Annotated in this window: 41 protein-coding genes and 10 pseudogenes (1 of these 51 running past the window's edge); 26 read left to right on the top strand and 25 right to left on the bottom strand. The window is 60.2% G+C overall.

Annotation, left to right across the window (positions count from 1 at the left end):
• The 5 genes in view from ispH to rnhA are tightly spaced (at most 15 nt apart) and all read left to right on the top strand, a layout consistent with a single transcriptional unit that may run on beyond the window.
• A protein-coding gene (gene ispH, locus CLV78_RS21665) for a 4-hydroxy-3-methylbut-2-enyl diphosphate reductase (RefSeq protein WP_106207940.1) crosses the window boundary here: on the top strand, positions 1-700 show its 3' portion. 251 nt of this gene lie to the left of the window's left edge; the window shows 700 of its 951 coding nt (coding positions 252-951); the start codon falls outside the window, past its left edge; the stop codon is at positions 698-700.
• Entirely contained in the window at positions 697-1311 is a 615-nt protein-coding gene (locus tag CLV78_RS21660; RefSeq protein ID WP_106207938.1) for a LysE family translocator, read from the top strand. The genes ispH and CLV78_RS21660 overlap by 4 nt, the downstream gene beginning before the upstream one ends.
• The gene (locus CLV78_RS21655) at positions 1308-1760 is read left to right on the top strand and encodes a DUF3429 domain-containing protein (protein WP_106207936.1); all 453 of its coding nucleotides are present in this window, start codon (positions 1308-1310) and stop codon (positions 1758-1760) included. The genes CLV78_RS21660 and CLV78_RS21655 overlap by 4 nt, the downstream gene beginning before the upstream one ends.
• Positions 1760-2374: a class I SAM-dependent DNA methyltransferase gene (locus CLV78_RS21650; RefSeq protein ID WP_106207934.1), complete on the top strand. Its 615-nt coding sequence runs from the start codon at positions 1760-1762 to the stop codon at positions 2372-2374. Before CLV78_RS21655 ends, CLV78_RS21650 begins: the two co-directional genes overlap by 1 nt.
• 15 nt (positions 2375-2389) lie before the next feature.
• On the top strand, positions 2390-2842 hold the full coding sequence (rnhA, locus tag CLV78_RS21645; RefSeq protein WP_106207932.1) for a ribonuclease HI: 453 nt from the start codon (positions 2390-2392) through the stop codon (positions 2840-2842).
• Here the strand turns inward: rnhA and CLV78_RS21640 are convergent.
• Positions 2839-3444: a TetR/AcrR family transcriptional regulator gene (locus CLV78_RS21640; protein ID WP_106207930.1), complete on the bottom strand. Its 606-nt coding sequence runs from the start codon at positions 3442-3444 to the stop codon at positions 2839-2841. The genes rnhA and CLV78_RS21640 overlap by 4 nt on opposite strands.
• 138 nt (positions 3445-3582) lie before the next feature.
• Between CLV78_RS21640 and CLV78_RS21635 the strand changes: the two genes are divergently transcribed.
• Positions 3583-4431, top strand: a complete 849-nt coding sequence (locus tag CLV78_RS21635) for an SDR family oxidoreductase (RefSeq protein ID WP_106207966.1) — start codon at positions 3583-3585, stop codon at positions 4429-4431.
• Here CLV78_RS21635 and CLV78_RS21630 read toward each other — a convergent pair.
• A complete protein-coding gene (locus CLV78_RS21630) occupies positions 4428-5048 on the bottom strand; it encodes an NUDIX hydrolase (RefSeq protein WP_106207928.1) in 621 nt (206 codons plus the stop codon). The genes CLV78_RS21635 and CLV78_RS21630 overlap by 4 nt on opposite strands.
• A gap of 146 nt (positions 5049-5194) precedes the next feature.
• On the opposite strand from CLV78_RS21630, the gene CLV78_RS21625 reads away from it, so the two are divergent.
• Positions 5195-5584: an META domain-containing protein gene (locus tag CLV78_RS21625; protein WP_158263630.1), complete on the top strand. Its 390-nt coding sequence runs from the start codon at positions 5195-5197 to the stop codon at positions 5582-5584.
• Between the two features lie 9 nt (positions 5585-5593).
• Here the strand turns inward: CLV78_RS21625 and parA are convergent, their stop codons facing one another.
• Positions 5594-6232 (bottom strand): ParA family partition ATPase, encoded by a 639-nt coding sequence (parA, locus tag CLV78_RS21620; protein ID WP_106207924.1) that lies wholly within the window; start codon positions 6230-6232, stop codon positions 5594-5596.
• A gap of 153 nt (positions 6233-6385) precedes the next feature.
• Positions 6386-7003, bottom strand: coding sequence for an SOS response-associated peptidase (locus CLV78_RS21615; RefSeq protein ID WP_106207922.1), 618 nt, complete (start codon positions 7001-7003; stop codon positions 6386-6388).
• Between the two features lie 706 nt (positions 7004-7709).
• Here CLV78_RS21615 and CLV78_RS21610 point away from each other — a divergent pair.
• The 4 genes and pseudogenes from CLV78_RS21610 to CLV78_RS21595 all read left to right on the top strand — a co-directional run bounded on the left by CLV78_RS21610 (position 7710) and on the right by CLV78_RS21595 (position 16054).
• A complete protein-coding gene (locus tag CLV78_RS21610) occupies positions 7710-9596 on the top strand; it encodes an autotransporter assembly complex protein TamA (protein ID WP_106207920.1) in 1887 nt (628 codons plus the stop codon).
• Complete coding sequence (locus CLV78_RS21605; RefSeq protein WP_106207918.1) at positions 9596-14335, top strand: translocation/assembly module TamB domain-containing protein; 4740 nt, start codon at positions 9596-9598, stop codon at positions 14333-14335. Before CLV78_RS21610 ends, CLV78_RS21605 begins: the two co-directional genes overlap by 1 nt.
• A 92-nt stretch (positions 14336-14427) precedes the next feature.
• Positions 14428-15306 carry a phosphoserine phosphatase SerB gene (serB, locus tag CLV78_RS21600; RefSeq protein WP_106207916.1) on the top strand — a complete coding sequence of 293 codons (879 nt, stop codon included), beginning with the start codon at positions 14428-14430 and terminating at the stop codon, positions 15304-15306.
• A pseudogene (locus CLV78_RS21595) lies at positions 15299-16054 on the top strand (TSUP family transporter). The gene serB and the pseudogene CLV78_RS21595 overlap by 8 nt, the downstream one beginning before the upstream one ends.
• A 34-nt stretch (positions 16055-16088) precedes the next feature.
• On the opposite strand, the gene CLV78_RS21590 reads toward CLV78_RS21595, so the two are convergent.
• The gene (locus CLV78_RS21590; RefSeq protein WP_106207914.1) at positions 16089-16661 is read right to left on the bottom strand and encodes a hypothetical protein; all 573 of its coding nucleotides are present in this window, start codon (positions 16659-16661) and stop codon (positions 16089-16091) included.
• Positions 16662-17130: 469 nt separating this feature from the next.
• On the opposite strand from CLV78_RS21590, the gene CLV78_RS21585 reads away from it, so the two are divergent.
• Positions 17131-17514: a c-type cytochrome gene (locus CLV78_RS21585; protein ID WP_106207912.1), complete on the top strand. Its 384-nt coding sequence runs from the start codon at positions 17131-17133 to the stop codon at positions 17512-17514.
• Between the two features lie 106 nt (positions 17515-17620).
• Here CLV78_RS21585 and CLV78_RS21580 read toward each other — a convergent pair whose 3' ends face one another.
• Complete coding sequence (locus tag CLV78_RS21580; RefSeq protein ID WP_106207910.1) at positions 17621-17824, bottom strand: hypothetical protein; 204 nt, start codon at positions 17822-17824, stop codon at positions 17621-17623.
• Positions 17825-17999: 175 nt separating this feature from the next.
• Between CLV78_RS21580 and CLV78_RS21575 the strand changes: the two genes are divergently transcribed.
• Together CLV78_RS21575 and CLV78_RS21570 are read left to right on the top strand one after the other, a co-directional pair.
• Positions 18000-19226, top strand: a complete 1227-nt coding sequence (locus CLV78_RS21575; RefSeq protein ID WP_342751844.1) for a winged helix-turn-helix domain-containing protein — start codon at positions 18000-18002, stop codon at positions 19224-19226.
• An 82-nt stretch (positions 19227-19308) separates the two neighbouring features.
• A complete protein-coding gene (locus CLV78_RS21570; RefSeq protein WP_106207908.1) occupies positions 19309-20208 on the top strand; it encodes a class I SAM-dependent methyltransferase in 900 nt (299 codons plus the stop codon).
• A 158-nt stretch (positions 20209-20366) separates the two neighbouring features.
• Here CLV78_RS21570 and CLV78_RS21565 read toward each other — a convergent pair whose 3' ends face one another.
• Both CLV78_RS21565 and CLV78_RS21560 read right to left on the bottom strand, forming a co-directional pair.
• Positions 20367-21197, bottom strand: coding sequence for a sulfotransferase family protein (locus tag CLV78_RS21565; protein WP_106207906.1), 831 nt, complete (start codon positions 21195-21197; stop codon positions 20367-20369).
• A 210-nt stretch (positions 21198-21407) separates the two neighbouring features.
• Positions 21408-22784: a hypothetical protein gene (locus CLV78_RS21560; RefSeq protein ID WP_146136751.1), complete on the bottom strand. Its 1377-nt coding sequence runs from the start codon at positions 22782-22784 to the stop codon at positions 21408-21410.
• 436 nt (positions 22785-23220) lie between these two features.
• Between CLV78_RS21560 and CLV78_RS21555 the strand changes: the two genes are divergently transcribed.
• Together CLV78_RS21555 and CLV78_RS21545 are read left to right on the top strand one after the other, a co-directional pair.
• Entirely contained in the window at positions 23221-24135 is a 915-nt protein-coding gene (locus CLV78_RS21555; protein WP_146136750.1) for a hypothetical protein, read from the top strand.
• Positions 24136-24382: 247 nt separating this feature from the next.
• Positions 24383-25177, top strand: coding sequence for a sulfotransferase domain-containing protein (locus tag CLV78_RS21545; protein WP_106207898.1), 795 nt, complete (start codon positions 24383-24385; stop codon positions 25175-25177).
• A gap of 65 nt (positions 25178-25242) precedes the next feature.
• Here the strand turns inward: CLV78_RS21545 and CLV78_RS21540 are convergent, their stop codons facing one another.
• On the bottom strand, positions 25243-26133 hold the full coding sequence (locus tag CLV78_RS21540; RefSeq protein ID WP_106207896.1) for an O-fucosyltransferase family protein: 891 nt from the start codon (positions 26131-26133) through the stop codon (positions 25243-25245).
• 182 nt (positions 26134-26315) lie between these two features.
• Between CLV78_RS21540 and CLV78_RS21535 the strand changes: the two genes are divergently transcribed.
• From CLV78_RS21535 to CLV78_RS21520, 5 genes and pseudogenes are all read left to right on the top strand, one after another.
• On the top strand, positions 26316-26894 hold the full coding sequence (locus CLV78_RS21535) for a hypothetical protein (RefSeq protein WP_146136749.1): 579 nt from the start codon (positions 26316-26318) through the stop codon (positions 26892-26894).
• Positions 26895-27278: 384 nt separating this feature from the next.
• The gene (locus CLV78_RS21530; RefSeq protein ID WP_106207892.1) at positions 27279-28133 is read left to right on the top strand and encodes a hypothetical protein; all 855 of its coding nucleotides are present in this window, start codon (positions 27279-27281) and stop codon (positions 28131-28133) included.
• A 549-nt stretch (positions 28134-28682) separates the two neighbouring features.
• Positions 28683-29804, top strand: a pseudogene (locus CLV78_RS25005) (calcium-binding protein); the annotation flags it as partial.
• 222 nt (positions 29805-30026) lie between these two features.
• Positions 30027-30341, top strand: a complete 315-nt coding sequence (locus CLV78_RS24635) for a hypothetical protein (RefSeq protein WP_245925232.1) — start codon at positions 30027-30029, stop codon at positions 30339-30341.
• A gap of 620 nt (positions 30342-30961) precedes the next feature.
• Positions 30962-31924, top strand: coding sequence for a helix-turn-helix transcriptional regulator (locus CLV78_RS21520; RefSeq protein ID WP_158263628.1), 963 nt, complete (start codon positions 30962-30964; stop codon positions 31922-31924).
• A gap of 53 nt (positions 31925-31977) precedes the next feature.
• Here CLV78_RS21520 and CLV78_RS21515 read toward each other — a convergent pair.
• The 4 genes and pseudogenes from CLV78_RS21515 to CLV78_RS21500 form a co-directional block, all read right to left on the bottom strand.
• Positions 31978-32726: pseudogene (locus CLV78_RS21515) on the bottom strand (IS6 family transposase).
• Between the two features lie 82 nt (positions 32727-32808).
• The gene (locus CLV78_RS21510) at positions 32809-33021 is read right to left on the bottom strand and encodes a DUF1656 domain-containing protein (protein WP_106207886.1); all 213 of its coding nucleotides are present in this window, start codon (positions 33019-33021) and stop codon (positions 32809-32811) included.
• A gap of 71 nt (positions 33022-33092) precedes the next feature.
• A complete protein-coding gene (locus CLV78_RS21505; RefSeq protein ID WP_106207884.1) occupies positions 33093-34232 on the bottom strand; it encodes an HlyD family secretion protein in 1140 nt (379 codons plus the stop codon).
• 169 nt (positions 34233-34401) lie between these two features.
• Complete coding sequence (locus tag CLV78_RS21500; protein WP_106207882.1) at positions 34402-36567, bottom strand: FUSC family protein; 2166 nt, start codon at positions 36565-36567, stop codon at positions 34402-34404.
• 256 nt (positions 36568-36823) lie between these two features.
• Here CLV78_RS21500 and CLV78_RS21495 point away from each other — a divergent pair, with 256 nt between their 5' ends.
• A complete protein-coding gene (locus tag CLV78_RS21495; protein ID WP_106207880.1) occupies positions 36824-38512 on the top strand; it encodes an aspartate-alanine antiporter-like transporter in 1689 nt (562 codons plus the stop codon).
• 108 nt (positions 38513-38620) lie between these two features.
• Here the strand turns inward: CLV78_RS21495 and CLV78_RS21490 are convergent, their stop codons facing one another.
• Complete coding sequence (locus CLV78_RS21490) at positions 38621-40123, bottom strand: Na+/H+ antiporter NhaC family protein (protein WP_106207878.1); 1503 nt, start codon at positions 40121-40123, stop codon at positions 38621-38623.
• Positions 40124-40462: 339 nt separating this feature from the next.
• Complete coding sequence (locus CLV78_RS21485; protein ID WP_106207876.1) at positions 40463-41770, bottom strand: threonine/serine exporter family protein; 1308 nt, start codon at positions 41768-41770, stop codon at positions 40463-40465.
• Between the two features lie 312 nt (positions 41771-42082).
• Between CLV78_RS21485 and CLV78_RS21480 the strand changes: the two are divergent.
• Positions 42083-42367 (top strand): annotated as a pseudogene (locus CLV78_RS21480) (transposase); the annotation flags it as partial.
• A gap of 71 nt (positions 42368-42438) precedes the next feature.
• Here the strand turns inward: CLV78_RS21480 and CLV78_RS25000 are convergent.
• A pseudogene (locus CLV78_RS25000) lies at positions 42439-43302 on the bottom strand (transposase); the annotation flags it as partial.
• A 463-nt stretch (positions 43303-43765) separates the two neighbouring features.
• Here CLV78_RS25000 and CLV78_RS21470 point away from each other — a divergent pair.
• Both CLV78_RS21470 and CLV78_RS21465 read left to right on the top strand, forming a co-directional pair.
• A pseudogene (locus CLV78_RS21470) lies at positions 43766-44270 on the top strand (IS21 family transposase); the annotation flags it as partial.
• 366 nt (positions 44271-44636) lie between these two features.
• On the top strand, positions 44637-45638 hold the full coding sequence (locus CLV78_RS21465; RefSeq protein ID WP_158263627.1) for an AraC family transcriptional regulator: 1002 nt from the start codon (positions 44637-44639) through the stop codon (positions 45636-45638).
• A 378-nt stretch (positions 45639-46016) separates the two neighbouring features.
• Here CLV78_RS21465 and CLV78_RS24625 read toward each other — a convergent pair.
• Positions 46017-46124, bottom strand: a pseudogene (locus CLV78_RS24625) (IS481 family transposase); the annotation flags it as partial.
• A 369-nt stretch (positions 46125-46493) separates the two neighbouring features.
• Positions 46494-46688 (bottom strand): annotated as a pseudogene (locus tag CLV78_RS24995) (hypothetical protein); the annotation flags it as partial.
• A gap of 5 nt (positions 46689-46693) precedes the next feature.
• On the opposite strand from CLV78_RS24995, the pseudogene CLV78_RS21450 reads away from it, so the two are divergent.
• A pseudogene (locus CLV78_RS21450) lies at positions 46694-47055 on the top strand (integrase core domain-containing protein); the annotation flags it as partial.
• On the opposite strand, the gene CLV78_RS21445 reads toward CLV78_RS21450, so the two are convergent.
• From CLV78_RS21445 to CLV78_RS21415, 7 genes and pseudogenes are all read right to left on the bottom strand, one after another.
• Positions 47052-48323: a threonine/serine exporter family protein gene (locus CLV78_RS21445; RefSeq protein WP_106207870.1), complete on the bottom strand. Its 1272-nt coding sequence runs from the start codon at positions 48321-48323 to the stop codon at positions 47052-47054. The pseudogene CLV78_RS21450 and the gene CLV78_RS21445 sit on opposite strands and share 4 nt — an antisense overlap.
• A 389-nt stretch (positions 48324-48712) precedes the next feature.
• Positions 48713-49876 carry a C45 family autoproteolytic acyltransferase/hydrolase gene (locus CLV78_RS21440; RefSeq protein WP_106207868.1) on the bottom strand — a complete coding sequence of 388 codons (1164 nt, stop codon included), beginning with the start codon at positions 49874-49876 and terminating at the stop codon, positions 48713-48715.
• 148 nt (positions 49877-50024) lie between these two features.
• The gene (locus CLV78_RS21435) at positions 50025-51131 is read right to left on the bottom strand and encodes a linear amide C-N hydrolase (protein WP_106207866.1); all 1107 of its coding nucleotides are present in this window, start codon (positions 51129-51131) and stop codon (positions 50025-50027) included.
• Between the two features lie 250 nt (positions 51132-51381).
• Positions 51382-52653, bottom strand: a complete 1272-nt coding sequence (locus CLV78_RS21430; RefSeq protein ID WP_106207864.1) for a serine hydrolase domain-containing protein — start codon at positions 52651-52653, stop codon at positions 51382-51384.
• Positions 52654-52809: 156 nt separating this feature from the next.
• A pseudogene (locus CLV78_RS21425) lies at positions 52810-53689 on the bottom strand (IS30 family transposase); the annotation flags it as partial.
• 654 nt (positions 53690-54343) lie between these two features.
• Positions 54344-54646, bottom strand: a complete 303-nt coding sequence (locus CLV78_RS21420) for a hypothetical protein (RefSeq protein WP_106207862.1) — start codon at positions 54644-54646, stop codon at positions 54344-54346.
• 43 nt (positions 54647-54689) lie between these two features.
• Positions 54690-56252: an amidohydrolase family protein gene (locus CLV78_RS21415; RefSeq protein WP_106207860.1), complete on the bottom strand. Its 1563-nt coding sequence runs from the start codon at positions 56250-56252 to the stop codon at positions 54690-54692.
• Between the last annotated feature and the right edge of the window lie 1419 nt (positions 56253-57671).

The following is a 57671-nucleotide window of genomic DNA, read 5'->3' as shown; positions in this document are numbered from 1 at the left end:
CGTTCCGGCTGCTGCGGAGGCGCGGGAAATGGTCTACGTCGATGCGACCTGCCCGTTGGTTTCAAAGGTCCATATCGAAGCGGAGCGTCATGCGGCCGACGGGCTGCAGATCGTGATGATCGGCCACGCCGGCCACCCGGAGACCATCGGCACGATGGGGCAATTGCCGGACGGTGACGTCTTGCTGGTCGAGACCACCGACGATGTGCCGGGGCTCGAAGTGCGGGACCCTGACCGGCTGGCCTATGTCACCCAGACGACGCTGTCGATCGACGACACGGCCGGTGTGGTGGCCGCGTTGAAGGCGCGGTTCCCGGCGATTGTCGGCCCCCACAAGGAAGACATTTGCTATGCGACCACCAATCGTCAGGAGGCGGTGAAGGCAATGGCGCCCAAGGTGGACGCGATCCTCGTCATCGGGGCGCCGAACTCCTCGAACTCCCGCAGGCTGGTCGAGGTCGGGGCGAAGGCCGGATGTGACTATTCGCAACTGGTCCAACGGGCCGGCGACATCGACTGGCGGGCGCTGGAGGGGATTTCGGCGCTCGGTGTCACGGCCGGGGCATCGGCGCCTGAAGTTCTGGTGCGAGAGGTCATCGAGGCTTTCTCCGAACGCTTCGACGTGGAGGTAGAGCAGGTGGAGACCGCCGTGGAGCGGGTGGAGTTCAAGGTGCCGCGTGTGCTGCGGGTGCCGGCATGATCTCGCTCCAGTTCCTGTTGACCGCCTTTGTCGTGGTCGTCGCGCCCGGCACAGGTGTCGTCTACACTCTGGCCATCGGGTTGGGGCAGGGGCGGAGAGCGGCCTTCTGGGCCGCGCTGGGCTGCACCTTCGGAATTGTGCCTCACCTTGCAGCGGCCGTGTTGGGGCTGGCTGCGGTACTGCATACCTCGGCGCTGCTGTTCCAGTTGGTCAAGTTCGCCGGTGTGGCTTACCTGCTCTGGCTGGCGTGGCAGGCGCTGCGCGGGGGCGGTGCGCTTCGGATCTCTGCCGACCGCAAGGCACCTGAGCCCTGGGCCATCACCCGGCGGGGCGCATTGATCAATATCCTGAACCCGAAGCTATCGATCTTCTTCCTTGCCCTTCTGCCGCCGTTCCTTTCTGGCGCGCCAGAGAGCGCAACGGCCGAGATGTTGCTGCTGGGAGCTGTGTTCATGATCATGACCTTCGCGGTCTTCGTGCTCTATGGGGCTTTCGCGGCCTCGGCACGGGACATGATCCTGTCCAGTGAGCGGGCGATGCGCTGGTTCAATCGGTCCTTCGCGGCAATCTTTGCCGCGCTTGGCGCACGGCTGGCGCTGGAGCGGGCATGACCGGGGTTCCCCGAACGGCGCTGTTGCTGGGGCTGGCCGGTCTCATCCCCTTCCTGTGGGGTGTTCTCACGCGGTATTCGCCTGCGTTGCAGGACCTGACATTGAGCCTCGCAGGGCCGCGCTTCGTGGCGCCCTACATCCTGCTTTACTACGGTACGATCATCCTCGCCTTCATGTCGGGCGTGCTGTGGGGCATGGCAACGCGGGCGGATGGCGAAGTGGCGAGCCTTGGCTATGCTCTCTCCGTGATCCCGGCAATCTGGGCATTCCTGTTCACGGGCACGGGGCCGGTGAGTTCTGCCGGATACCTGATCGCCGGTTTCCTTGGCGTGCTCGGGATCGACTGGTTCTTCTGGCGAAACGGTCTGGCGCCTTCCTGGTGGATGACACTCAGGGTTCCGCTGACTGCGGTCGTGGTGCTCTGCCTCGGCGTTGTGGTGTTCGGGTGATGGCCGATCGCAAGACAATCGAGGTCTATGACACCGGTGCAACGGACTATGCGGATAGGCTGACGAGCGACAAGCCCTATCCGCGTCTGGAAGCATTCATCGACGCCATGCCTGAAGGCGGTCGGGTTCTGGACCTCGGCTGTGGACCGGGCAATGCCGCGGCGCGCATGATGGCGCGTGGTCTGAAAGCCGATGCGCTGGATGCATCCGAAGCCATGGCCGCTCTGGCGCTGGAACGCTACGGCGTTTCGGTGCGGGTTGGCACCTTCGATGACATCACCGGGGCCGAGATCTATGACGGTGTCTGGGCGCATTTCAGCCTGCTGCATGCACCGCGAAAGGCATTCCCCCGCCATCTGGCGGCGATCCGCACAGCGTTGAAGGCGGGCGGCCGTTTCATGGTTGCGATGAAGTCCGGTGAGGGGGAGGGCGCTGACAGCCTCGGGCGGTTTTACAGCTACTATGGCGAAGAGGAGCTCGTCGGGATGCTTGAAGCTGCCGGTTTCGAGGTGTTCGAGCGCGAGTTCGGCGAGGACAAAGGCTTCGCGGGCAAGCTCGATCCCTGGATCATCCTGCATGCGGTGGCTTCCCCCTTGCCCGTCGCCCCCACCTGACGTATCCGCCCGGTCATGACCGAACTCTATGCCTATACCGACGGAGCCTGCTCCGGGAATCCCGGCCCGGGTGGCTGGGGCGCTCTCCTTCAGGCGAAGGAGGGGGACGATGTCGTCAAAGAACGGGAGCTCAGTGGCGGTGAGGCGCAGACCACCAACAATCGCATGGAGTTGCTCGCTGCAATCAATGCGTTGGAGAGCCTGAAAAGGTCCAGCACGATCACCGTCGTCACCGACAGCGCCTATGTGAAGAACGGTGTGACGGGGTGGATTCACGGCTGGAAACGGAACGGCTGGAAGACGGCCGCCAGGAAGCCGGTGAAGAACGAGGAGTTGTGGAAGCGCCTCGACGCGGCGCAGGCGCGCCACGAGGTGCGATGGGAATGGGTGAAGGGCCATGCCGGCCACCCGGAGAACGAGCGTGCCGACGAACTGGCCCGAATGGGCATGGCGCCGTTCAAGAGCTAGCCGGATGTCTCCGGACGCAGCCCCAGCACCAGCGCGGCCACGGCGCTGACAATCAATCCCTTGTTGCGGTTCTCCGGGATGGCAAACAGGCCCCTGTGCAGGATCATTCCGTCCACCATGCTGGCCAGTGCCCGCCCCAGCAGATCGGCGTCATGCTCCGGTCCGACTTCGCCACGGGCCTGAAGGTGGGCGATCTGTCCGGCGTAGTGTTTGCCGAGACGCTCGAAGAATGCCGCGACCTTCTGCGCAAAGGCGTCCGAGCCGAAACTGGGTCCAAAGACCTCAAAGAAGATTGGCACGAACTGCGCCTGATCGGCAGGCACATCCATCGTGCGCGCGATCTGTTCCGCGAAGGATTGCAACGTCTCGCATCGCGGGTCGTTTGAAATCCGTGCCTCCAGATCGCTGAAGTGCCGCTCTACCATGGCTTCGGCCAGGGCTTCCCGGCTTCGGAAGTAGAGATAGAGCGTGCCCTTGGCGACGCCCAGTTCCGCCGCGACATCTGCCATGGTGGCAGCGTGGTATCCCGTCCGGGCGAAGACCTTCAGCGCGGCATCAAGGATACGCCCCCTCATGTTTTCCTTGTCCACGATCTTCGGCATGCATCTCGCTCCCTTCAGCGCATTGTAGCGCAACGGTTATTCCTGACCAAGTGGTCACTGACGCAGTGGTCATTTTCCTGATTGGCCGGGCAGTCGAAAATGCTATAAATGACCAAGCAGTCAGAAAAGGATATTGCCGTGAAAACCGTTTGTATCGCCGGCGCGACCGGATACCTCGGTCGGCATCTCGTGCGGGAATACCTTGACCGGGGTTGGCAGGTCCGCGCGCTGGTCCGGGACAGGGTGAAAGCCGCCAAGAGTGGTCTCGGCGGGACGCTCGTCGAAGTGCAACCAACCCGGGCGGAGACGCTCGGCGTTATGGCGGGTGCGGACCTTGTGGTTTCTGCGCTGGGGATCACGCGGCAAAGGGACGGGTTGAGCTATCGCGACGTGGACTACCAGGCCAACGCCAACCTGTTGGATGCGGCATGCGCATCAGGCGTGGGCCGTTTTGCCTACGTACATGTTCTGAATGCACAGACAATGCGAGGCGTCTCGCTGGTCGAGGCAAAACAGGCCTTTGTCGAGCGTCTCCGGCAGACGGATATCGCCGCGACCGTGATCTGCCCTTCGGGGTTTTTCTCCGACATGGAGGATTTCCTGAACATGGCACGGGGCGGGCGTGTCTGGATCTTTGGCGACGGCCAGCGACGGCTGAACCCGATCCATGGGGCGGACCTCGCCAGCGCCGCAGCGGACGCCATCGAGGCGGGGCGCGTGGAACTGCCCGTGGGCGGTCCAGACGTCTTCACCCACGAAGAACTGGCCCGGCTCGCGTTCGACACTCTCGAACGACCAATGCGGCTGACCCGCTTGCCGGACGGGCTGCGCCGGGCTGTCTTGGCGATCCTGCCCTATGTGACGCCAGCACATGTCAGCGGACCGGCGCGGTTTTTCCTGAGCGCCATGGGGGCCGACATGGTGGGCGAGCGGCATGGAAAACGGCACCTTGCGGATCACTTCAGGCAGATGGTGAACGGCGACTAGTCCCAGTCCGTGGGCCGGTCCCGGTCCCTCCAGTGGACGAATGCGCGGTCCACATCCTGCGGGCCGGAGCGTCCCAGCGACATCTCCGGAAGGGCGTCCGGCAGATAGAACGCGGCGCCGGAGGTTTCGGGGCCGGGCGCGGGCTCGGTTGCATCGTCCGCCTCGCACAGAAAGAAGAACTTGTAGAAATCACGGTAGTCAGGGGCACCGGGTTGCTTCGCCCTGTGGCGCAACTCGTAGAGCTTCAGTACCCGGACAGGCAGGGTGGCTTCCTCCCAGGTCTCTTTTACCGCGCAATCGGACGCTGTCAGTCCGATGTCGGCAAAGCCGCCAGGCATGGTCCATTTGCCATCGCGCTTTTCCCGCACCAGCAGGATCCGGTCGTTGCGGATCACGGCGGCGCGAATGTCGATCTTCGGCGTGGCATAGCCTTCCTGCGGCTCGGGAAGTCCCGACAGGCGCTCCACCGGCGTATCGGCCAGCCGGGCAATCATGTCGCGTGCGATGTCGTCGATCTCCTCGAACCGTTCGATATCGAACGGGTCGCGGCTGTAGTGCAGTCCGGTTGCGGCGAGCGCCTGCAGGCGCTTGGCGTGGGCAAGCCAGGTGTTTTCCATCAAAGATCCTTCAAGCTCCGCAGTTGTGCATGGTGCAGCTTGTGCGGGGGCAGGCAAGTCGTCCATGCGCGCGGATGCGTTGTCCTTTTTGGCTTGCCTCCGACGTCCCTGGACACGACCCTTGGGGTGTCACGGCGGAGGAGCGGATGCGGTTCACGGTTCTGGTGGGGGTGGCGCTGGTCGCCGGATGTGCAGACGAAACGATATCGGGCTATGCGAATCGCGAGGCGACGTATCGGTTGGAGGAGATGCACGGCGCGCCGGTTGAATGGCCTGCGACCATCCGATTCCCCGAGCGCGGCCGCGTGGTCGGGCAGGGTCCGTGCAATGACTTCAGCGCTGCCCAGAGCCTTGTTTATCCCTGGATAGAGGTTGCCCAGCCGAACGCGACCCGCAGGATGTGCCCGGACATGGCCGCGGAGCAAGGGTACCTGGAGGCCCTTCAAGCCGCGCACCTTGTCGAGGTCAGCGGACCGGTGCTGATTTTGACGGACGACACGGGCCGGGAAATGGTGTTTCGCGCCCAATCGCACTGACACCCCGCTTCAAGCCTCCAGAAGTGCCACGATTTCTTCCGCGAGCGCGGCAATTTCGCTGGCGGCGGCGCTCGTCCGCTGTCGTTCGGTGACGCCAAAGCCCAGACCGAGCGCTTCGGCATAGACCACGCGATTGCCAAGGACGGTTTCGGCGACCGGAGCGTCGAGGTCACCCATCTGGTCGGTGATCTCTCCTGCGAGGCGCGTTCCGGCGCGGGCCCGGTTGAGAACCGTCAGTGCGGGTCTGCGCGTGCGGTCCACGAGTTCGAGCACGGCTTCCGTCGCCCAGATATCGAGCTGGCTGGCAGAGACCGGCACAATCACGAGGTCGGCCTCCCGCAGCGCTGGCCGCAAGTCGCTGTCGGCCTTCGGGGGCGTGTCGACGATCACGAAGTCATTGGTTTTCTTCAGCTTGTCGCACTCATATCCAACACCCCAGGCGGAGGCGGTCGAGAACTCCATGCCCGGTTCGCCGCCGGTGGCTTCATGCCGGGTCATGAACCAGCGGCCGAGCGAGCCTTGCGGATCGGTGTCGAGCACGGCAACGCTGTGCCCCTGCGCCAGAAGGTGTACGGCAAGGTTCACGGCGACGGTGGTCTTTCCGGAGCCGCCCTTTTGCTGCGCAACGGTCAATGTGTATCCGGCCATGGTCAGCCCCCCGGTTCTGATGCTTGGCTGTCGGGATCGTGGCGCAAATGCTGCGGTCGCACAATAGGCCGGGGTGGGGCAAATGGACAGGTCTGCGAGCCTTGCTCCGGCCGGGTGGCGCGGATGCCGCCAACCGGAAGTCCATCGTCTGTCTCAGGGTGCGGTCCAGTCGACGTCGTCCGCGGGCTCAATATGCATGGACCCGTCGGGTGCGGGGCGAAAAAGCTCCCGGACCTGCTCCGGCGGGGCATCCAGCCATACCTGCCAGTGCCCGGTAGCAAGCAGCACACCCATGCGGTCATGGTAGGGGGCGACATCGCCATTTGGTGCGCAGGTAAGCGGGGCCACCTGGTGGACCTCCCGGTTGTCCGGGGCGATCCACGTATCCGTGATGGCCGCGAAGGGGAGTAACGATCCGTCGCGGGGGCGGATGCGCCATGGCGTCTTGCGCCCGCGCTTTCCGGTCCATTCGTACCAACCGTCCGCGAGCAGCAACGCCCGCCCCGTGCCCGCGAAGGCGGATTTGTCAAACAGGGTTTCCGACCGGGCGTTTACGATGGTCTCCATCACAGGGCGACCGCGTGCATTCTTCCGCCCGACGGGGATGATCCCCCAACGCATTGGAACGATGGCGTCTCCGGTCAGGACCAGCACGTCCTGCCCTGGGGCGATGTTTCGGCGGGCTGGCACGTGGGGAACCGCGCTCTTGGGCACGCCGCAAGACGCAGCCAGGTCCGCGCGGTCACGGCAAAGAAACAATCGTCCGGGCATATCCCGAACTTACGTCCGGTACGGTGCCTTGGCGAGACCGTAACGCGGTCGCTTCGGACACTCTGCCAGACACACCGGCGAACCGTGTGGCCAACACAGGCGTGGACGGGGACAGTGATTGCCGTGGGTCCGTGCAGTTTGAGTGTCCGCGCCTGAAATGGACTTGTCGCTGAGACCCGGAGAACGGACGCCGATTCCCGGCCCATGTTTCCACGCTGGAAAAAACTTAACGGATGCCGTTGCCTGGGTTGCCAATCTCCGCGCGCCCGGGCGCACTGCCCGACTGCGCCCGTTTCGGCGCGAACACTTGCTCGTTCCTGGACAGTGCCCGCCGCCGGCGCTCCATGCCAATCGGCGGGATTCAGCCCATGCTTGGCGGAAGAGTGCCCAGACATTGCCGATCCACCCATCCCGCTGCGCAAAACCCCGGTCGCCAGAGGGGAATCTGGCGCGGGTGGAATCGGCGTGAATCTTGCCAAGTTATTGAGAAATATAAATTTTAATGGAGCCATCGGTGCCGCCGGATAGACAGTCAGACGCCGGAGGTCCGGAACGCGTCGAAGCGGGACGTGATGATCGCAATCGGAGGGGTGCGTAGGAAAGTCCGATGCAAGTGTAGCGTCGTTGTAACAACGCACCCGCAAAGCCGCGAAGGGCCGGAGGCGAGGTTTGGAAACAATCCTGCCGCAAGTTAGTGATAGCGGTGATGTCACATACAGCTTCCCCCCTGCTGCGCCTTGTCGCGGCTGCCGCTATCGGCCTCGCTGCCGGTCCAGCGTTTGCATTGGACTCGGTGACCTTGAACGCTCCCGGCGTGGATGATGCGCTGAAGGCCAAGCTGGAGAACTCGTCGCTTCTGAAAAGGGCGCTGGACGAGCGGACCGCCGCGGTCGAAGCCGCACAGCCGAAATGGTACACGCCGTGGCGCCGCGAGCCCGGGGAAGTTCCGCCGCCGCCTGATGCATCGGACACGTTGGCCACGGCACGGGCCGAATACAAGCGCCTGATCTCGGTCCTCTACGGGGAGGGGCGCTACAGCGGCGTGATCAGCGTCAAACTGGATGGCCGGGAAGCCGCCGACATTTCGCCACTGAGCCCGCCGTCGACGATCCGCAATGCCGTGATCACCGTCCAGCCCGGGCCGGAGTTCAAGTTCTCCGAGGCGAGCGTGAAGCCGCTGGCGCCGGAAACCGAGTTGCCGGAGGGATACAAGCGTGGGGAGGTGGCCAAGTCCGGTCTGATCGGCGACGCCGCAAAAACCGCTGCCATCGCCTGGCGCGACGCCGGACATGCGAAGGTCTTTCTGGCGGACGAGGATATCGTCGGCGACCACGCAACGTCGACGATTGCGTCGCGGCTGACCGTGGATCCGGGACCAAAGCTCCGGTTCGGAGAGATGGTCGTGCGCGGCAACCAGCGTGTGCGGGCCGAAAGGATCGTTGCCATAGCAGGCGTGCCGACCGGAGAGACATTCAGCCCCGATGAGCTGAACGATGCGGCGGAACGCCTGCGCCGATCCGGCGCTTTCCGTTCCGTGTCGATGAGAGAAGCCGAAGCGGTCGGTCCGGGCGATCAGATCACCATCGAAACCGACGTGCTGGAAGAGAAGCGGCGCAGACTGGGTTTCGGCGCCGAGATCTCCAGCCAGGAAGGTGGGCGGATCAATGCCTACTGGATGCACCGCAACCTGTTCGGCGGGGCGGAAAACCTGCGGTTCGAACTGGATATCGAGAATATCGGAACCACGGCGGAGAACAATGGCGTCGACTACCGTGTGGGTGGCCTATTCCGCAGACCGGCAACCTTCCATCATGACGTGGATGCGCTGTTGCGTGGTTACATCGAACACGAGGACGAACCCGGGTACATTGCGACCACGGTCGAGGTCGGCGGGGGTATTGCCTGGCACATCTCCGATGAGTTGGAACTCGCCGCAGGCATCGATTTCCGCGCCTCCGAAGTAGAGGATGCCTTCGGCGAACGTGAGTATTCGATGGTCTCCTTTCCGTTCGCGCTGGAATGGGACAAGCGGGACGACGAGTTCGATGCCACCAAGGGCTTCTACCTCGACACCGAACTCCGGCCGTTTACCGGCATCGAGAACATGGAAACCGGCGGATTGCTGGAAATCGACGGGCGGTACTATTACGGCCTTGGTGAGGCGCGGAACACGGTCCTGGCGGCCCGGGTTCAATATGGCAGCCTGTTCGGACCCGAGATCCCGGACGCGCCGCAGGACTACCTGTTCTTCGCCGGTGGCGGCGGCTCGGTTCGCGGTCAGCCCTACCAGTCGCTCGGAACCGGAGAGATCGACGGAACGATCATCGGCGGCCGGTCCTACGTTGCCCTGTCGGGCGAAGTCCGCAGCTATGTGCGTGGCAACCTTGGCGTCGTCGGTTTCTACGACGCGGGCTATGTCGGCGCCGAGGAATTCTATGACGGTTCGGGCCGCTGGATGAGCGGTGCGGGCATCGGTGTGCGCTACAAGACGGGTTTCGGGCCGATCCGGGTCGACATCGCCACCCCTGTCGACGGCGGTCCTGACGACGCCGAGAAGGTTCAACTCTACATCGGGATCGGACAGGCATTCTAATGCAAACGCTTCGCTCTGTTGCCTTTCTTGCCACCCTGACAACTGCGCTTGTTCCGCTTGGTACGCCGGTCGCCGCGCAGGATGACGGTGGCGGCATGATTCAGCGCTTCTTGCAGGATTCGCTCTCTGGTGGCGGGCGAGAGGTGAACATCACCGGGTTCGAAGGCCTGCTCGCGGGCAATGCGACCATGCAGGAGATGACCATCGCCGACAGCGAGGGCGTCTGGCTGACGCTGCGCGATGTCGTGTTGGACTGGAACCGCGCGGCCATGCTGCGCGGCAACCTTTCGGTCGAGGAGTTGTCGGCGGGCGAATTGATCGTTGCGCGGCTGCCCATTTCCGACCCTGAGGCCGAGGACGCCCCAAAGGCGCCGAAGGCCGAGGCGACCGGTTTCTCGCTTCCGGAACTTCCCGTTGCGATCAGGGTGAACAAGTTTGCCATCGAACGCGCCGAGCTTGGCGAAGCGGTGTTGGGCCAGGCGGCCGAACTCGAGCTGGATGGCACGGTGATCCTCGCCGGTGGGGAGGGCAACGTGGAGCTACGCACGGTGCGAACCGACGGCCCAGACGACCGAATCGCGATCGTCGGTAGCTTCGTCAACGACACCCGGGTCCTTGCGCTGGATGTCGAGTTGGAGGAAGAGCCGGGAGGGCTGGTTTCCTCGCTGATCAATGTGCCCGGCAACCCGTCGCTCGGCCTCGATATCGAAGGCCAGGGTCCGCTGTCGGATTTCGCAGCGGATATCGGGCTGCGCACCGATGGCGAAGACCGGGTGACCGGCCGGGTCACGTTGAAGGGTTCGGGCGAGGGCGCAACGGATTTCGCGGCGGAGATCGGCGGGGACATCACGCCGATGCTGCCACCGGAGTTTCACGACTTCTTTGGCGAGGACATCCGGCTGAAGACCAGTGGGTCGCGCGCCGCCGATGGGGCGCTGGAGCTGCCGGAACTGACCATCGCGGCAGAGAGCCTGTCGCTGGACGGCAACCTGAGTCTCGGCGCCGATGGCCTGCCCACGGCTTTTGCCCTGAACGGCGAGTTGGCCGATCCGAGTGGCGCGCCGGTGCGTCTGCCGGTCTCGGGGCCGGGCAGCTTCCTGCAGAAGGTTACACTCGATGCCGCGTTCGATGCGAGCCAGGGCGAACAATGGACGCTCGATGCCGTGGTCGAGGCGCCCCAGATGGAAGGTTTCGAGGCCGAAACCGTGGCATTGAACGGCGTCGGCATGATCAAGACCGAAGGTGGAGCCGCGATCACCGCCGACCTGATATTCGATGTGGATGGGCTGGCGCTGGCCGACGATGCGATGACGCAGGCGGTGGGCGATGCGGTGTCCGGTGGTGTTGCGCTGGGCTGGCAACAGGGCGGTGCGCTGGAGATCACGCGCCTCTATGCCGATGGCGCCGACTACGGCGTGTCGGTTCTGGGCGATGTCCGGATTCAGGACCGCAGTGTGAAGGTTTCCGGCGAGGGGCGTGTGCAAGCTCGTGACCTGTCCCGGTTCTCGGCAATTTCGGGCCAGGACCTGACCGGTGAAGTGACCGCGGACCTTTTTGGCCGGGGGGATCCACTGGGTGGGATCTTCGCGATCTCTCTCAACCTTGAGGGGCAGGGCCTGTCGATCGGTCAGGAGACAGCCGACCGGTTGCTCGCCGATCCGGTGACCGTGCATACGGCTGTGCGGCGGGACACCGAGGGCACCGTGCTTGACACGTTCGAGTTGCGAAGCAAGGGCGTGACAGCCGATGCCGAAGGTCGGGTCGGCGGAGGGACCTCCGACCTCGCTCTGAAGGCTGCTCTGACGGATGTCGGGCTGGTGATGCCTGGCCACGAAGGCGCGCTGACCATAGAAGGACAGGCGCGAGAGCAGGCGCCGGGAGATTGGAACGTCGGTGTCGATCTTGACGGCCCCTACGATCTGTCCGGCAATGTCTCCGGTCGCGTGAAGCCCGGAGAAAGCGATGTCGCGCTGGACCTCGCCATGCCGGACATATCTCCGCTCGTGGAGGGTCACGAAGGCCCGGTGAAGGTCACCGGCACAGCGGCGGAGACGGACGAAACCGGAAAGTGGGCTTTGGATCTCGATGTGCTCGGACCCTATGAGCTCACGGCGGCGGTCGAAGGGATCTATGGCGCGGGAGCCTCTGATCTGGCGCTCGACGTGGCGCTTCCCGATATATCGCCACTGGTGCCCGGCCATGAGGGGTCGGTGAAGATCGTGGGCACCGCGGCCGAAGCTGAGGCCGGAGCATGGTCCTTGGATCTCGATGCCGACGGACCCTATGATGTTGCCGCGAACGTGGAGGGCGTCTACGCGCCAAACGCCACCGACGTGGCCCTTGCACTGTCCCTGCCGGACATCGCCCCGCTTGTGCCGGGCCACACCGGGGCGGTAGACCTGCAAGGAAATGTCGCACAGGGAGACGCCGGTGCCTGGCAGTTCATGCTGGATGGCACAGGACCCTACGACGCGGCGCTGGACCTTGATGGCTCCATGGGCGGCGGTCCCGGCGAAGTGACGCTGAGCGCGGGGTTGCCCGATGTCTCGCCGCTCGTTCCCGGCCTCACCGGACCATTCAAGGCCGAGGGAACGGCGATCGACAATGGCGACGGCCTCTGGAAAATCGACTTCGACGCGGGCGGTCCCCTCGATGGTGCCGCGACCGTTGACGGTGTGGTTGGCGGCGGCAAGAGCGATCTGGTGCTGGATATCTCGGTGCCCGACCTCTCGCCGCTCGTGCCCCAGCTAAGGGGGCCACTGGACGCCAAGGGGACCGCATCGGAGATCGGCGATGGCCGCTGGGATGTCGACCTGGATGTCGACGGCCCTTACGGCGCCGAGGCGGACGTGGCTGGTGCCGTTGGCGCAACAGGCACCGACGTGGCGCTGAACATCGCGGTGCCCGACATTGCGCCGCTGGTGCCCGGGCACAGGGGCAGCGTTTCGGCTGCGGCGAGTGCCAGGCAGGCCGAGGATGGCAGCTGGGGGCTCGATGTCGATGCCAAGGGACCCTATTCCAGCGCGATCACTGCGGGCGGCACCTATGGCGGCGGCAAGAGCGCACTGCAATTCGAGGCGAGCCTGCCCGATATCGCTCCGGTTGCACCCGGCCTGACCGGCCCTGTTTCGCTCAAGGGGACGGCGGCGGAAGCCGGGGAGGGCCCCTGGGACGTCGATCTTGACGCAGGCGGGCCCTATGACAGCACCGCGCAGATCGCCGGAACGGTCGGGGTGGACAATACGGCCGTCGATCTGACCGTCTCCATCCCGTCGGTGTCGCCCTTTGCCCCGGGCGTGAGCGGCAGTTTCAATGCCTCCGGTTCGGTTGCTCAACAGGCGGACGGCTATGCGCTTGAACTGGCGACCAACGGCCCGCAGGGCGTGTCCAGCAACGTGAGCGGAACAGTTGCAGCCGATTTCTCGACTGTGAACGTACAGGCTGCGGGCGCGGCACCGCTGGGGCTGGCGAACCGCGCTCTCGCGCCGAACTCGATCCTTGGAACGGCGAATTTCGATATCTCCGTGAACGGAGCGCCATCCCTCCAGGCCGTGAACGGCACAGTGTCCGTGAACGGTGCCCAACTCAGCTTGCCGGAGTTTCAACAGACTCTGAACGGGATTACCGTGCAGGTCGGATTGAACGGTGAGAATGTGCAGCTCGATGTCTCCGCCAACGGTCCGGCGGGCGGCAGTGTGGGCGCCAACGGCACCGTACAGCTTGCCGGAGGTTTCAATGCCGACCTCACCGCGTCGCTCGACGATTTCGTGCTGACCGATCCTCTGCTCTACCGGACCTCTCTCAGCGGTGGTGCCACGATCGTCGGACCGCTCCTTGGGGGCGCGAATGTCGAGGGCAAGATCAACGTCGGTCGGACGGAGATCCGCGTCCCCGACGGCGGGCTTGGTTTCGGGGGGGCGATCCCCAACATGCGCCACATCAACGAGCCGGGGGCCGTACACCTTACCCGTGAACGGGCTGGGTTGGTCGAAGACGAGAAGAAGAACGCCGAAGGTGGAGGTGGCGGAGGTGTCGGTGGGCCGGTCTATGGGCTCGACATCATCGTCAGTGCTCCGGAGCAGATCTTCATCCGCGGCCGTGGGCTCGACACCGAGCTTGGCGGCACCGTCGTCGTCACCGGCACCACGGCCAACCCCAACCCGGTGGGAGAGGTCGAAGTGATCCGTGGCCGTCTCGATATCCTCGGGCAGCGGCTGGAGATGGATGATGGCACCGTCTCCATGGCCGGCGGGTTGCAGCCCTATCTTGACCTGACAGCCACCTCCAAACGCAACGAGTTCGAGTTTCTTGCCAGGATTACCGGGCCGGTGGATGACCCCAAATTCGACCTGGCGTCTGTTCCGGATCTGCCGGATGATGAGGTGCTGGCGCGCTTCCTCTTCGGCAAGAGCGTGACCGACCTTTCGGCCTTGCAGGCCGTGCAGATGGCGAGTGCGCTGGCGACACTTGCGGGCAAGGGCGGCCCGGGCCTTCTGGGGGGCGTGCGCCAGGGCCTCGGCCTCGACGATCTGGACCTGGCCACCACGGATGACGGCGAAACCGAGGTGCGGGCGGGCAAGTACATCAGCGACAATATCTATACGGAATTCGTTGCAGGCAGCGACGGAGATACCGAGTTCGACGTCAATGTCGATGTGTCGAAGAACTTCACGGTGAAAGGGACCGCCGATTCAAAGGGCGACAGTTCCATCGGTATCTATTTCGAGCGCGACTACTAGGCCGCGATTCCGATCGACAGACATGGGGCGGGCTTGCAAAGGCCCGCCCCGCCTGTTTCAAGCGCCCCGACCAATCCGCGCCCGGAGGCCCCATGTACGTCGTCACGCTCCTCACCAATCCAGCAACGCCCCGCCTCGAAGCCGCAGCGGTGGAGGCTCTTCGCAACGCCTGGGGCGGAGGCGATGCCCAATGGCTGATGCCGGATGTCGCGGCGGAGTTCGACGTGGCGGAGGTGCCGTCCGACCGCTGGCAGGTCTGGGACGACATGCAGGCGATGGGCGTCGATCTCGTGGTGCAGCCATCGGCCGGGCGGAAGAAGGCAATGCTGCTGGCCGACATGGACAGCACGATGATTGGGCAGGAATGTATCGACGAATTGGCGGACGAGGCCGGAGTCGGTGCTCGGGTGAAGGAGATTACTGCCCGTGCCATGAACGGGGAGCTGGATTTCGAGGGCGCCCTGCGGGAGCGGGTCGGCCTGCTGAAGGGCTTGCCTGTCGACGTGATCGACAAGGTCCTGGCAGAGCGCATCACCTGCACTCCCGGTGGCAAGCAACTGATTGCCACGATGAAGGCCAATGGCGGCTACGCGGCACTGGTCTCCGGTGGGTTCACGGCGTTCACGACCTCGGTCGCAGAGGAACTGGGTTTTGACGAGCACCGGGCGAACACGCTGCTGAGCGAAGATGGCGCCCTGACCGGGCGCGCTGCGGATCCTATCCTTGGGCGTGAGGCGAAGGTGGCGGCGTTGCAAGAGATCACCGCACGGCTCGGCATCACCCCGGCAGACGTGCTGGCCGTGGGCGATGGGGCAAATGACCTCGGAATGCTGGACTTGGCCGGGGCCGGGGTCGCGTTGCACGCCAAGCCCAGCGTCGCGGCCCAATGCGATATCCGGGTCAACCATGGCGACCTGACCGCGCTCTTGTTCCTGCAAGGCTATTCGTCGGACGATTTCGTCGGTGCTTGAGGTCTCTGTCGAGCTTCTCGCGCTCCTGATCCTCGCGGCCTTCGCGGCCGGTTTCGTGGATTCAATTGCCGGTGGCGGTGGTCTGATCGCGCTTCCGGTAATGCTCATGGCGGGGGCATCGCCTGTCGAGGCGCTCAGCACCAACAAGCTTCAGGGCGCCTTCGGGGCGGCGACGGCGGCGGTATCCTATGCCCGGGCGGGACATGTGAACCCATGGAGCCAACGCTGGGCCGCGCTGCTGGCCTTTTTTGCGTCGATGGCTGGTGCAATGCTGATCACCCGGCTGCCAACCGAGGGCGTGCGGGATATCCTGCCCTGGCTCCTGATCGCCATCGCCGTGTTCTTTGCCCTGCGTCCGGGACTCAGCGATCTCGATCGCCATGCGCGGGTCGCGCCGCTGGTCTTCACGCTTACGGCGGTTCCTGCGGTCGCTTTTTACGACGGTCTGCTTGGTCCGGGAACGGGAAGTTTTTTCATGCTGGCCTTCGTTGTGCTGGCCGGGCAGGGCATCCTGAAAGCCACGGCCCATACCAAGCTCCTGAACCTTGCCTCCAACCTTGGCGCCCTGGTGTTCTTCGCCTAGTTCGGAGAAATCTGGTGGATTACGGGGCTCTTCATGGCCGCCGCGCAGGTTGTCGGGGCCCGTACCGGCGCGCAACTGGCGATGCGCAAGGGGGCGAACCTGATCAAGCCGCTATTGATCGGTGTCTCACTGATCCTTGCGTTGCGGTTGCTGACGGCTGCCTAGCCGTGACTTGCCCGGCCAAGCCCTCAGTGCCGTGTCAAGTGTATGCCGCGCCGGCCTGGCTCGACAGTGCAGCAACTTCACTCAGGTCGTTCCTGAGGCAGGCACCTTCAAGACGTCCCACAAGAGTGGCGGACATGCGGATCCGACCGGCCAGATCGTGTAGTGGCACGTCGCTGTCGCCACCGATCCGCGCGGAAAAGGCCACGTAGGTCTCCACCATTGTGACGATGCCGGGCAAGGCTGCCGCGATAAAACCGTGCAAGGCGTCGCCAATCCCGGGATCGGCAAGCACCGCGCGGCGAATTGAGGTGAGGCCCGTCGCCAGTCGGGAGATCTCGCCGGCGGTCGCCAGAGGGGCCTTGCGTGTGGCGGTCGCCAACCGGTCGGCGGCGTCCTTGAGTTTAGCCTCCGCCCGGATATGGCCGTGCTCGTCCTGTGCCCCGCGAGGAATTCTGCGCCGGGTCAACCGTATGGTAGCGAGGCCGGCAACAGCGGTAAGCGCCAGAGCATGCCACCAGGCCATCGACAGACCGAGGTGGAGCACCAGAAAAGCGAGCACTGCCAGACCGCCGACGCGGCGTAGGGACGTTTTCTCATGGGCTCTCATGCCGTGCCTCTCAATCTGCGGAGCAGGTTTGCAGCGGCTCCATGCCCTGCCATGAAAAGGTCCGCATCCCTTCGAATAACCCGGCCCCGCCAAAGCGCCCCCCCCCGTTTGCCACGGCGGTGACCGTTGGCTTCATTCTTGCCGCGGACCCAAGTGATCAGGTCGGGAGCGAATGTCCGTTTCTTCCGTCGCGGCTTGGTCCCGGGCCGCAATCCGCAATGGCCATCCTCGGGAATCATGCTAGTGTTCCACGCGAAACGATCCTCCAGCAAGTCCGACAGCCATGTCGGTGCCACGAGATATGCATGAAGCCCCGGGCAGAATCGCAGAACCAACGCGACACACGTTCCGCGCGAGGCGTCGGAACAGGCGGCCCGGTTTCACGCTCCACAAACGAGCGCAGGGCGGTGGCTCCTGATTGAGCGTCACCTTTGCGTGAGAACCTCCATCTGAAATGAAAGGAAATCCAATGAAGACTGTTCTGACCTGCCTTGTCACCGCCCTTGGTGTGACGCTCGCGGCGCCCGCTTTCGCCGAAGGGGATGCGGACGCCGGCAAGAAGGTTTTCAACAAGTGCAAGGCTTGCCACGCGGTCGGTGAGAAAGCGAAGAACAAGGTTGGGCCTATGCTGAATGGCATCATCGGTGCACCAGCTGGCAAGGTCGAGGGCTTCAAGTACTCCGCCAACCTTCTGGAACTGGCCGAGGGTGGCCTGACCTGGGACAACGAAACTCTCGCTGCCTACCTCACCAAGCCGAAAGACGTGATCCCGAAAGGCAAGATGTCGTTTGCCGGGCTCAAGAAGGAAGAGGACATCGCGAACGTCATCGCGTACCTGAGCACCTTCGAGTAAGATCCGAACCATAGAAAAAAGAAGGGCCGCCCGGTGATCCGGGTGGCCCTTTTCTTTGGGTTTCAGACCGCGCGATTGCTCGGAGAACAACCGCGGGAGGAGCCGCTCAGTAGTCGCGGGCCTCGCCATGCAGCGCCGAGAGCGCTCCCGTTACCCGCCGGTGCAGGTCTTCGAGCCGGCTGCGCTCGATATCCTTGGCGCCACCATCGCAGGCGGGGGTGGCGAGCGATCCACTGACTTCCTCGCGAGCCTTTTCAAGCTCCGCGGTGATCTGGTGGATTCGTGTGATTGCGTCGGAGCTGACAGACATTTCTTTCCTCAGTGCTCGATTTCTGGCTCTTGGGGCCGGGAGTCGCGTCTCCCGGGGATTCTCGCGGTAATACCACCACAAAAACGCTGCCGAAACGCCCAATATCAAGATTTCCCTCATGCCCGACAGACATGGGTCCTGCGTGCACAGCATCGACGGAGCAGCAGGAAACGGATTGGACATTCCGAGAGCGACACCGTTCATTGAAGTTTCTGGCAACGGTGAGGTGATGCGGGTGCAGGTACTACGGATCGGAAATCGGGACGCACGCCACCTTTGGCTCTCGTCACAGGGGTTGAGCCAGACGCCGACCGGGCCGCTTGATGTGGCCGGTATCATACGGCAGTTGGGGTTCGTCCAGTTGGACTCCATCCAGGTCGTCTCGCGTGCCCACCACCACATTCTGTGGAGCCGGAACCAAAACTACCGGGAACCGATGCTGGACCGTCTGCTCGCCCGGGACCGGGGTGTGTTCGAACACTTCACCCATGACGCAAGCGTCTTGCCGATGGAGTTCCTGCCGATGTGGCAGCGCCAGTTCGACCGGATGCGGGCCAAGCTCGATCGCTCCAACTGGTATCGCGGCATGTTGGACAGGGAGGGTCGCGACGCGATCCGGGCTCGCATCCGGCAAGAAGGCGCGCTTTCGACCAAGGCTTTCGACACCGAGGTCACGGGCAAGCGGGAGATGTGGTCGCGCCCGCCGCACAAGCTGGCGCTCGACTACATGTGGTATTGCGGAGACCTTGCCACCTGCCACCGCGTCAACTTCACGAAGTACTATGATCTTGCGGAACGCGTCTTTCCCGAAGCTCTCCGCACGGCGCGACTATCCGATGAAGAACAGGTGGACTGGCTTTGCCGGGCGGCCCTGGATCGGATGGGGTTCGGATCCCCGGGCGATATCCAGCGATTCTGGGATGCCGTCAGCCTTGACGAGGCGAAGACCTGGGTCGAAGGCGCGATGGAGTCCCTGCGGCCGGTCGAGATCGAGACCGCGCAGCGCGGATGGGTGAAAGCCATTGCGCCCGCCGATATCGAGACACGGATTGAGGCCGCCGGAACCCCGACCTCCCGCCTGCGCATCCTGAACCCTTTTGATCCGGTGATCCGTGATCGCCAGCGCCTGCAGAGATTTTTCGGCTTTGACTACAGGGTGGAAATGTTCGTCCCCGCCGCCCGGCGGATCTGGGGCTACTACGTGTTCCCGCTGCTGGAAGGGCACCGGTTTGTCGGGCGGATCGAGGTCAAGGCGGATCGCAAGGCCTCGGTTCTGATGGTGTTGAACCTCTGGGAGGAACCGGGCATCGCATGGTCCGCTGCCCGGCGTGAGAAACTGCGGGCGGAACTTGACCGGATGGCCCGATTTGTGGGGCTGGCCCGCGTCGAATGGGTCAACTAGGGTGTGGATGGCCGCGATGCCTCCTTCGCCGGAACGTCAGTCGCAGCCTACGCAAATGAGCATTTGAGGAAGTTGTTGGACAATGGATAGCGAGCAGTTGAAGGATTGGTACTACGAGATCGAGGTCGCTCCGGGCGTCATGTCAGGAGGTCGTGTGCGTGGCACCCTTGGTATGACACGCGAGGTGATCGCCAATATGGATCTCGAAGGCGCCCGTTGCCTCGACATCGGCACCCAGGAAGCCGTGGCACCGGTCTTGATGGCGCGCCAGGGGGCAAGCTATGTCGCCGCATACGATCGTCTCGATCTGAGCGATCGACTGGCCATCGTTCAGTCATCCTATGGTGTCGATATTGACTACTATCACTCGCTCGAAATGCACCAGCTGAAACAGGCGTTGAACGAGCGCGAGGTTCCAGCATTCGATGTCGTCATTTTTGCCGGTGTTCTGTACCACATGATTGATCCCCTCGTGGGGTTCGCCGTGGCGCGAAGCACACTCCGGGACGGTGGGATCGCGGTGATCGAGTCGTCGGTCTATGTGTCCGACGAGTTTGTCATGCAGTTCAACGCTGGCGGACGATACTATCAGGGTTCGAACTATTTCCAGGTATCGCTGGCGTGCTACGAGTATTTTGCACACATGGTGCGCCTCAAGCCGATTGACCTGCTTTTTACAAGGCCGAGCGCCAGTGGAATCAGCAGGGTCAGCATGGTTTGCCGTGCGGTGACTGATGTCATAGCCGACGCCGACGACACGTGGATTCGAAAGGGTTTCGTCGCGCAGGACATGGCGGCCTATGGCCTCAGATACCGGGAACTGGCCAGCGACAAGGCGCCCGTGCCCTACACCGCAATCAATCCAGAGCTGGTCTTCCGAGAAGGTTCGGATTGCATTGATGTCCTGAAGACCTTCCACGCGTCAGCGCCAGTTGTCGGCTCTCGTCGCAAGGGGCAGTTGTTCTTGGAGGACTTGAAGTAGCACCACACACCAGGTTTCACCCAGCCGGCTGGTACGTTGGAGTGGTCGGGGGGGGGAACTCCTGCGCGCCCGCTGCCTCGGCGGGGGGCGGGGCGACGGTTCGCCTCCGAGAGTGTCCTGTCGAACTCGGGCGCGTGGTCGGCCATGCGGCGCGTCCGTCAGGTCGCTTGCCTGTAGCCGTATCGTGCGAGGAAGTCCGCGAACACGTCGTTCAGCCGAGCAATCGTTTCCGACTTGAGCTTGTCCCGGTGGTCTCCGGGGGAGACGCGGCGGATATGGTCGCTGGGGTTCTCTGCTTCGGGACGGACATCGTTTCGCTGCACGATCGCCGCGACACGATTCGCGGACACGTCGAGATCGAGGTACTTCAGCATCTCGTCTACCCAGGTCAGTTTTTCGAAGATCACGTCCTCATAGCGCCACACGCGGTGCTCGATGGCGTCCACTTTCTCGAAATCCGCCTGATAGATCTTGCTCAACCTTGGCGCATTCTCGAGTGCGAAATCGTTCAGCTCTTGTTGTTGCGCCTCGCTGCGCTGGCGTTCGAACTCCTTCGCCAGCCCCTCGTCGGCTTCCTGTCCCGGCGGGGTGTGGCTGAATGCCTGTGAGAAATACAGCGATACCAGCATGTCTCTCGGGTCGCGCACCAGAAACACGGTGCGCCCGGAGGCAAATGCAGGGATGCCACCGGGCTGGGGCCAACCGCGATAGCCGACATAGGCGTAGCCTGTCTCCAGATAGAGATCGTTCGAGCCCTCTGGCCATCGATCAGGCTTCAATCCCAAGTTCCGCATGGTGGCGGGCAGGTTGAACGGCGCCAGCCCGGCATGTTTGCACAATGGCTGCATGAGACGATTCAGCAGAGTGCTGCCACCTTTTGGCAGTCCAAGAATGAAAACGCTTCGGGTCTCCTGATTGCCCGGCTCGGGCAGCGTGATTTTGTGCGTGCCCCCGTTGACATCAAAGGAAATGGAAAGCGGTTCAACCATCGTCGTCTCTCCTGCATAGAGCCGTTCCTGTTGTCGCGGACGCTAGTATGGATTGCCACGGCGTTCCATGTGCTTTGTCAGGTTGTCGCACGACTCAGAGAACGGGACTCGACTCGTGGTACATTGGCCGACATTCAGACGAAGCCGAAGGGCCATGATCCGGGTGGCAGTCGCACCATGTCGCACTGCGCAGATGCCGGTCCGCTAAGGTCAGGTTGCCAAATGCACGTCGTGTCGACGGCCATCTGCCTGATTGCGATCGCCTGAGTGCAGCGCAACAGCGGTGGCGTCCTGTTCGCCCTTGATCAAGGCGAGAACGCTGTCGAAATGGCGCACAGCATCGTGAGATGTTCCCAAGGCTGCTTTTGCTTGGGCGGCAGAACTCCCCAACCGGGATCCGGGCGTCAGCCTTCGGCTCAGGTCGGCCGGCATCAGCAAGGCCTGAGCCGATAGCACGTTCAGCAGCATTGCCGCGTTTCCGGCATCCTGCGTGTCAATTCGCTGCGCCAGCCGTTCAAGCCAGCCGTGGGCGTTCTCCGGTGTGACGGACGGGTCGACCTCCGGTGCCCGAGCCAATTGCAGCACGGGGCTATTCGCCGGCGGGGCGCCTGACAGCCGCGCAATGCCGTCGAGGATGCTGTCGTCCGTGTGATGGAGCAGTTGCTCGCGCAGGGTGTTCATCGGCTGCCCGTGAAAGAAAACGGGCATGCGGCCGAGCATGGTAAACTTGTCGAAGACTGTTCGATAGTCCTCAACCTGTGCCTCGGACACTAGGAGGTTGACCATGAATGGATCGTTCTGAAAGAAGCAGTCGTAGGCCTGAAAAATCGTCCAGGCCTCTTGCCAGGCGCCGTTTTCTTCGGTCGGACCGGCGAGGTACCGCTCCAGAGACCACCAACAATCGTAGGCCAGATAGCGGCGTGTGGCGGAATGGCGTATCAGTCTCGGCAACCAGACTTCTGACAGGAATGCCTGGAACCGTGCAGATCCTGTGCGATAGATCGCGTTGCCGTTCATATGGGACTGAATGTCCGGATGGAGTGCATCGCTCCCGGCGTAGATCGAACCGATGACCCAGGCGCTGGGGTGCCTATCGATCACACGTTGAGTGGCCTCGATCCAGCCAGCTTGCACTGGCAAACAGTCCAACTCGACCTGCAGGGTGAAGCCGCTGAACGGTGCGGCTTCCCGAAGTGTGCTCAGAAATAGGAAATTCGGGCCGGCCCGCGCTCCATAGGCGCCTTTAGGGGAGTGCGGATCCCGCTCATAAATGTCCTTGTCGCCGCGCAATCCGGCGCTGACAGCCGAGAACCCCGCGAAGCTCCGCTGCAACTCTGGATGGGTATCGAAAATCCGCCGGGCCTCTGCCAGCACCGCTTCGGGGGCATTGTTGACCACAAGCAGCAAGTGCGGACGCGGTGTCTCCGCCATGGCGCGTGGGCTAAACCGGGGATCAGACCACAAGGCAAACAGTTGCCGCAGCGGTGGGCCAACGTCGCGGGCCACCACCGGGATCGCCACGCAGGCCAGCCGGGTATCGCCATGGTCTGTGTCCGAGGCGCGGTGGTGTGTGTCTGGTGGTGTCACGTGCTACCTTTTTTCGGAATCCCGACGCGTCGCCAGCTTCATGCTCGAAACCGTAGGTATCCGCCAGATTGATGTCTACCCGGTGCGAATGGTATCCATCGCCTGTGTGCGCCGTCTGCACGTCGTGCGCGTAGACCTGTTGGATAGCTGGCCGATATCGGCGTGGTATGGCCTCCGTGGCCCGGTGCGGTTTTAGGTAACATGATGGCCCGACGGTTCTGTTCCGCTATGGCATGTAAACCCGGAATGTGCTCCGATGGGTAAAGAGGGTGCAGAGGAATGATATGACGTCGGCGACCGAGACGCGCAGAGACGGCTCCAAGCAATGAACAAGATGGAAAGACAATTCTCCAAAGGCCCCGGCGAAGGGACTTGCGCAGCAGATTCCGGATTGATTGTCGTGTCTGACCGGGAGTCCCCCGTTGCGGAATTGCTGATGCGTTCCGCGCCCGGTGCGGTCGTTTACCCGGACCTGACAGAGGCGCTCGCGCACCGGCAGGATCGGAAAGTTCTCCTCCCGGTTGCAGCCCCCTGTGTCGCCGTTGCATCCGCCCTGCAAGGCAGCGCTCTTCCCGGTGAAGCCATTGAGCAGTGGATGGCCAAGACCCGGGACACGTTGGCCTTGCTTGTGGAGGCAGGCGAACAGGTTGTTGTGATCGAGTCCTCCGGTCTGCTGCGCGGCGAGGGTCGGAACTGGACCGTGCTCTCCGCCGAATTTGGTTTGTCGTGTCCACCGGCGGGCGGTGTCGAAATGCCCGCGACAGCCGGGCAGATGGCGCAGTTTCTAGCTTCGGCGATCCTGGCGCGCCACCCGAAGGCACGCAGGCTGGCTGCAGAGTTGAACGCGCGTTTGAAACCCTCGGTGGACCTGCCGGAACCGGACTTCAGGATCCTCGATTCCGAATGGGCGGCACGGACAGGGCAAAAGTCGGATCTCACTGCAACCGCTGACGGTGGACAGCCGCAGATAACCACCCCTCAGGCGTCAGAACAGACCGCCGAGATCGGTTTGCTGCGCGACAGCCTTGGCCAGACCATGAACGTCATCCGCGAGCTTGAGGAGGAAGTCGAACGCTTGAAGGGGGAGACTGCGGACCATTACATTCAGGTGGCGATGACAGACGTGGTACGAACCCAGCTCAATACCCTGTGGCGAGAGTCCAAGATGCGTGAAGCGGTCCTGGGGATGGCGCTACTTGAAGATGCCAGGAGCGCGCGCGCTCAGGCCGCGGAGCAAAAGGCGCTTCGGGAGGCATTGCAGGCTGAGATCGAACGTCTCAACCCCTCCGGCACGACGACGGCCACCTCCGACGGCCTCACCGACGAAACCCCGCAACAAGACCCCGAATAGTCTTGAAGGTTTGGTTCATCAAGAAGGTGCAGTCGACGCCGCAAGCGGTCGGAGCGGCCAACACTGGGCGTGAACATATGGGCCGGGTATTGGCGAGCAACACCTTGGGCGCTCTGAAGAGTTCGCCGGAAGATCGGATCCGACGCAATTTTCTCTGTTCCCAAGTGCTTGCTCCCGAACAGCGCTTTTCTTGCGGTGCGGTCGGAATGGGCAAGAGGCATATCCAATCAACAGAAGTGAATGTGTAATGGCCTATGAAGAGGTTTTCGATGCCCTGCCGTCCGAGGATGCCTCGTTCGAGCCGTGTTTTGCATTCTCGATCCACAAGTGCGGAAGCACGATGATGCATTCGATGATCGGAGAGGTCTGCAAGGAGGCGAGTATTCCTGCAATCTCAGTTCCCGATATCCTGTTCAACGCCGGTTACCTGGGCGGAGCCTGGCAATCGGATGAAGAGTTGCTGCCGGCATTTCAGAGGCGCATCCTATACTACGGTTTCCGCAATCTGCCGCGGCTTCTGTCCTCGCCAGAGGTCGGCTTGAAAAAGTGCCGCTTCGTCCTGCTGGTGCGTGATCCTCGAGATGCGCTTGTGTCCCAGTACTTTTCGTGGGGCAGCAAAAAGGGCAGCCATCGTGTGCCCGAAAAGAACGCGCAGAAGTTCATTCAGAACATGGCGAGGAACGAGAACCTGGAACTTGACGAATATGTTCTTCAATCGGCTGGTCAGTTGAAGGCAAAGTTCGAAGGCTATCGAACGGGTCTGGATTTCGATCAAGGGCTTCTGCGGCGCTACGAGGATGTCTATTTCGACAAGAAGACCTTCCTTGGCGAAGTATTCGACCATCTGGGGTTGGACGTCGATCAGGAAATCATCAACCGCGTGGCCGAGAAAGCGGACATCCGACCAGAGAAAGAGGATCCGACAAAGCATATTCGGAAGGGTACGCCGGGCGATCACAGGGAGAAGCTGCAACCGGAGACAATCGGGAAACTCAATGATCTGTTTCGTGAGACCGGGGCATTCTTCGGCTACGATCTTTGACACGGAAAAGACACAGCGCGCATGGCGCGACCGGCGTGCTGTACATGGCAGCATGTCCCAATGAACTAGAAGTCCACGCCGCACTTCTCGAATGCGCGCCCGGGGAGGGCCAGACGTTGAGCCACGTCAGTGAATGAGCTTCCGTAGCTGCCAAGAAACCGATCCGCGGAGGTGAGCAAAAGCAGGTCTGCCATCGCATATTGCAATTGAACTGTAGAGCGATCGAAATCGGTTCGGCGCAGTGACGTCACGCGGTCTCCGAAGTGTTGATAAAATCGCTGATAGGTCGACGGCAGGTCTGCAGCAAGGAAAATGGAGTCTGCCTGTCCCTCTGCGACGAGTGTATCCAATCGCTGTACGAAGCGTTCAGCATCGCTCTTCTGGCGGCATTCAACCAGTTCTTGATGCCGCTCTGGCGGCCAGTTTCCCGGCGCCTCAAAGCTCAGATGATCGAAGGCCGGGCCTGTCGCCGTCCGGATGTGAGCGGCCACGGAACTGGGGTGACGCACCCGGTTCACGAGTTCCATAACCGGCTCTGCGGCAACAAGGTCGTCGAGGAACCGGTCCTCGACAGAGAAGTCCTGGTAGGGACTGTTGAGTGTGTATGCCGAGCGAATGTAGACGTCGCCGCCCGGCTCCGCATCATCATCGGCCAGGATCGGAGCCTGGAATGCTGCCCCGGGTTCGATCTCCATGTAGTTGTAGACCCGCCAGGCACCTTCGCGAAACACGTCCGCAGGTTTGTCCTCGGAAACAACCAACCCACGGTAGTCCAACAGGTCGTGGATCAGGCAATCGCAGTGGTGATCCGGGCGCCAGATCACCACGAGTTCTCGCCCGGTCGCCTCGGCAATGGATGCCGCGGACGCCATGGCCCGGAGCCGGTTACACAAACCATGCTGTGCGTCGATGAACAGGAAGGGCTGACCGGTCAGGTGTGTGGGGTCATTGGGCATAGGACGGCGAACCCGCATGCAGTGAAAAACGCTTGTGGCGAGAATGCCGGATACATTGATTGCCGTGTCAAGGCAAACCGGACGGCTCTTCGGCCAATAGACGGCACCTTGTCGTTGCGCTGGACAAGCCGGGGTGTCGTGGGGCATTCAGGGACAGAACACGCGGGACACGGGGACCTGAATTGACACACCCTATCGAGACGTCAGGCGAGGCCGTATTCAACACCCTCCGAAATCTGGTGCTCAAGTTCTCTGCGCAAAATGAAACGCCTATCGTACCTGAGGTCTATCTTAGCTGGGACATAGACAATGGCGATGTATCTGCCACGATCGACGCCCGTCCCGGTGAACTCATTGCCATCGACAGCAAGGTGAATGGAGAGCCACGTTGGGTTACACTGAACATCGGGTTGGGTATTGCGCGCCTGACCCCCGGTGACGTGGTTACTCTCATCGCCGATCTGCAATCGTCTGAGGTAGCCAATCTTCCCGTATTCATCCGGTCAGGGTATGACGGATATTCGAAGGACGTCGTACTGCATTCTCCGCTGCCGAGTTCGGAGGTTGCGCAGGTGCAAACGCTCATGCACACCATCCGGCACTATGAAGTTTCGGAGCGAGACGAAGCCTACCAGACGCTCATCGTCGAATTGCCGAAATCGGATTTTCAACTGGCACTGGGCGATGCGCGATTGATGCTGACCCCCGCTTCCTATGGCCTGCGCAGCGCGCCGGAGACCCTTTCATCCATCGCTGGTTGAACTCGGCAGGTTTGATTGAACCCGTCTCGCAGGTTTCTTCGAAGCCTCGGCTAGCTTGCAATGGCAGCGCACTCAGCAGATTGACCGCATTCCTTTGACGCCCGCCAAACCCAGACTGCGTGGCCGTGTCGACGCAGCCACCAGACTTGGCGGGCAGGTCGCTTGGGGACATGCGCGGGAGCAACCGGTATGGGTCTGGCGCTTACGCCTTTTCAGGTCCACGACGACCGACCAAATCTGGCATTGTGGGTGCGACTTGATAGGGTACATTTTCAAAGCGTCGGGACGGGGCGCTCGGGTTTGGTGCGTGCGGCGGGCCGATCTCCCACCGGTCAACAGGCGTCGGTAACCGATGAGAAAACGCACAGGCGGGGGACCAACCGGATGGCAGACTATTCGCACATGGAGTTCGAAGTAAAAACGCGCTTGTTGCTGCCGCGTTCCAGGATCCATGTGCAGAGCCTGTACATATTCAACATGTACCGGGCCGGCAGTTCGCTCATGGAGGCCATTGTCGAGTCGATCGCTGCCGTCACTCCATTCACCGCCTATAACATCGTGCGGGCGCTCGACGATGCCGGCGTATCGCTCATCGACCCGGTGGACTACTCCCGCAACACACTATTCCTTGACGATGCATTCCACGCCCTCGACCGGATCGCTGATCTCGGTGGATACATCTACTATGGTTTTCGTGAAGTTCCCCATGGCTATGCGACACGATTTGACCATGTCGCCGCGGCCGTGTTGCTCGTGCGGGATCCAAGGGACGTGCTCATTTCGCAATACTCCGCCGTCGCCAAACACGTGGTATCGGGTGCCGCCGGGGCGGATATCATGAAGCTGCGGGAGAAGACGGAGAATATGCAGCGGGAGGAGTTCATCACCTCGGATGAGTCGATTGCCTTCGCGAGGAGGATCGTGAACTGCTACCGGCCCATGATCGAGAAGGGCATGGCCGTTCTGCGATACGAGGACTTCTTCGAAGGAAGCGAATTCCAACGCCACCGGCTTGTCGAGACTGTAGTGGACTGCTTGGCGGACTATTTTCCGGAGCCACCGGACGTCGAAAAGATCGCGGCGAACCTCGAGATCAGGATTGAAAACAGCAAGGCTCTCCGTGGGCATGGCACGGCCGGAACACACGGAATGCACAGGTCGTTGAGTCGTGATTGCCAGGAGGCGCTGGTGCAACACCTTCGCCCGGAACTGGAGTTGCTCAACTACCCACTATCCTAGACAGCTGAAGCATCGTTGGATGTCGTCTGCAGTGGTAAGGTGCTGACGCCGAGTTTCCGCAGGGCACATGAAGCCCATGTTCCTACCGACCCAACATGCGTCCTGTTCATGGTTCAACGGGCTCACTGCCACGGGATGAGGCTTGCAGAGAATCGAACTGTACCGTGAACAACACCGTGAGCGTCGCCAAAACTGCGACGGAACGGGTCAGAAATCGTTGTGAGGCAGGCCCATTGTTGCCCCCAGGGCCACACTTGCTTCGCCGGGATGGCATTGTTTCAAACCGTGCTTTTCTTGCAGCAATCCGTGAGCGGGCGATCTCGGCACATAAGTGCTTGTGCGGCCTGAATTCCTGAGTTTGACCGAGAGCTTTGCGACCATTTTGTGGCAAATCCACGGCCTTAACCTGTTGTCTATCCCCAAATGGGGATGGTTTGGGCCTCTCCGCCTCCGTTAACGTTTTCTTAATCCGGCACACAATTTGCCAGATTGCTGCGTTATCAAAGTAGATAGCCTAGAGGTTTCAAGCCTTTGGGGGGAGAGGAACTAATGACGTATCATTGCACACCACGCCTGAGAATTTGTGATTTCGATGAGGTGGAATGGATCCAGCCAGATTTGAAGGCTGACGTTCTCGAAGACTACAGCAAACCGTTGCCGCCGTTCCGTGAGGGGCCGCTGACACACGCACGCGTTGCGGAAAACACCGATCTGACGGCGTGGCGCATGGGGCTTGACGACCGGCGCGCGAACACCGCCGACGAGCGGAATCTGGTCAAGGTTGAGGCCGTTGACGGAACGCAATCCGTTCTTTTCAATTTTCCGGCATGGCTCATTCGTTACGGCGACATCAGCGATCGCGACATTCCCTATAGCGTGATTGATGGCTACCCGGCGCACCTTTGCTTCTTTGGCGGCGAAGGCCGTGATCGTGCCATCGGTGGAACCTACGAAGACGAGCTCTGGGGCTACGGTGGTTCCGACTTCCTCTTCGGAGGCGGTGGTAACGACCTGATCAATGGCGGCGCTGATGGCGACGTTCTCAGAGGCCAGGACGGCGATGATGTTATCCTCGGTGAAGGCGGTGTCGATGTAATTATTGGCGGCGCTGGCGACGATCAGATCAACGGTGGCGACGACAACGACCGGATCTTCGGCGATGAAGCTGGAGCGGCCCCGGGTGTGGGCGATGGCGACGATTGCATCGAAGGCGGAAATGGCAACGACGTCATTAATGCTGGAGATGGCGACAATCTGATCTTCGGCAACAACGCCGGAAATACTGACCGTCGGGGTCCCGATCGCGATACCATCAACTCCGGTGACGGCGACGACACCATCTTTGGCCAGGACGCCCGGGACACCATCGATGCTGGAGATGGCGACAACCAGGTCGACGGCGGTGACGGCAACGACCGCATCACGACCGGCGAAGGCGACGACAAGGTGGTCGGCGGCGAAGGCAATGACCGGATCTGGACCAACGGTGGCGACGACGAAATCTGCGCCGATGAAGGCAATGATCGCGTCTGGGCCGGCGACGGCGATGACAAGGTCAAAGCTGGCGACGGCGATGACAGGGTCTGGGCCGGTGACGGCGACGACGTTGTACTTGGCGGCGACGATGACGACATTCTCCGCGGTGAAGACGGTGATGACGTTCTTGCGGGTCAGGATGGCGACGATATCGTGATGGGCGGTGACGGCAACGACACCCTCTTCTACGGTGCTGGTACTGACATCGGTGTTGGCGGCAGTGGCGATGACACCTTCAAGTTCGATGACGAGCGTGGTCGTGTTGAGGACCTTGGTCGGAACCTGATCCAGGACTTCACCCAGGACTTCTTCGATCTCGACACCATCGACTTCAAGTGCGTCTCCGAGTTGACCCACATGTCGGTGATTGCGCTGAGCGACGATCGTGTTCGCATGATCGGCTACAGCGATCAGAGCTATCGGGAAGGTGGCGCCTGGCAGGATGACAAGAGCCATTGGTACTTCGGCGATGACAAGCAGATCTTCGACGTCTTCGTCTACGGCGAGAATGTCGGCACGATCAACAGCGCCGCAGGTAGCCTGATGCAGGATACCGCCTATTCCGACGCCAGCGGGCCGGTTTGCCTCAACGATGTGTTTGTTGACATCGGCAACACCGGTGACTGGGACAAGTCCTGGTACGTTGGTGGCGGCGAGGACTACATCGGCTGATCGCCTCAAACCAAACATCATGGAAGGCGCCCCAACGGGGCGCCTTTTTTCGATGCGAACACCTCGGGGGACACTGCAATACTCGCGACTCGCCCTGGCATAAGCCTCGATCGCTGTACGTGTTTCAGGGTCAAATCGACCCGCCCGAACGCACTTGGTGTTGCCTGAACCTCCAGTGATGATGTGGTGTCGCAACCGCTCCGAAGAATTGCCGTGCACTATGCGATTCGGTCACTTGGCTGGACGAGCATACTGGTCGCATCACCGCAACGAGAAAGAATCTTCACAGAACAGGATTTTTGAATTCCAGTAACTTCAATGCTTTGGCGAGGGTCGCGAAGAAATAATCTGACTTTCAGCAAAAAAAAGTTGCAGAGTGACGCAAGGACAATCACGTTGAAGACAGGGTTGTTAGACGAATAGGAGAACAGCCGGCGCGTTTTTTGCGCTGTCCGGTTCAAGTACGGAACGATTTTCGCAAGTTCATTGAACGGCCAGAAGTCGTTTCGAGTGGTGTGTTTTGATAGGGGGGCCGGCAGATGTTTGTTGCCTTGGAGCCATTCTGGGGGACGGTAATTGATAGCACTCTTTCGAAAGTAATGCGCGCAGAGGCTTGGTCGTTGATCCTGACGGATCAGCACCGGCAGCTCAATCTGAAGCTGGGTGAGAAGGGCAATATTGCGAAGCGCTTCACCGGTTTCGAAGCCATTCTGAACGGTCTCTGGAACCGTGGAAGGCTCGAGCGCACATCCACGGCCTGGCTTCAACCTGACGGTGCCGTCGTGGATGATGTTGATAATGCCAGCGAAGATCCTCTTTTGGTATTTGTTCACCCCGTTGAAACCGGACAGGTGCTGTCCGGCGGCCTCGTTCTTGACCGGAAGGCAATTGGCGGCTTCGGCTTCGCGGGAGTTGAGAACCTGCTTTCGTTCCTCGGGACACAGGCGGCCTGCGCGGCACGTTGGAGAAACCTTGAGGAAGAGCGCCGCGCAATTGGAAAACTGATCTCTGCGCTGGCTTTGCAGTGTGTGATCGTCGATCGGAATGGTCGGATCGTCTACGAGAATACCCGAAACAGGGGAAACCTGGCAGCGACCGGTCGGCCCAATGAGAGGCGCGGCGCGACCCGTGGTGCGATTGTGCGTTCAATGATCGATCAGGCCGTGACCGAGTACCGGGCCTCGTCGACAGCGCAGAAGAGGCGCTACCACGTCGTGGCGGTCAGTCGGAACACCCGTGAGGTGGTGCCGCTCTACATTGTTCCGTTGAGTGCGTTAACATCAGACAAGGAGGATGCCGAGTTTCTCGCGTTGCTCGTCCCCTCGCCGACCGAGCCGATCCAGAAGGAGGCGTTGGTCCGTGCATTCTCGCTCACACCGGCCGAAGCGAAAGTGGTTCGGCGCATAATTGCCGGGATGAACATCAAGGATATAGCCAGGGAAACGGTTCTCACCGAGCAGACCGTGCGGACCTATTTGAAGCACAGCTATGAAAAGCTCGGCGTTTCCAGCAAGAGCGAGTTGGTGGCCAAGGTCGTATCGCTTTCGATCCCGCTTGACCAACGTCAGCAGCGGCTCCCATAGGGGCAGGACCCAAGGACTATACTGGGTGCTGTCAGACGGGTTCGAGCGCGTCTCTACAAGGGCATGATAGCTGTCGCGTATGCCGCGCAGAGACCGCGCCACTCAGCGAGAGCAGCGGCGCGGTTGTGCTTGAAATTCTGTCGTGAATAGAAGTGGCCTTCCTGGTCGAAGTGGTTGTGGACAGAGGCGTGGATTGCGGCGAATACCTGCAGACTTCGCATCCACCGGAAGCGTTGCATCCGCTGCCCGGCAGTGGTTTGCCAGCAAACCACGAGAGGGGCCCTTTCTCGTCGTCGGAACGGCAAATGAGAATTCTCCGCCCGGTTGTTCAGTCATTGGCCAGTTTCTTGTAGTTGCTCGGCGCCGATCGCCTTCAAGGCCGCACCGAAAGACCGAAGAAAATCAGAGACGATGGCCTCAGGCCTGCCGTATCGCCGCATCGTTTTCTTCAGGAGTTTTTTGTGCAGCTTTCTTGTCCCGCGTCTTCGTCACGAAGCTTTCCAGGACCTCGCCTTCGTGGTCAACAGCCCGCCAAAGGTAGTGCCGTTCGCCGTTGATCTTCACGAACACCTCATCCAAATAGCCACCGCCACTGAGGCCAGAAACGCAGTCGCTCGGCCCGTTTCTTGCGGATCTCGGCGGCGAGCATTTGCCCGGACCGGTTCCACCAGAACCGAACGGGTTCATGGCTGATGTCGATGCCTCGCTCATGCAGCAGATCCTCGACGTTCCGGAGCGACAGCGGGAAGCGCACGTACATCATAACCGCCAACTGGGTTCCTTCTGAGACCGCCCCAGACAGTTTTAATGTCGATCCAACCCACCACACACCGGGACCAAACACCTAGGGGCAGTCTCAACCCCGGCAACGGCGCGCACGACCATTACGCCGGAATGACAAAGGTGCCGATCAACGACGCATAGATCAGGACGATTGCCACAAAGACCAGCCCGGGTTGCGCTATGAAGCGCGATAGCCGGTACTTGTTCAAAGCCCGAACCGTGATAATCGCAAGCACGACGGCGAGAACCATGCTGATAAGCATCGGCGAAAGATATACGCCGAACAGGTTGAATTCGCGGGGTACTGGAAGCATGGGACACCTTCAGTGAGAGCCGGGTCGCCGGTGAGTTCACAAATCCTAACACAGCCACCTCACGGCGGCGATTAGCGCAATATCGAGGGCGCTGGTGGCGGCAAATCGGTTTCTTCATCCGAAGTATCGGTCTTTGACATAACAAGGACAGACGCGGTGGTCCCAACCAAAAGATCGATATCTTCCGGTACCTCGCCCAGTTCAATGCGCACCGGAATGCGCTGTGCCAGTCGGATCCATTCAAAGGTCGGGCTGACATTGGGCAGCAGGTTGACACCAGTGCTACCTTCTCCCTTGGCGATACCGCGCCCGACACTATCGACAACACCCGGAATGACGATGTCGGGGTGTGACATGAGCGTGATCGCCGCACGGTTGCCCGGCTTGATCTCGCTGACATAGCTTTCGCGGAAATACGCATCGACCCAGAAGCTGTTGTCGTCGATCAGTGCGAGAATTGGCTGGTTGGCGACAGCTTGACTACCCAGACGTAAAGTCAGGTTGGTGATGTGTCCGCTGACCGCCGCGCGAACCTGCGTGAACTCAAGGTTGAGACGCGCAGTTTCAAGGGCCGCATTTGCTTCCCTGAATTGCGAGTTCTCTTCGCCGCGGGCGCCGCGGCTTGCAATGGCGCTTCCCAAAGAGGCTTGGGCCTGAGCATAGGCAGCTTTGGCCTGAAGGACGGCGCTTCGCGCCTGATCGACATTGGCGAGTGCCACGTTCAGATCGCGCTGATAGCCGTCAAATTGCGCTTCTGGAAGGCGCCCGCGCTCAACAAGAACCAGGGCGCGATCATATTGCTGTTCTGCCTCGGTCTCCTGCGCCTCGGCCGAGAGCAATTGCGACTCTGCCTGCGTGATCAAGGTTTCATATTGTTTCACGCTGGCCCGGGCGGCGTCGATCTGCTTGTCCAGCGAAGCAAGCTTTTCGACCGTTTCATCGAATTTTGCCTGCGCTTGTTCAAGCGCGGACTTGAACGTGCGGGGGTCGATTTCAAACAGCAGGTCGCCGGCTTCTACATATTGGTTGTCACGGATCGGCAAGTTGATGATCGGGCCAGATACACGGGGGGCGACCTCCAGCACATTCGCACGCACCTGGCCATTCCGCGTCCAGGGATTGGTGACGTAGTTGGAGTATTTCAGAAGCACGAATGCAGCCGCCACAGCAAGAATTGCAGCAGAAACGAGAATTTTGATGTTCACTTTCATGTACGTGCACCGTTTTGAAGCGAGTTGCGAGGCTCTGTGATTTGGGATTTGGACCAAGCGCAACGGTTCCTTCGAGATGTCGAACCAAACGCACAGAGACCCAGACGGATCGGTATGACCAGCCTGTCACTGATCGAGGAGAAATTCACGCTGACGATCCTAAGCTGCATTAAAATCGAGACTCCCTCAGGTCTGGCCATTTGATGTTCAAGGCCTGGCGGGAATAGCCCAGCAACTCCTCGGACACGCCGCGATACGCTCCAAGCAGGCGATACATATGGTTGTAGTCAGATGGCTCAAGCGACGCGTCTTTTGCATCGTTCAAGGTGTTCTCCACCGTGGTTTCAAGCCGCGCCATAGCTGTTCTCAATCTTGTCTCGAGGTCCTGCGGCTCGATCGCGCCTGGATCGCGGACGATCTCTGACATGACATCCGCGACCGCCAGCCGCCAGTGCCGCATCTCGTCGCCGCCGCCCCGTTGCATTGCCTCCGCTTGCGTCAATCGACGGATATCCGTGAACTCCAGCACCTTGCTGCTGAGGGCCTCCAGGCTTGCGGCAACCTTAAAAGCATCCGGTTTGTTCATGCTCCTCAGCGCGCCCTCAGGCAGGACCGATATCCAGGGCACCAGCTTGGTCGGAATGGTGTCGATTTCCGCCTTATGGTAGGCCAGCAATATCCGGTCTACCCACCCCGGAGGCGGGCTGTCATAGGAAAGGCTATGGCGCACGACATACTCAGAGCTACGGAAAAACCGTTTGATGAGGGCTTCAATCCGGTCCTCCGGGCGAAGTGAAATCGGGAAATAGCGGGTCATCTGGACGACGGTCAGGATACAGAACAGGCCAATGACGACAGTCGCGAAGAACAGGAAGCTGTAGCTTTGTTGGTTGTCGATCTGCAAACCGACCAGAAACATGATCAGAATGATACTGCGTAGGATCATCTGTTCCGGGCGCGAGGTAAAATAAGCTCCGACGAACATCACCACGAACAACAGGATAGCCAGCTCCCAGAACTGCGTCAGGGTTGGCAAGAGGACCATGTGAATCGCCCCGACAACAACCATCAGCACCGTTGCGAGCACCATGACAAAGGAAACCGACACCTCTGGTTTCAACGCGAGGTTCATCGCCAGCGATATGCCAATACAGATGACAAGCGAGGGGTTCGGAAAACCTGGGATAAAGAGCACGCAACACATGATCGCAAGGAAGATGGCCTGGACACGCAGCACCGCGATCCACATCTCGGGGTTCAGGTAGGTCGGGTGCGCTTCGCTCTTCGCAGAGGCATTCAAAACCGGTTGCTGCGTTCCGATGTCGGTTAGGTTGACGATTTTCTCGATCAGAGATTGGCCCAGTTCAAGCACAAGCTCTAGGTTGTGCGCCGTCGCCGAGGTGGCCGCCTTTTGGAAATGGCTGTCCGATGAGTCGGGCATTCTTGGATCAGGCAGTTTTATGAGGCGCATCTCTTCTCGCGGCGCGTCCCCCTGAAGGATCTTCTCAACATCCGAAAGACGCTGGTCAACTTCCCGAAGAGCATCGCAAAGAACGGTGAAACCGTCGGTGTTTTGCGGGTTCTGGATATCTCCGGCATTCAGGTACAGCCGCTGAAGCTCGCGGTCCAAAAGGACCATGTCGCTCAGGAAGCTCTTCCAGACCAGCTGCCTTTCCCAGATCCAGTAACTGTCCAGAACCGCGCCATCCAACATGGCCTGAACGCTCGCATGTCCCTGCGCAAGCTGCATGCGCAGTTCGGGAATGTCCTCCTGCGTGGGTTGGCCATTCAGTGTATCGAGCGTCGCGGAGATAAAGCGGCGTTTCAGCGCAATCGCCTGAGCCACCCCGTTCTCAAACTGCCTGCGACTGCTGGTCGGCCACAACAGTGAATAGACCAGAGTATAGCAGATCACGCCAAGAACCGTCTGCTGCGCACGCAGGACGACCACTTCGAAACTGTTCACAGGTATACCGCCGCTGCCGACCACGAGAACAGGCAGCACGAAACCTGCCGCGGCCCACAAGTACCATTGCGACGTGCCAAACATACGATAGACGCAGAACGCCAGCCAAAGGCCGACGGCGGCGATGAACAGCCACCTCTCCTGCCCAAGAGCCGCAATCAGTATGATCGCGGCAGCAATCGCGATAAAGGTTCCACCCAGGCGCAACAGGCCTTTGTGCATCGACTCGCCCAGAGTCGTCAGCGAACAAGCAATGATCGAGATCCCGGCCCAATACGGGTTTGCCCAGTCCATCGACAGGGCAATCCAGTACGCCAGCACCATCGCCAGGGCGAGTTTCAGCGCCGATCTGGTTCTTGCGGAGTTCATTGCGTCAAGCTGTCCAAAAAATCAATCTTCGTTAAGTTTATGGTCATTCGCCAAGTCATTTTGAAGGGCATTCTCCGGCCATCACCATCTATCGGTGTGCAAATCTTCCGGTGCCGCAGCAGGTCACAGGAGTTTTGTTTGCTGTCCAAAATCCATTGGTCTAGCCAAGGGCGATGAAGCTCCCGCTAGTGGTCGAGACCGTTCCCGTCGGAGCTGCTACATCGTCCTTTTTAGTGACACGATCTCGGAGGCACTTATGCAAGCCATTGTCGCATACATGCAGGCAAATATCGTCATCCTGCTGTTTTTGGTCATTGGCCTCGGGTACCTGGTTGGCCGGCTAAAAATCGCGGGGATCGGGCTTGGTCCGACAACCGGTATTCTGATTGTTGGCCTGATCGTAGGACTGGCACAGTTCGAGGTTCCGGAGATCATCAAGGGATTGGCGTTTACCTTGTATTTGTTTGTACTCGGGGCATCCGTGGGTCCCGCGCTTGTCCGTGTGCTCTCTAGCCCATCGGCTGTCAAATATCTGATAATGTGCATTTTCTGCGCCATTGTTGCCGGTGCGTCGGTCTATTTCATCTCGGTTTTCTTCGGCTTCTCGAATGTCGTGGCGGGTGGCCTGATGGCTGGTTCGGTGACGACATCCGCGGTTCTCGCAGCAGCGCAGGGTGCGGTGCTGGGCGGATCGATCCCGCTCCCTGAGGGGATGAACACATCCGAGGCGGGCAATACTCTGGCCAGCGCATACGCGATCACATACCTCTACGGCACGTTCGGTCTGATCATCCTGATCAAGATTTGCCCCAAGCTTGTGGGCGCGGACATTGCTGTCGAGGCGGCCAAACTGGATCAAGGCAGCGGTCCCACCCAAAAACGTATTGCCCCCTCGGTTCGCGCCTGGCGTCTGGAACTGCCAAAGTACATAGGTCGCACCGCGGGCGAGCTGGTATCAAATGTCGTGGCAAGACGCGAAGGCGGCGCGATGCCGTCTCTTGAACAGGTTATCCGCAACGGCGACGTGATTGCCGTCCGCGATGACCTGGTGCTTGAAAAGGGCGATCTGCTTACCTTCCTTGCTCCCACCGAATTGCTCCTGCGGGGCAACGAAACCCTTGGCCCGGAAGTGTCCGATACGGAAGCCTTGGCGATTGACATGGCCTCGGCAGAACTTGTCGTGACCAACGAAGCACATGTGGACAAAAGTCTGTCTGACCTGTTCAACAATCACGGCTATGGCCTCAGCCTTGAGCGCGTCGTGCGCCTTGGCAATGAAATGCCCATCGACAACGAAACAGACTTTGACCTGATCAAGGGCGATGTCCTGCTGGTCTTTGGCACTGCGCGTGCCGTGGATGCCTTCGCCCAGGAAGTCGGCTACAGGGTCGAAGACGAGATGACGACCGACTTGATGATGATGTCCTTCTTTTTGGCCATCTTCGCGGCGCTTGGCACGATTACCGTCACGGTCGGTGGCATCGACATTCCGCCGCTGGGGGGCTCGGCCATGGGCGCAATGGTCGGCGGCGCGGTACTTGGCTGGCTGCGCACGCGCAGCCCCCGCGTGGGGTCGGTCTCTGCGCCTGCGGCATCGGCTCTCACCGACCTCGGAATTTCCCTGTTCATTGCCGCTGTCGCCATCGGTGCGGGGGGCTCCTTCATCGCAACGCTTCAGGCCTTTGGCCTAGACCTCGTGTTCGCAGGGGTTTTGGTTACGACCGTATGCACATTGTCGACCTTCTTCTTCGGTCACTTCGTGTTGCGTCTGAACGTCGCCGAGAATGCCGGTGCGACGACCGGCGTTATGACCGGCGTGGCCATCTCGGAGGTCTGCAAGGACGCCAAGAGTTCTGTGCCTGCGGTCGCCTTCGGTTTGCCCGGCGGGGTGTCGAGCCTTACGTTCATTTTGACCGGCTTCATTCTGTTCGCGATCGTTCCCTAGGTTCACGACGGTGAAGTCAGAGAACCCCGGATTACATCGTCCGGCCGAACGCTCGGTTTTCGGCAAGCGTCGCGTTGATCGTCCGCGCCTTTTGCGGGCAGAATACGGCTATACGGACGTGCGCCGCTCGGGGAGCTTTTCGGGTTTGTTGCCGTAAACGTCCTGTGGGCTTTCTGACCCGGGGATCACGTCCTGATTGAACTTGATAAATCCGAGGAAGATGAGAACCAGCGGAGTGGCCCACAAAAGCAGCGCGTAAGGCGCATAGGAAAGGACCCCGACACCCAGTGTACCTCCGGCATAGGCCCCATGCACATTCCACGGGATCAGCGGCGATGCGATCGTTCCCGAGGCAGCAACAGACACGGATTGGATCTTGGGTTGCAGTCGGAATTGCATGAACTTCTGGCGATAGGTGTTCGTTCCCAGAATGATCGACATATACGGATCGGCCGTCGCCGCATTGAGCCCGACCGAGGTGATGGCAGACGCGGCAATGACCCGCGAGGCCCTGTCGGCCCAATTCAGCAGTGACTTCAGCAACCGTTGCAACATGCCGGAGTGGTCGACAACCGCGCCGAACGCTGCGGCCACAAGGATCAACCAGACCGTCGTCAGCATCGACACGACGCCTCCACCGGAAAAGGTCTTGTCCATCATCGCGTCGCCGCTGTTCAGTTCGAACCCCGTCCCAAGCGAGATCAGCGAAATCTTGAACCATTGGGCAAAGCGGCCAAGCGAGTCGTCCGCCAAAGTTTGACTGATCATTTCTGATTGCTGAAAACCTGCAAGGATGATCGCTGACACCGCACCGGCCATGATGGACAGAAAGGCCGTGGTCCGGACCGACAGGACAAGGACAATCACAAGCGGCAGGAATGCCAGAGGCGACACCAGAAAGCGGGTTTCAATCAGGTCATTTACCGGCGCGGGGTCAAAGCTGCCGGATCCTCCGTGTTGAAAGCCAAGATAGGTGAACAGGACGGCGCTGGCCACCCATCCGGGCAGCAACACACGCATAAGCGTCTTCTGGTGCGCCTTCGTGTCGGCACCTACGAGGGTCGATGTCAGGATGAAGGTATCTGATATCCGGCCCAACGCGTCACCGGCAAACGCTCCGCACACGGCTGCTGCGGCAGTCACCACCGGCGAAACCTCCATCGCCGGAGCGAGGGCAACGAACGGAAGGCCGACCGCCGCAATCGTGGTGAAGGAACTGCCAATCGCGGTGGCAAGCACCGTGGCGATCACCAGAACAAGGAGATAAAGGATATGCGGCGTGCCGATCTGCGCGCCGTAGTAGATCACCGCAGCAATCGTACCGGACACGAACAGCGCGCCAATCAACGCGCCAATCGCCAGCAGGACAAAGATTGTGCCCAGGGCAGAGTTGATGCTGGCGCTCATAGCTGCGGAAAGCTCTTCCATCGTGAAGCCAAGCGACCGGGCCGAGAGCATCGCAATCGACAGGCCGAACATCATCGCCACTTGAAGGGGGCCGTCCTCGGCGCTTTCACCAAAAAGCGCGATCGACCCGATGATCATGAGGATCATACCGCCGACGGAAACAAGCCCGGCCAGAAGCAGTTTTGAAGACGTGGTCTCGCTCATGGTATTTCCTCAAAATTCCTTTGCAGGTCCGGGTTCTTCAAACGCCTCGCGCAGAAGTGCGGGCTGATCCAGACAAAGCCGTGTGATCCACGGCAACCAACGTGACACAGAACAGACCTTTCACAAGAGGTGACGAGACCAAAACGCTTACTCCCAGTCTGGTGATAGCGCCGCAGAGATACTCGGTCGTCCGGACGCCATCTTCGTTTCCAGCTTTGCCGGGCGAACGAAAGCGATTGGATGTCCAAGGCCGTTGATGGGGCTGAACATCCCAGGCAGGCGCGACGAGACCTGGGACCGGGACCTCCGACAACGTGGCGCCAAGGTGCAATTGCCGCATTACCGGTGTTCGCGAGTCGCAAGAAGCGTGTTCGCGATGATCTGGCCGGCGACGATGGCAAAAATCGTCATGACGGCATTCAATTCCACATCAAGACCCTCGGCAACGCCGCCCTCTCGTACCAGGCTCATGCCCAAAATCGCAGACGCACCGGGGACAAGCACCATGATCGCCGTCAGGTTCACGACAATCGCCGGCCGCCTCGTCAACACGGAATAGAGCGCCCCGAACAGCGCCAACAACAAAGACCCGATAAACGGCCCCTGCCAGTCGCCCCATACAGCACCAATTTGCGTGCCAGAATAGGCAATGACGCCACCAGTGATCGCCCAAAGCAAATCGCGAGGGCTGACCTGGAACACAAGCGCCAGTCCAAATGTAAGGATTGCAGCCGAGATCAACAGCAAACTGGTTGAGTACTCTACGGCAGTAGCCTCGATAGGATGGCCGAACACCCAGGCAACAAAGGTCGCGCCGATCGAAGCGCCGAACACAAGCTGGACTGCCGTCAACAACCCTTTGACGAGGCCCTCGGACCCGGTCAAAATCTGCCGGTCCATAAGCTCGCCGACCCCCACGGTCAGGGTATAGCCCGGGATCAGGACGACAATTCCAGCGAGAGCCACCGACACATAGTCCACTTCGGGCAGATACACGGCGACCAGACAGGCCAGCGCGCCGACAACCAATGCAGAGAGGAACTCAAACGTGTCGGTGATCCATTTCGAGCCGGCCGTGAGCAGGGTGAGCGCAAATACGACGAGGCTGAGCAAGCCACTCAATGCCGCGGCGAAAAAAGTCGTGTTCAGGATGACGGCAAAGCCAGCCGCGGAAGAGAAATATCCGATGGCGACGATCCACGGATTGTAGTCGTCAGGATCGGCTGCCAGTTGCTTGAGTTCCTTGAACGCGGCGGCAAGCGTTATCTCGAGTTCGCAGACCTGATCCACAACGGCGCTCAACTTGGCGAGTTTGCCGAGGTTGAAACTTTTCCCAATGACTCTGTCGAGATATCCGAATTGCCAAACCTCTCCGGGATAGCAGAAGATATGCCAGATGTATGATGTGGTGAACAAATGATGGGCATCGATATTCGCCACTTGGCGCAGTCTGTGCATGTAGGCCGCCAATTGGGGGCTGCCGGCCCCATATGTTCTTGCGGCGGCGCCGAGCTGAATGATGAAGGACGTGACCCTGTCGAAATCGGCCTTGTCGAGTGTCGGCCGCGAGTCTGAGGCGGGCGGCGATGTTTCGGTTTCCCCGGCGTCGTCTCTTGCGGGTTCAGGTGGCGCCGCAGTTTCGTCCATCGTTGGCTTTTCTGCACTTGTTTCTATGGCGAACACTCTGCCTGCAAGGCTACGGAATGAAAAGCGCTTTGTCCGTTCATGTCGCCTGCGTCAGTTCAGGCGACGGGTGCTCCGCGACGGGGACTTCACCCACCCGGCCGACCTGACAGTGCATTGGTTGCGACTGCCCCCAAAAACTGAGCCATTGTTTGAACAACGAAGGGGGGTGGAAGATGGCTCGGAAACGGTATTCGGACGAGGCCGTCCTTAAGGTCAGGGCCCATTGATTTCCGTCGGTCCGCGTGATTCAGCGTTTGGAATACGAGCGGTGACATGTCTGATCTCTTCTGGCCTACCGAGGCGCAGATGGCGTGGCTTGAGCCCTACTTTCCCAAGTCACATGGCAAGCCCCGCGTCGACGATCGGCGCGTTCCGAGCGGAATTATCTTCATCAACTGCAATGGCTTACTTCGGCGGGATGTTCCTGCGGAATTCGGTCCGCACGAGACCTTGTACAACCGCTGTAAGCGGTGGAGTGACAAGGGCGTTTTCGCGAGGATAATGACTGGGTTTGCCGCCGAACACAGTGAAGAAAATACCGCGATGATCGACGCGAGTGTGGATCGGCCAGCAAATTTGGATCTGACTCGGTTTCGGTGTAACTTCCCGTCGTTTCTCTCACACAGGTCAATGATCCGGGCTTTGAGCATGTCCATATTCGCTCGGCCATACATCTGGCGTTTCGGCGTTTTCTGGCGATTGATCTGTCCCTTGGTCTGGCGGTTCGACCAGGGCTCGGTCAGTGCCGCTGCCAAAGCCGCGTGGTCCGTATGCAAGCCTCGGGCGGAGGAGGCAAGCATGCCGGTTTCAGCCGCCTCCAGCCAGGGTATCAGTGCCTGCTGCTCGCCGTTTCGAACCATGCGGGTGAACCAGTCGGTCAATGCCCGGGCGCTTGAGAGAGCCGGGATGGCAGCTTCCACGCGGGTGATGCGGATCGCGTCGGCCATGTGCAGATGATCTCTTGCCGCTGTCATGAGACGGGCGATCTTGCGCGCCGAGGGCGATTTTCCGGAGAGCGACGGATTGGCACGTTCCGCCTGGCGTTGGCGTGTGGCCCATTCCCCGACCACCTGAAGGCTGCCACCAAAGCCCGCATTCCGAAGGCTGCGTCAGAGTTCGGCGCCGCTGCGGCAGCCACCCGCCCATTCCCGTTCCAGGCGCGAAAGGCAGGGCGTTAGACTGCTCTGACGAAGACGGAACACATCCTCGCGCTCGCCACGCACGATCCGCCGGACCAGTCCACAGCTCAGGCCAGTCGCGCGGACGATCCATTTGATGGGAACACCCTCGTCGGCCATCTGCCGAACCATCCGGTTGGCCGCCTGACGGCGCTGAAAGCCTTCGTATCGCAGCCTTTCCGCCGCCGTAAGAATAGCTGGGTTCAGGGTCGCCGCCCCGATGGCCTTGCGGATCGAAGGAATGCTCCGCTGGACCGCCAAAAGAAAAGCCGCGCTGACGTTCTCAAGGAGATGCCAGCGATCCGCGACCTGAACCTGACATGTGCGGCCAGTTTGCCGGTTCCTGCAGGACGCCCCATCGGAGAGACAACAGCTTCACCTGCACTCCGGATCTGGCGCGCCCACCGTGCTCCCGTCGCCGCAGAAACACGAAGGCGCCGGCAGGCTTCCCTCCGTGTCAGCCCTTCCTCGATCAATCGCGCAAAGCGATCCCGGAGTTCCTTGAGTAGTGGTCCGACATGACAGGATCCTCCCAAACAGGGTGAATCACAAAACAAACCTCAGCGGAATCCTTACGATTCAAACTTTTGTCGAAACGCTTTAGGTACAAAGCCCTGTCGTAAATTCCATGAATCCATCAGCAAACCCCGCCAAAACCTGACTAAATATAGCGCCATCGCACGTAACCCTACACCAAATCTGCGACAGACCCCAATTTTGCCCCCCCTGACGAGCGTGATCAGAAGCTCCCTCAAAAGCATGAGAGAGGAGTCTGGGGATGTTGTTCGTGGAGACTATTGCGAAGATCAGATGTGCGCATTTCATCGATGGCAAATCGAACAAGCAGATTTGCCACGAGCTTCGAGCGTCGCGGAACACCGTGCGCAAAGTGATCCGTTCTGGTGCCACAGAGTTCACTTATGACCGCACCACACAGCCCCCGCCCGAAGATCGATCCCTGGCGTTCGGAGCTGGCCGCGAACACCGGTCGACCGAAACGGGAACGGCTGACGCTCGTCCGGGTCTACCAGGAGTTGCGCAACCGCGGCTACGGCGGCGGCTATGATGCCGTTCGGCGGTATGCGGCCGACTGGTCGAAGGCCACGCAGGAAGCGCCAACCTCTGCCAAAGTGCCGCTGAGCATTGATCCCGGCGAAGCCTACCAGTTCGACCGGTGTCATGAGATCGTGATTCTTGGTGGCGTCAAGACGACGGCTAAGGTCGCCCATGTCCGCCTCTGCCACAGCCGGATGCTGTTCGTGCGGGCCTATCCTTGCTCGACAGTTCGAACTGAAGCCCTGCTTCATACGGGTGAAGGACCCGTAGTCGAAAGGCCCGTCCGAAGCCTTGGTCAAGACGCTCAAGCGCGACCAGGTTCGCGTCAATCCGGCGCCCGACGCCGAGACCGCACTGCCCTTGCTGGATAGATGGCTCGAGGACTACATTGATAACCACCGCACTTTGACCTGAGAGGGCGCTCATTGCGCAAGTTCATCAAGGCCAAAACAGAAACCGCTTAGATGTCCGATCAAGCTCGGTCAAGGTCACCTGCCGGAAGCTTTGGGTCCCGACTTGTGGTTCGAAACGGGTTCTATTTATACTTGAGATGAAACGGACCCTTAGACGGGATGCCCGGGAGGAGCCTGCAGTTGAGCCTGCGACGCGTTGGCAGTTACACCGATCATCTGCGCCAAATGCCGGTGAGGGAATATGAACTCACGCAGTTTGGAGTTGGTGAACTGGCCGTAAAAGCAGCGTATGTCTGGGGCCGCGACTGCGTGGTAGAGCATGTTAATTGGGGGCCAGAATCAGCGTCTTGCGTCTTTGGGGACGCCGATTGGGTTGGACTTACGGTTCCTCTGAAGTGGTACGGAGAATACAAGCTAAACGGCTTTGTCGGCCATCCAGGCGATGCGTATTTCCTGGATGGCAGGGAGGAGTGGTCCACCCAAAGCACGGACCGTAACGTTCTGTTCATTGCGCTGAGTCGCGCAGTGTTTCAATCGACGTTGGCGCAACTTTGCGGGGTGCCGCATTTTGAACTACCGCGCGGCCACAGGATGCTGCAGCTCAAGCCCGAAGCGCTTTGCGGCTATTCTGTCCTTTGTGCGCATGTGTTCGCACAGGCACAAACCGATGCCACAGACCCAGCCCACGCGGTCTTGGATCGCCCCTCGGAGGCACGTTTTTTTTCAGCGGTGGCACAGTGGTTTCTGGATGCGGATTTTATCCGGCAAGCCCGATGCGCCCACAACCGACGCGCGGTGGATCAAGTACGTGCGGCACGTGATGTGATCAACAAGATAACACCTGAAGAACTGAGTATCGCCCGGCTATGTGACGCCGCCGGGATCGGCAAAAGCCAGTTGCACGAGGCATTTAACGAGGTATTTGGCCATCCGCCCTGGCAATTTGTACAATACCGCCGGCTGACCGCCGTGCGCGAATGCCTTCTGTACCGCCCCGCTCCACCTCGGTCAGTGAAAGATGCGGCCCTCCAATTTGGCTATACATCCGGAGGTCGTTTCGCGCGGGAATACAAGGCGCAGTTTGGCGAGTTGCCGTCTGAAACCCTGCGCCATACGATCGAGTTGGGCGCCCGTGTCCATCGACCTGACGGGATAGCCGGTTTCTCCGGAAATCGAAGGTGACTGCGCGCAAACGGGTCGCGGCGCAGCTGCAATCAGGCATGTCACGCCGCACGCCGAGGTCAATCTGGTGGTTTGAACATCGAACGGGACCTCGGAAGAGGCCGCGACGTCGAGATCCGCCACGACAGCGCCGTTCGAGCTTGATCGGACAATTTGCGGCTGCCAGGTTTTTTGCCAGGATTTTCGTCATGAAAGCCTGAATTAGATCTCGTCAACTATTGGAATTTCTTGAGTGAGAGAGTGTTCCCGCAGCGGTTCGCAGGATCACAACCGATCGTGGACGCGCCGGTATGAGCGACCAACAGGGAGGCGCCACAGATGCAACAAGCAAACATCGAGGTCGGCCCGTTTGATCTTGCGATTGCAAGGGCGCGCGCGATTGATGCCGAGTTCCCGTCTCAACTCCGTGGTCGAAGCCTGCGAACGCTGTATTGCTGCTCTGACGGCGTGCGTGGTCGTGGCGCAGCCATGACGTACTTGTCCCATAGGGTTTCCTTCCATTCCAAAGAACGGATCGCACCACCAAAACCTGGGATCAAACACCTGGGGCTCAAGAACGACGTTTGGTTTTCCTGATCCCGATTGTCAATCGGCGTGCATGTTTGGAAGCCCCCTTCGATGCAAGAGTTTTCTGACCTTGTGAGCATGTGATCGGGTGTGGTCATGTTTCAGGCCTCTCAGGTGCGGCCATGACATGCCGCGGGCCGGTATGGTGATGTGCGGACCGGGGTCCAGATCAAAACTACGAGCTCGTGATCGTTGGACGCCACTGGCTTTCCCGTTCCGGATCTGGTCGATCATTTGCCCATGCTGGTCGTGCTCCTCCTCACATCGCCGACGCTCCGGTGCTTGCGGTCAACAGACCGCGCCGGCCGGATCTCGGTAGTCCTCGTGGCGCGAGAGCATGGCCCAGACCATCCGAGCCGTTCGCGTTGCGCTCGGACCGGTGGCGCTGCACCGCTCACTATTGGCCAGCGCGATGGCGACCAGCATTCGTGGCTTGTGGGCCAACATTCGAGACAGCCACGAACCCGGCCGGTCACCATCGCGGCACCGCAATCCTCAATTGGCAAGAGGAGCGGAAGTTCGAATGGCACGACATCACGCCGGCAAACCGATGCAGAACGGCTTCGTGGAAAGCTTCAATGGCCGTCAGAGGGACAAGTGCCTGAGCGAGCACCTGTTCACCAACCTGCGCCATGCCCGCCAATTGATTGCGGCAAGCGCGATGGCTACAACCACCACCGCCCACATTCGAGCCTCGACGGCCTCACACCGTGGGAGTATCACCAACGGCTAAAAAGAGGACCAAAACCTGAACAGAGCTACCCTGGAAACGCGGACTCTTCGGGGAGAGGGTCATGATCAAGGGAGCGGCACAATCCCGCGACAGGTCCAAACTGCTACCGGCTGCTAATTCTGTCCAGCCAATTTCGGCCAGTTCGCCATCCAATGCCACCGTCCCGCAATTACGCGCCCCAGAACCATGCCGATACCAATCGAAAGAAGCACTCCGCCAAGTGTCCACAAATCGTTGACACCATTGATTTGCTGACCCGAAACCCATGTTTCAAGCTGCCGCAAACCATGTGTGCCGGGTGAGAGGGCGAACACGACTGGCACCATCAAGACAAAGGTCGGGATGGACCGGGCGTGGCGAGCGATACAAAGGCTTAGCGCCATGCCGAACGTGGTCGCCATCAGGGTGCCGGCGAACGACCCCCAGAGGCCTGCCGTTACCTGACCCACGACCGTCACTGCCCAAAGCACGGCCAAGGCCCGCCAGAACTGTTGCATCGTCATGTGAAAGGCCAGCATGATCCCGGCGAGGATGATCGCCCGTCCGATGTAGGTTGCCCACCACGGGAAAAGATCAGCGGGCTCGCCGGGGAATAGCTCTGCCACCGGCGTTCCGGTCACGACAGTGGCGAAGAACCCGCCAATGACCATCAATACGAGAACCATGAGACTGTAAAAGAACCGCTGTACACCTGCAGACCAGCGACCTTCCGCAAGTTCATATGCCTGAACACTGATAGAGTCCCCTGGAATGAAAACAAAGGTGGCCGGTATCAGCAAGAGGCCGGGCGATGCCATGGTCCAGCCGAAGTTGTAGGCAATCATGACAACTGCCCCACTTGCGAAGGTTCCCACCAGCGGTCCGATCTTTGCGAAACCTTCGTTTTGGCTTGCCAACACGAAACAAAGCCCGGTCAGGGTGGCGGTCACGGCTCCAAAGAAGATGCCTTCCCACGTCCCCACGCACTCGATCGCGAGGCCAACAGCAAGGGTAATCGCACCAAGCCATACGACAAAATTCGACCGCGGCGGCTTCTTGTCGGCCAGGTCACGAATTGCCGCGCGCGCATCCTCGACCGACAGCTTTCTGTCAAAGATATCTGCAAGCAGGCATTTCAATTCCTGAGTGTAAGCCAGCGGTGGTACGCCCGGAAGCTCCGTCTTGACGACAGAAACTTCACCGGCCAGTTCGATGATCGCCATCTGGGCATCCATCGCCACTGTCACATCTTCGTAGCCGTAAGTGCGCGCGACGCCCGAAACGATCTCTTCGTAGCCGACGACCCCCTCCCAACTCCACGACATGAGAAGTTGGCTGAGTTCGCGCAGCAGATTGCGAAGTTCGTCTTGGTCAATCCTCTCCTGTGACCGATCCTCGATTGTCATTCAGGTGCTCTCCCTAGGCGGCGCAAAGACGCAAGCCTCGGCACGGTGGTGCTTCGCTTGGAAGTCTCGTGAGATGAAGTGTATTTGGTGCATCTGTCAGTTCAGGATTCTGGGGCTTGGGCAAGGATATCGCAAAAAGTGCCGAGAAAGCAGTTCGACACCTGGCAGGGCGAGGGTGCGATGCTTGTCGAACACATCGACCGTGACACGCGCGATCATACCTTTGACGAAGTACAGTTGAGATTTCACCATGGCTTGAAGACAGGGGGCATTCGCCTGCATCGCTGGCCGAAAGAGCCGCCGCAACCCTGAGTTGATGGCGATATCATCCGGCGGCCTGAAGCATGGGCAGAACGGCTTGCCCCCAGTCAGTTTCTTTCAATGCAGTGTCAGTCCCAAAGTGCCTTGAGGTCGAAATGGGTCCAGTCGGCGAAGTGATGCGGCACCGGCACCTTGAGCCACACTTCGCGGTCGTTCACATTGGACACCACCTGATACACCGTAACGTCGTCGTCCTGGTTGATCGGCTTCGTGCAACCTCCGTTCGGCAACAAGCTGCCGTCAGCGGCATAAAGCTTGATATCCATGACGTCGCGGGTCACGGACGCATCGATCTTGCCTTCATGCTCGCTCATCCGTGCCTGCATGTTTGTGCCGCGCACAAGCGAATGGGTCGCGGTATCGCGAATGCCGATCCCCCAATCCTCGTTCAGGAACGAGTTGACCGTTACGAAGGACTCGCCGTCCGGTGCACGGACCCGCCCACCGGCCGGACCAGAAAGCTCTATCGACGCCGCGCCATTCTCATCCGCCAAAGACAGGATCAGCGACGTGCTTGGCATGATCGTGTTGAACCGGTGGATCATCGCCTTGACGGATTTGCACTCGGACACGACATCGCTCAGGATTGACGTGATGGGTTGCCGGTCCATGTAGACGATTGATCCGGCCATGGCTGTTGCGTCGTGAATGTCCAGATAGGCGCCATGCTCGTTCATGGCGGTCAGGGTGAAGTAGATCCCCGGCCACCCCATGGTCGCGTATTTGTACGACCCGTCGGTGGGCTTGCGGATCGTCATCACCTGCGGAAAGTCGAGATAAGCCTCCGCCCAGTCCTGGTTGCGGCCGGAATACATCTTTCCGTCGGCGGTATAGTCACCCCATGCAAAGATCGAGGTGCACCCGGCAAACGAACTCAGCATCTTGGATTCGTAGACGCCGAACTCCATGATATTGTCGAGAATGCCGATCTTTTCGAGCGGCCAGCCAGACCCCTTGGCAACGCCGTCATAAAACAAACGGTTCCGCGCCGAAAAGGTCGCGTAGGACCGTTCGGTCCAGACCTGCATGTCCTCATCCGTGATGATGCCCTTGTCGCGCCATGGCTGCACCAGCGTGTCATAGGCTTTCTGCATGTACTCGACCATCATCGCGCCGTATTGCTCGCCCATCTCAAGCGACGTGCCCGTCAGCACAGGCACCAGAAAGCCGTTCTTTTCATAGAGCTTGCCTGCACCAGATTCGCCCACAATTGTCAGTTCATTCTTCGCCATTGTGTCGTTTCCTTTCCTGGATCCGTTTCGATTCATTGCGGTAATATTGCCCGTTTGGGCAGGTTGTGGCTCGCTGGAGATCTGGCGCCGGCCATCCGATCCGCGCCGCTCGGACCGAGTCACCATCGCTCGACCAAGCGCGCCGAAATCAAGGCGTGACGTCTTGGGCGAACGGCGTGTCGGGAACGCGCATCGGAATGCTCAGGGGGGCGTCGATTGCGCCGAAATCAAAGTCGGGCAATGACACGCTGCGCACCATTGGGTTGTCACTCGTCTGGAAATACGCCGTCAGGTTCCGCAAATCATAAGACACCGTGTATTGCGTTCCGCCATATTTCAGAGTTTCAAGCTCGGCCGGGTTGGCCTGTTCGCCGGATGCTTCCATGGGAAGCTGGAAATTTGCCAGGATACGCATCGCTTCATGGATCGTATCCACGCCGCCATCGGTCGGGCGCGATGTCTGGGTCCAAGCCAACGCACGGATAAAGCGCGAGGGCGGAGTGAAATCTCCGGGCAGGCCAATCATGCCGGTTCCATAGCCAATGGGCGCAAGATCCAGCCCGTTTGCCGACACCGCGGGCCAGTCCACCGCACGCAGGTTGATATAGTTGCGCGCGTTGGCGACATGCCAGTCGTAGGGGGGAGAGTTGGTCATGACGCCAAGGGTTTCGTCATGCACGTTCAACACACCATTGACCCATTCGATGATGATCTGAGCACCGCTCGGGTCGGTAATCGAAAAATGCACCGGTGCCGCAATGCCCAGCTCCGGTGTCACCACCGGAACTACATGGAAATCGGCCAGCGCCGCGCGAACCTCGTCCACGGTTGCAAACTGGCTCAGCAGGAAACCCGTCACATCCGGCGGCGCAACAGATCGTTCCGCGTTGCTCGGGTCGTAGTCTTCGTATTCGGCAAATCCCGGCAGATAGAGCAGCGAGACATTGAGGCCTTCGGAATTCATCCCATCGCCAAAGAAAGGCTGCTCCAACAGGCTGACACCCAGAAAGTCATACTTTGATGTCCATGTCGCGCCGGGCTTGCCATCGGGCATGTCCATCGCGGTCAACTCCTGCCCCGCTTTCACAAAGGTCATCCGGGGCTTCAGGTCAAAGCTTCCCCATTCCATGGTGCGCGCCGTAACGACAGTCCCGTCCGCGCCTTCCAGAGTGATGAATGTACAGGCAGTCGATGCAATTGGGGCCAGTGAAATGGCTGTGGCCGCCAAAGCAGCGCGAAGTGAGGTGCCAGGCATTTTCAACTCTCTCTTTCTGTCAAATCATCACGCAATCCAGGCAGCGAACTGCTACTGCGTGACCACGTTCCGGACGGCCTCCAAGTTGAGATCAGGCCCAGAAACGCTTTATTTCACTTCAATTTGCAGATGGTCGGGCCGAACCGCATTGGCACGAGGTTCGACCCATTTTTTGGCAAGTGTCGAAGAGCATCGGGGCGGGGTTATCGAAAGGCCAATCCCTTCCTGTCCGAAGCTCTCCGCCAGGCTCTTATCCGCCCGCCAACAATTTCGCCGCTGCGCGCAGGTAACCGGGGGTATAGTCCGGCCGGTCGTTGGGCGTGGTCGAGAAGGTCATGGCACAGAAGTCCCGCGCAGGGTCGACATAGATACCCTGGTGCATGTTGCCATGCTTGAACATCGCGCCGTCGGCAAACACACAGTCCCATTGAGCCGAGTTGCGCTCGCCGCCTTCGCCGAACCACTGCGGGTGATACTGCTCTTCGATACAGCCCTTGTAGGCCGCCGGATCGCCCAGCGTCTGGATGTTCTTCAGCAGTTCGTCGTCGATGACTGGCTCTTCGGAAACGACGTTCCAGCTGGGCGTATAGATCATCGCATAGCGCAGCATGTCCTCGGGTGTGGTCATGTTCATGCCGCCGCCGACCGCGGTTCCGTCCGCGGCCAAACCAACCATGAAAGGAGCATATGCGCCGATCTTGGACCAGATGCGCTGATTGAACAGGTCAGCGAACTTGAGGTTCGACGCGGTTTCCGATGCCAGAACAAGAACCTGCGTGATCGCGGTCGAATAGCGGAATAGATCGCCGGGCTTTTCGCCTTCAATGGGCTTCGCATCCCGCAGGATCTGGATCCAGTCGTTGTCGTTGTCGCCGAACAGCGAGGCAAAAAACTGCTCGATCCAGCTGGTCGGATCAAGGAACGCCTCGGTGGTTTCCTCAATATCAAGGCCGGATGACATGTTCAGAGCATTGCGCAGAGAGACATTGTCCCAAGGCGAGCCCGCAAGCTGCGTGGCGTATTTGGTGACCGGGGCTTCAAGATCCATCAGACCGTCACGCACCAGCATCATGCACAGGGTTCCGACAACGGTTTTCGAGGTCGACATCCAGATGTGATAGTCGGTCGGGTTCATGCCCGGATAGGCCTCGTAAACCACCTTGCCCTTGTGGGCCATCATCACCGCCTGCGTGCGGTTGTCGCCGTTCACATAGCCGTCCAGCGTATCCGACTGCGACCCATCAGCGTGGGAATAGGTCATGTTCGGCAGGTCCGGATGAATGTTCCGCTCCAGTGCGCGCGGGGCGTGGGTGGGCATCACCACGTCGGTGGGATGGAACGAGGGGAAATGCAGGTTGATGTAAACGCCATCATCCCCGGCCGATTGCCAGTTCGGCACGCTGAAGCGCTCGCGGATCGCGCGCGCCTCGTCGAGGGGCAGCGGCTCCTTCGCCTTGGAGATCGGTGTTGTGCGTTCGGTTATGTCGAAGCCTTCGCGAGAGTTTGTGTTGTCCTGTGACATGAGGGGTCTCCATTCTTTGTTGAAATCCGTCTTGAACCAAAAGCTAGGTCTCTCACCCTTCGATTTCAAAACCTGAGAAGGAGAAATTCGACCTCACCGGAAGATGTGCACATTCTTTCTTGCTTGCGAAAAGAACACTGCCCAAAGGGCCGAAGATCACCCTGTGAACTCACACTGAAGTGCAGTTTTTGATTTCTCTTTCCACTCCAGTCTGTTCCTGATCGCCGGCAGGTTGCGCTCGAAGGCCTCGGCGGGTGTCCGGTATCCGAGGCATTTGCGCGGGGTGGCATAGAGGCGATTGCAAATCGACCGCAAATATCGATTTGTCAGCGTCATCGGTCCGGTTGATCGAGGCAGATACCGTCGGAGCCTGTTTGTGGTGTTCTCGACGGTTCCCTTCTGCCACGGTGCCTGCGGATCGCAGAACCAACTGTCGGCTCCGATGCCGTCTCTCATCCGTCGCCACGCGGAGAACTCGGTGCCCCGGTCGAAGATGATCGACTGGCGGGCTTCCGAGGGCAGGGGAGCCAGCCCGTTGATCAGTGTCTCCATGATCGGTTTCGATTGGCCATCCTCGTTGCGCAGGACGACGGTGTAGCGGCTGAGCCGTTTGACCAAAGATGTAGCATTTTTCTTGCCGCGCTCCTTGCGGAACATCATCAGATTGCATTCCCAATGACCGAACTTGGTGCGCTTGGCGACTCGCTCAGGCCTGCGTGACAGGCTTTGGCTCTCCAAGACCTGGGTTCGATGATGTCAGCGGTATCCTCGCGGGCGACGGCGTCTTCGATGCCCGGGCAGGTGGCGGCAAAAAAGCTTCGTCCCGACCTTCCTTCGAATAGGCAAACCGGTAGATGGTTTCATGGCTGATACGGGCTTGGTGGTTCTTCAGGCGCATTCGATTTGCGATCTGCCCGGGTGACCAGCCTGACCTGAGCGCCTCCTCGACAGCGGCCTTCAGCTCGGGGTGGACAACAAGCTTGCGATGAACAGCACGACGATCCGGCCGACGTGGTGGCACTGAAGCATGCTGGCCGCAGTATCGAATACCGTCTGGTCTCAATGGACGATCGCGACGACCGCAGCCTTGAGCCCATACGTCAGGACAAGGATATCGGTGCCGTCCCGCCCGGTGCGCGACGGCCGAGCTCCCCGGAACGCCCGGTGGTCTTTGGTACACCCGAGGTCACCATTCTCGATTTTCCCCAGCACACCGAGGGGCAGTCTCTACATCATCCGCTCATCGCCACATATGCCGTTCCGTCGCCGGGTGAGATCGCCGTCTGGCGCAGCTCCTCGACTGATGGGTTTCCGTTTCTCACGAGTTTTGCCGGTCAGGCCTTGACCGGAACGCTGGTCTCGGACTTCTACGCAGGTCCGATATCGCGCTTCGACCATGGCAATGTCCTTGTTGTCGATCTGGAATCGGGAGCACTCGAGGTCGCCACCGACCTCATGCTGTTCGGAGGGGGCAAATGCGGTTGCTATCGTCGATCTTTCCGTCGTCGATCAACAATTCGATCAGCCGTTAAGCCGTCGGCTTTGCCGACGACATCCAGACATGATGATCCGATGCATTCATGCGCGGATAGTCTTCATAGACAACGTCCCCGCGATGCACGACGAGATAACCTTGAGCATTGCTGCCGGGCTGCGCGAGGAACTCGTCGAGACTTAGGGGTCCGAAATTCTAGGTCTCGACCTTGATGCCGCCTGTTTCGGGCATCGGGTGTTCTCCCAGAGCCATGGTTGGCACCCTGCGCGGAAGCACGGCGGTCGGAAGGAACTCGGACGCGTCGAAGTTGAAGTAGACAGCCGTGTCGCCGCCTGAAAGCAAGTGCGGAAGATCCGCCGAAAGGGCCTCCTGAGCCAGTTCCAGCGGGAAACCATTCTGTATGAAGTCTTCGATCGGTGTTCGATCCTGTGCCGTTGAGGTTGTTGCCATCAGTGCCCCGAGCACTCCCGCAAGGACCGAAAAGCGTTGGCGATCCATCATCGAGTTCCTACCCGTTTCACTTTTGGGGATCTTCGAAAGGTCAGTTCCGGATTGGCTGTCCGGGGAGAACGTCTGTGTCCATCTCGCCGCCGCTGATCACCGCGATGCCATTCACGATCAGGTACTCTATGCCCTGCGTCGTTTCGAATGGCCGCTCGATGGTTGCGCGGTCGCCAATCGTTTCGGGGTCGAACACGGTAATGTCGGCATCCATGCCCACTTGAAGGCGTCCCTTGCGTTCCATCGCAGGAACCTGCCCATCGAAGAGTTGCGCCGGGATTAACGACACCTTGGCAATCGCCTCTGGCCAGTCCAGCAGCCCGTCCTCACGGACCCAAGCGCGCAAGAACTTTCCATAGGTCCCGGCGCTACGCGGGTTCGAGAATGCATTGTCCGGCATCGGCCAGGTCTCGCCAGTGACCGGCGTGCCGTCGGGCAAAGTGTAGGGAATGGAGTCCGACGCGATTGCGATCCAGGGAAGTGCAGTCACTTTGCGTAGAATATCAGCGTCAGTCGCATCTTCCTCGTCGAGGTACCGCATTATGATGAACTGGCCGGGATCGGCGTCTTGCTCTGCCCGCATGTCGGCTTCGTCCTCGATCCAGCGCCCCTTGGCGATCAGGCGCACGGAATCGAAATCGATGCCCATGCGCGCACGGAACGCCTCGCCGGCCTGCAATAGCACAGCCGAGGCAATCGGCATGGAGGCAATGCCGTACGGATAGACCTCGGTGTGCACGTCGATGCCGATGCTGCGGGCCTTGTCGACCATGTAGGCGGCTTTCAACGTGTCATGCAAGTTGGTGGAATGCAGGTGGCAGATATTGGTCCGCGCACCGGACGTCGCGGAAAGCCCAAGAACCATTGCCAACCCCTCCAGCGAACTGAGCGGATCAGCCTGAGACCAGTTCCGCATATGCGTGCTGACTGGCACGCCGTTTGCGGCCGCCGTTTCCCAGACCCGGAGCAACTCCTTGCCTCCCACGCCAGGGACGTAGCCGGAGTTGACCCCGATCCCAAGCGCACCATCGTTCAACCCTTGCTGGATCAGGGCGACGATCTGGTCAAGCTCCTCGTCCGTCGTCACATCCACGGTCCAGCGCGGATACTTGAATGCGCCCTGATACCACGCTGCGGTGGGTTCCACCGGCGGCATTTCGGGTACCATCGTGGCAATCCTCGCGAAAGACCACGACGCGGTGGCGCCGAAGTTGGTTGCTCGCCCCTCTGCCTCGACGGCGGCATACCAATCCGCGATCGGAAGTACGCCCGATTCCATCTCCAACGCCGTCGTTACCCCGTCGAACGCCTGCAATCGGTTGGCAGGGAGGTCCACAACCGAATGAGAATGCAGATCGATGAAGCCAGGTGCCACGATCAATCCGGAGGCATCGACAACCCGTTCGCCCTCGAGCTGCGACTGCGCAATCTCCACGATCTCGCCATCTGCGATGCCAACGTGAGCAATCGCATCGAACCCCGTCTCGGGATCAATGACACGGCCATTGTTGATGACAAGGTCGAAAGTTTGCCCGTTTGCTACAGTCGCAAGTGCGACCAGAAATGCGGTGCCAAATATGGAGTTTCTCAAAGCGCTGGCCATGTCTGTTTCTCGAGTCCCGAAATTGAAAAAGTCTCGGTATTTCTTTCATTGCCGGGCCGCCTGCTGTTCTCGATGGCCCTGGTAGTGGTCAACGCTGATCGTTCCAGATCCGCCCGCAAACTGTCAAGTTGTCGGCCATAGAAGTCCCGAACAGAACGATCCTGTTCTCGTGCACTCTGATGGATGTTGCATGATCCACCGAAGGAATGCTCGGGCTCACACACAGCTCCTTGGAGATCACACGAATGGCTGCTCAGTACCGTTCATGCTCATTCAGGGCATTCGGTCGCAGGTCCGGAAAGTCCGCAAGTGAGACATCCGTGCTGTGAATCTCGCTGCGGTCGGTGCGAACGGCGGCTTTTCATTCTGCGGCGCAGCTTACGGCTCGGTGGATCGGGTTGCTGCATCTGCGAACACCAGAGCCATGGTACTTCCGGTATGGGCTCACACGTGGACATCCGAGCGTTTCCGTCAAATGACCGCGGAGTCGGCAACTGAGACGCCCGACAACCGCGGGGCGAACGGCAGGTTCGGACTTTGGCGATCATGATAAATTTGAATGACCGCTTCCGGGAAAGCGTGTCGCACAGCCGCGACTGGCTCCTAAACTTCGCAGCCGCTCTGAGGCGAGTTTCGCTGCACCGGCTTCGGGCGGGTCCGGTCCGCGTTCCGGCGACTGCCTTTGACCCTGCACTAGCGGCTGTGCGCAGTTAGCCGACGCGTCATTGGTTCCAGCTTGCAGCTTTGCTCCTTGCAACTAGTTACTCGACTCAACGGCGGCTACTTACGGTTTCAGGATTGCGGGCGGTGCAGATCAAAGGGACTTGCTCGAAATGATGCCCTTCACTAGCTACGAATGATTGGCTTCTGTCCCCTCTTGAACGGACGCCACCAGAATCAAAATGCTCAGGTCACCACCGAGCAAATACAAATAATCTCAATATTTTACGGGAAATGCACCAAGCTGGAGAAGACAACAGGTCCAGAGAATGTTGGCCCGGAGAGAACGCTTTCAGGCACTGTCGCGCTGGGAGCGGTGAATGGCCGCTCCCGCATAAACCTTTAAGACAACGAAGAAATCCGACATCAGCCGGATCGAGAGAACCGTCATCCAAAGGCAAGTGGCGGAGACGAAGTCCGCCATATAATATTGAATTATTTAGATTAATTTCTAAGCGCCGAAGTCAACCCGCCAAAGAGCCCGCCAAAAACTGAATTGATGGTACAGGATTGCTTCCGAGGATGTGGTCGGTTTTGACCTGAGACCAACGACCCTGCGGACGACTCCCTCCAAAGCAGTCCGGCACGCAACCAGCGGGGAGTTTGGCGTGCCCCCAATGGGTGGTCCGGTTTGATTGTTAGTACATCGTTGGCCTCTGGTCCATCGGAACAAGGGTTTCTGGCGCGGGTGGCCTGTAT

The sequence above is a fragment of the Aliiruegeria haliotis genome, from assembly GCF_003003255.1.
Taxonomy (GTDB): domain Bacteria; phylum Pseudomonadota; class Alphaproteobacteria; order Rhodobacterales; family Rhodobacteraceae; genus Tropicimonas; species Tropicimonas haliotis.
Note: the sequence above shows the minus strand (reverse complement) of the source record. Positions and strands in the feature narration are given on the sequence as shown.

Bases quoted from the DNA above. Each gene is read 5' to 3' on its own strand.
- CLV78_RS21660 (WP_106207938.1), top strand. From the start codon at position 697: ATGATCTCGCTCCAGTTCCTGTTGACCGCCTTTGTCGTGGTCGTCGCG.
- CLV78_RS21655 (WP_106207936.1), top strand. From the start codon at position 1,308: ATGACCGGGGTTCCCCGAACGGCGCTGTTGCTGGGGCTGGCCGGTCTC.
- CLV78_RS21650 (WP_106207934.1), top strand. From the start codon at position 1,760: ATGGCCGATCGCAAGACAATCGAGGTCTATGACACCGGTGCAACGGAC.
- rnhA (WP_106207932.1), top strand. From the start codon at position 2,390: ATGACCGAACTCTATGCCTATACCGACGGAGCCTGCTCCGGGAATCCC.
- CLV78_RS21640 (WP_106207930.1), bottom strand. From the start codon at position 3,444: ATGCCGAAGATCGTGGACAAGGAAAACATGAGGGGGCGTATCCTTGAT.
- CLV78_RS21630 (WP_106207928.1), bottom strand. From the start codon at position 5,048: ATGGAAAACACCTGGCTTGCCCACGCCAAGCGCCTGCAGGCGCTCGCC.
- CLV78_RS21625 (WP_158263630.1), top strand. From the start codon at position 5,195: ATGCGGTTCACGGTTCTGGTGGGGGTGGCGCTGGTCGCCGGATGTGCA.
- parA (WP_106207924.1), bottom strand. From the start codon at position 6,232: ATGGCCGGATACACATTGACCGTTGCGCAGCAAAAGGGCGGCTCCGGA.
- CLV78_RS21615 (WP_106207922.1), bottom strand. From the start codon at position 7,003: ATGCCCGGACGATTGTTTCTTTGCCGTGACCGCGCGGACCTGGCTGCG.
- CLV78_RS21610 (WP_106207920.1), top strand. From the start codon at position 7,710: ATGTCACATACAGCTTCCCCCCTGCTGCGCCTTGTCGCGGCTGCCGCT.
- CLV78_RS21605 (WP_106207918.1), top strand. From the start codon at position 9,596: ATGCAAACGCTTCGCTCTGTTGCCTTTCTTGCCACCCTGACAACTGCG.
- serB (WP_106207916.1), top strand. From the start codon at position 14,428: ATGTACGTCGTCACGCTCCTCACCAATCCAGCAACGCCCCGCCTCGAA.
- CLV78_RS21590 (WP_106207914.1), bottom strand. From the start codon at position 16,661: ATGAGAGCCCATGAGAAAACGTCCCTACGCCGCGTCGGCGGTCTGGCA.
- CLV78_RS21585 (WP_106207912.1), top strand. From the start codon at position 17,131: ATGAAGACTGTTCTGACCTGCCTTGTCACCGCCCTTGGTGTGACGCTC.
- CLV78_RS21580 (WP_106207910.1), bottom strand. From the start codon at position 17,824: ATGTCTGTCAGCTCCGACGCAATCACACGAATCCACCAGATCACCGCG.
- CLV78_RS21570 (WP_106207908.1), top strand. From the start codon at position 19,309: ATGGATAGCGAGCAGTTGAAGGATTGGTACTACGAGATCGAGGTCGCT.
- CLV78_RS21565 (WP_106207906.1), bottom strand. From the start codon at position 21,197: ATGGTTGAACCGCTTTCCATTTCCTTTGATGTCAACGGGGGCACGCAC.
- CLV78_RS21555 (WP_146136750.1), top strand. From the start codon at position 23,221: ATGCGTTCCGCGCCCGGTGCGGTCGTTTACCCGGACCTGACAGAGGCG.
- CLV78_RS21545 (WP_106207898.1), top strand. From the start codon at position 24,383: ATGGCCTATGAAGAGGTTTTCGATGCCCTGCCGTCCGAGGATGCCTCG.
- CLV78_RS21540 (WP_106207896.1), bottom strand. From the start codon at position 26,133: ATGCCCAATGACCCCACACACCTGACCGGTCAGCCCTTCCTGTTCATC.
- CLV78_RS21530 (WP_106207892.1), top strand. From the start codon at position 27,279: ATGGCAGACTATTCGCACATGGAGTTCGAAGTAAAAACGCGCTTGTTG.
- CLV78_RS24635 (WP_245925232.1), top strand. From the start codon at position 30,027: ATGTCGGTGATTGCGCTGAGCGACGATCGTGTTCGCATGATCGGCTAC.
- CLV78_RS21510 (WP_106207886.1), bottom strand. From the start codon at position 33,021: ATGCTTCCAGTACCCCGCGAATTCAACCTGTTCGGCGTATATCTTTCG.
- CLV78_RS21505 (WP_106207884.1), bottom strand. From the start codon at position 34,232: ATGAAAGTGAACATCAAAATTCTCGTTTCTGCTGCAATTCTTGCTGTG.
- CLV78_RS21500 (WP_106207882.1), bottom strand. From the start codon at position 36,567: ATGAACTCCGCAAGAACCAGATCGGCGCTGAAACTCGCCCTGGCGATG.
- CLV78_RS21495 (WP_106207880.1), top strand. From the start codon at position 36,824: ATGCAAGCCATTGTCGCATACATGCAGGCAAATATCGTCATCCTGCTG.
- CLV78_RS21490 (WP_106207878.1), bottom strand. From the start codon at position 40,123: ATGAGCGAGACCACGTCTTCAAAACTGCTTCTGGCCGGGCTTGTTTCC.
- CLV78_RS21485 (WP_106207876.1), bottom strand. From the start codon at position 41,770: ATGGACGAAACTGCGGCGCCACCTGAACCCGCAAGAGACGACGCCGGG.
- CLV78_RS21445 (WP_106207870.1), bottom strand. From the start codon at position 48,323: ATGACAATCGAGGATCGGTCACAGGAGAGGATTGACCAAGACGAACTT.
- CLV78_RS21440 (WP_106207868.1), bottom strand. From the start codon at position 49,876: ATGGCGAAGAATGAACTGACAATTGTGGGCGAATCTGGTGCAGGCAAG.
- CLV78_RS21435 (WP_106207866.1), bottom strand. From the start codon at position 51,131: ATGCCTGGCACCTCACTTCGCGCTGCTTTGGCGGCCACAGCCATTTCA.
- CLV78_RS21430 (WP_106207864.1), bottom strand. From the start codon at position 52,653: ATGTCACAGGACAACACAAACTCTCGCGAAGGCTTCGACATAACCGAA.
- CLV78_RS21420 (WP_106207862.1), bottom strand. From the start codon at position 54,646: ATGGATCGCCAACGCTTTTCGGTCCTTGCGGGAGTGCTCGGGGCACTG.
- CLV78_RS21415 (WP_106207860.1), bottom strand. From the start codon at position 56,252: ATGGCCAGCGCTTTGAGAAACTCCATATTTGGCACCGCATTTCTGGTC.